Below are 56,511 nucleotides of genomic sequence, written 5' to 3' on the forward strand. Positions count from 1 at the left end.
GGTCTGCTGCTCGACGCCTTCGACGCCGCACCGCCGCGTGCGCTGGTCATCCTGTCTGGCAAGACGAGCGGCTTCATCGCCGGTGCCGACATCGGCGAATTCGGCGCGGTGAAGGACGAAGCCGGCGCCCGTGACATCGTTGGCCGCGGCTGGAACCTGTTCAACCGGCTGGCCGCGGTGCGCTACCCGACCTGCGCGCTGGTGCGCGGCTTCTGCGTCGGCGGCGGCACCGAACTGGCGCTCGCCTGTCGCCACATCGTTGCGGTCGATGAGCCGGGCACCCGCTTCGCGCTGCCCGAGGTGCTGCTGGGCATCGTGCCCGGCTGGGGCGGCATGCTGCGGCTGCCGCAGCGCATCGGCGCGCCGGCCGCGCTGGACATGATGCTGACCGGCCGTGCACTCGACGCGAAGCGGGCGAAGGCGGCGGGTCTGGTCGACGAGATCGCGCCGGCGCGACTGATGCGCGAGCACGCCCGCGCCCGCGTGCTGGCCGACCCGGCGCGTCGTCCGCTGCCGCTGCTGCAGCGCCTGCTGCTCGGCCCGCTGCGCGGCATCGTGGCGAAGAAGGCGCTCGAAGGCGTGGCGAAGAAGGCGCGTCGAGAGCATTACCCGGCGCCTTACGCCATCGTCGACATGTGGCGCGACTTCGGCGGCAACGCGCTGGCTGTGCCGGCTGCGCATCCGGCGTCGATGGCGGCACTGGTGGCCCACCCGACCACGCCCAACCTGCAGCGCGTCTATCACCTGCGCGAACGGCTGCGCGGCTACGCGAAGAGCGAGGCCGGCTTGCCGCCCATCCGTCGCGTGCATGTCGTCGGCGCCGGTGTCATGGGTGGCGACATCGCTGCCTGGTGTGCGCTCCGTGGTTTCCATGTGACCTTGCAGGACAACGGGCTGGCGCGCATCGCGCCGGCGATGCAGCGGGCGGCGAAGGCATTTGCGCGCAAGTTCCGCCGCGACCGCAAGGCGCAGCGCGACGCGCTCGACCGGCTGATTCCGGATCCGACCGGCGCCGGCGTCGCCGGTGCCGACCTGATCATCGAAGCGATCTACGAGGACCTCGACGCCAAGCGGGCGCTGATGCACGACATCGAACGACGTGCCCGGCCCGACGCCTTGCTCGCCACCAATACTTCCAGCCTGCGCGTCGAGGACATCGCGCAGGCGCTGCACGTGCCCGGCCGGCTGGTCGGCATCCATTTCTTCAACCCGGTGGCGAAGATGCCGCTGGTCGAGGTGGTGCGCGGCGCCGACAGTTTCGAGCTCGCGGTGCAGCGCGCCGCCGCCTTCGTCGGCGCGCTCGACAAGCTGCCGCTGCCGGTGGCCAGCGCGCCCGGCTTCCTGGTCAATGCCGTGCTCGGTCCCTACATGCTCGAAGCGATGAAATGCGTCGACGAAGGGATGGCGCCAGAGGGAGTGGATCGCGCAGCGCTCGATTTCGGCATGGCGATGGGTCCGATCGAACTGGCCGATACCGTGGGCCTCGACATCGCAATGGCCGCCGGCGCCCGCCTGACCGGCGGCGCGACCGCGCCGGCCTGCCTGCAGCAGCGGGTGGATTCCGGGCACCTCGGTTGCAAGAGCGGGCAGGGCTTCTATGTCTGGAAGGATGGCCGACCGGTGCGCACCGGCGCTGCCACCGTGCCGGCGGGACTGGCGGCACGGCTGGTCGAGCCGCTGATCCGGGTGACGCGCCGCTGCGTCGAGCAGGGCGTGGTGGCCGATGCCGACCTGGCCGACGCCGGCCTCATCTTCGGCGCCGGCTTCGCCCCCTATACCGGCGGACCACTGCACTATCATGCGGTTTCCGCAATGCAACATCAGAGTCGTACATGAGCCAGAACATCGAACACCTTCCTGAAGAACAACCCGCGCTGCGCATGCTGCCCATGCCGCGCGACATCAATGCCGCCGGCGACATCTTCGGCGGCTGGGTCATGTCCCAGGTCGACGTCGCGGGATCGATCGCCGCGATGCGCCGCACGCGCTGCCGCGTGGTGACGGTGGCGGTCAATTCATTCGTTTTCCTGCAGCCGATCACGACCCAGTACCTCGTGTCCTTCTACTCGCGCGTCGCGCGCGTCGGTACCACGTCGATCACGGTCGATGTCGACGTCTATGCAGAAACCGGCTATGACAATGTGAAGATCCTGAAGGTCGCCTCGGCGCAGCTCACCTATGTCGCGGTGAACGAGGACGGCAGCAAGAGACTGATCGCGCCCGAACAGTCCTGACAGTATTCGGTGTGCCCTGTGCAGGGACACGCCGTGAGCGCAGCACCATTTACGACGCACAGAGGAGGAGTCATGACGCAGACGAAACAGCGCCGCAGCCACGGTGCCACGATGAAGGTTCTGGCCCTGGCGATCGGCGCCTTCGGCTCGACCGCCAGCCACGCCGCCGCCTTCCAGCTGCTCGAAGGCAATGCGAGCGGCCTCGGTAACGCCTACGCCGGCAGCGCGGCGGTCGCCGAGGACGCCAGCACCGTGTTCTTCAACCCCGCCGGCATGACGCTGCTGCCCGGGCGCAATGTGGCCTTCTCAGTCGATCTCGTGCGGCCCTCCGCCAAGTTCGACAACCAGGGCTCAACCGTGCCGCCAGGTCAGGGTATCGGCGGTAATGGCGGTGATGCCGGTGACTGGGCGGCCATTCCTGCGGGCTATATGACCTGGCAGCTGACCGACCGTCTGTTTGCGGGTCTTGGCGTCGGCGCCCCGTTCGGCCTGAAGACGGAGTACGGCGCTGACTGGGTCGGCCGCTTCCATGCCGTGAAGTCAGAGATCAAGACCGTCAACATCAATCCGTCGATCGCATTCAAGGTGAACGACGTGCTGTCCATCGGTATCGGCGTGAATTTCCAGCGCATCGACGCTGACCTGACCAACCTCGTCACCAACCCGGGTCTGGCGGGATCGCTCGCCAGCGGCCGGATCAAGGGTGATGACACCGCGTGGGGCTGGAATGCGGGTTTGATGTGGCAGGTATCGGATACCACCCGCCTCGGCGCAGCCTACCGCTCGAAGATGGACTACAAGCTCGAGGGCACGGCTCGCTTCACCGGCCTGAATGCTACCGGCAACATCGTGGCGACGGCCTTGAACGCAGGACGTGGCGGCGATGTGACCGCCGACGTCGAGTTGCCTGATACGGCCACCTTCAGCGTCGCACAGAAGATTTCTGATCGCTGGACCATGCTCGGTGACATCAGCTGGACCGGCTGGTCGACGCTCCAGGAACTGGCGGTGAATCGGGTCGATGGCGTCAACGTGACGACCGAGGAACTGCGCTGGCGGGATACCTGGCGTGTCGCCTTCGGCGGCACCTATGCCTACACCGATGCCCTGAGCCTGAAGTTCGGCCTCGCCTGGGATCAGACGCCGGTGCGCGATACCACGCGTCTGCCGCGCGTGCCGGACGAGGACCGCGTCTGGCTGTCGCTGGGCCTGCAGTGGCGCCCGAATGCGACCTCGGCGGTCGACGTCGGTTACGCCCACCTGTTCGTCAAGGACGCGAAGGTGAACAACGACGGTGGCAGCGCGCTGCTCAAGGGCACGCTGGTCGGCGAGTACGAGAACTCGGTCGACATCCTCGGCGTGCAGTACTCGACCCGCTTCTGATCCGTCCTTCCTGTCGTACCCGGTCCGGTCGCCGCGCGCGGCCGGACCGCCTCTCCCGGGAGTCCGCATCGTGACATCCTCCAGATTCCGCATCCGTCGCGTCGCCGTACTGGGCGCCGGCGTGATGGGCGCGCAGATCGCCGCCCACTGCGCCAACGCGAACGTTCCCGTCATCCTGTTCGACCTCGCCGCGAAAGAGGGTGACCCCGACGCCATCGTCAAGCGCGCCATCGCCGGCCTGAAAAAGCTCGAACCGGCGCCGCTGGCCACCGCCGACCGCGCTGCCCATATCGAAGTGGCGAACTACGACCGCGACGCTGCGCGGCTGGCTGACTGCGATCTGGTGATCGAAGCCATCGCCGAACGCATGGACTGGAAGCACGGCCTGTACGCGAAGGTGGCGCCGCACCTGCGCAGTGACGCGATCTTCGCCACCAACACCTCCGGCCTGTCGATCAACGCGCTGGCCGACGGCTGCCCGGAAGCGATGCGCAGCCGTTTCTGCGGTGTGCATTTCTTCAACCCGCCGCGCTACATGGCGCTGGTCGAACTGATTCCGGCGCGCACGACCGACGCCGCGCTGCTTGACCGTCTGGAGGATTTCCTGACCACGACGCTGGGCAAGAACGTCGTGCGCGCGCTCGACACGCCCAATTTCGTCGCCAATCGCATCGGCGTGTTCTCGATGCTGGCGGCGATGCACCACACGGTACGGCTGGGCCTCGGTTTCGACGAGGTCGACGCGCTGACCGGTCCGGCCATCGGCCGGCCGAAATCGGCCACCTACCGCACCGCCGACGTGGTCGGCCTCGACACGCTGCTGCATGTCGTCAAGACCATGACCGACAATCTGCAGCACGATCCGTGGCACCGTCACTACGTCGCTCCCGCCTGGCTGGCCGCACTGGTCGAACGCGGCGCGCTCGGCCAGAAGACCAAGGCCGGCGTCTATCGCAAGGACGGCAAGGCGATCAAGGTGCTGGACCTCGCGCAGCAGGATTACCGCGACGCCGCCGGCGCCATTGCCGAAGAGGTGCAGACCATTCTTGCCGAGCGCGATCCGGCGATGAAGCTGGCCGCGCTGCGGGCGAGCGAACATCCGCAGGCGCAGTTCCTGTGGTCCATCTTCCGCGACGTGTTCCATTACGTCGCCGTGCATCTGGGCGACATTGCGCACAACGCGCGCGACGTCGACTTCGCGATGCGCTGGGGCTTCGGCTGGAGCGCCGGCCCGTTCGAAACCTGGCAGGGCGCCGGCTGGCAGCAGGTGGCCCAGTGGCTGCGCGAGGACGTCGCCGCCGGCCGAACGATGTCGGACGCGCCGCTGCCGGCCTGGGTATTCGAGCGCCACGGCGTGCACGAGGCCGCCGGATCGTGGTCGGCTTCCGCCGCGAAGCTGGAGGCGCGCAGCGTGTCGCCGCGCCAGCTGTTCCCCGAGCGCGTACTGGCCGAAGTGCCGCGCGCGACGCACACCGTGTGGGAAGGCGAGGAGGTGAGGCTGTGGACGCTGGACGATGCCGACGGCGAGCGGGTGCCGGTGCTGTCGTTCAAGAGCCGCATGTCCTGCGTCGGACCGCAGGTGCTGGACGGCATGCGCGAAGCGATCGCGCGCGCCGAGCGCGACTTCGAAGGCCTGGTGATCTGGCAGCCGCAAGGGCCGTTCTCGGTTGGCGCAAATCTGAAGCAGATCCGCCCGGTGCTCGAAGCGGGAGACTTCGTGCGGCTTGAGCGCGTGATCAACGACTTCCAGCAGGCGTCGATGGCGATCAAGTACGCCCAGGTGCCGGTGATCACCGCGGTGCAGAACATGGCGCTCGGCGGCGGTTGCGAGTTCGTCATGCATTCGCCGCGCGCGGTGGTCGCTCTCGAAAGCTATATCGGCTTGGTCGAAGCAGGCGTCGGCCTGATTCCGGCCGGCGGTGGCTGCAAGGAATTCGCGATCCGCGCCGCGCGCGCGGCCGAGGCTTCAGCGACGAAGGACCCGATGAATTTCCTGCAGTCGGTGTTCCAGACCATCGCGATGGCGAACGTATCGAAGAGCGCACGCCACGCCCAGGAACTGGGCCTGCTGAAGCAGGAAGACGTGGTCGTCATGCACGCCAGCGAACTGCTGCACGTCGCGCGCCGCAACGCGGTGGCGATGGCGGACAGCGCCTGGCGTCCGCCGCTGCCGGCGGTCGACATTGCGGTGGCCGGCCGCAGCGGCATCGCCACGCTGGACATGATGCTGGTGAACATGCGCGAGGGCGGCATGATTTCGGCGCACGACTACCGCGTCGCGCACGCGTCGGCGACCGCGCTGTGCGGTGGCGACATCGAGACCGGCGCGCGGGTGAACGAGCAGTGGCTGCTCGAAGTCGAGCGCGCGCTGTTCGTCGATCTGCTGAAGACCAAGGAAACGCAGGCGCGCATCGCGCACATGATGGACACCGGCAAGCCGCTGCGGAACTGACGGGAGATTCGCGATGAAACAGATACAGGATGCCTACATCGTCGCCGCGAAGCGCACGCCGGTGGCGAAGAAGGGTGGTGCCTTCCGCCACGTGCGGCCGGACGACATGCTGGCGCACGCGCTGCGCGGCGTCGTGGATGCGGTGCCCGAATTCGACCTGAACGACATCGGCGACGTGGTCGTCGGCTGCGCGATGCCGGAAGCCGAGCAGGGCATGAATGTCGCGCGCATCGGCCTGCTGCTCGCCGGCTTCCCGGTGTCGGTGCCGGGCGTCACGGTGAACCGCTTCTGCGCCAGCGGGCTCAACGCAGTGGCCGACGCGGCGCTGAAGATCATGACCGGGCAGTGCGACATCGCCATCGGCGCCGGCACCGAATCGATGACCGTGATGCCGACCATGATGGGCAACAAGGTGACGGTGAATCCGCGCGCCTTCGAGTCGCCGGAGAACGTCGCCATCGCCTACGGCATGGGTCTGACGGCGGAGAAGGTGGCGCACAAGTACGCAGTGACGCGTGAGGATCAGGACGCCTTCGCGCTCGCGTCCCACCGGAAGGCGCTGGCAGCGATTGCCGCCGGCCGCTTCGCCGGTGAAATCCTGCCCTACACCGTGCGCAGCCATCTGCCGGACCTGGCGAGCAATACGGTGCGCATCGTCGAACGCGTGTTCGATACCGACGAAGGCCCGCGCGCCGATTCCAGCGCCGAGGGGCTGGCGAAGTTGCGTCCGGTGTTCGCCGCGCGCGGCTCGGTCACCGCCGGCAACAGTTCGCAGATGTCCGATGGCGCGGCGGCGGTACTGCTGATGTCGGAGGCGGCGGTGCAGCGCACCGGAGCGACCCCGATCGCGCGCTTCCGCAGCTTCGCGGTGGCCGGCGTGCCGCCGGAAATCATGGGCATCGGTCCGGTCGAAGCGATTCCGCGCGCGCTGAAGCAGGCCGGCATCGCGCAGGCCGATATCGACTGGATCGAACTGAACGAGGCCTTCGCCGCTCAGGCGCTGGCCGTCATCCGCACGCTGGATCTCGATCCGGCGAAGGTGAACCCGCTCGGCGGCGCAATCGCGCTCGGCCACCCGCTGGGAGCCACCGGCGCCATCCGCACCGCCACCGTCATCGCGGCGATGCAACGCGGTGAAGCGCGCACCGGCATGGTGACCATGTGTATCGGCACCGGCATGGGGGCGGCTGGCATATTCGAGAAGGTGTGAGCGGAACAGCCCCGGCACCGGAACACAAGCCCAGTCGCGGCCAAGGCCGCTCCCACAGAATCATCGGCGCGGGTCGTTGCCGAGGCCTCCTGTGGGAGCGGCCTTGGCCGCGACGCGGCGCTGGCAGGCCGCGGGCTTCGGTTCAGGTCGCCATCGCGAGCAAGCTCGCTCCCACAGGACCGCGGCTCCGGCGGTGGGCGGTGACTGCTCTATTGTGGGAGCGGCCTTGGCCGCGACGCGGCGCTGGCAGGCCGCGTGCTCCGGTTCAGGTCGCCATCGCGAGCAAGCTCTCTCCCACAGGACGCGTTGCGCTGCCGGCGGTATAAGCTCGCGCCTTCGTACTTGAGACCGTGCTGCAGATGAAATCGAACGATTCCGGCCACATCCTGAGCTCGCTCGAACGTGGCGTCGCCACGCTCACCATGTCGCGCCCCTCGCGGCGCAACGCCTACACGACGGCGATGATGCAGGCCCTGCGCGAGGCGGTCGAGCGGGTGCTGCCCGAACCCGAGTGCCGCGTGCTGCTGCTGCGCGGCGACGGGGCGAGCTTCAGTGCAGGCGGTGACGTGCACGAGTTTTCGCAGAGTCTGCCGCTGGATGCGCCGGCGCGTCTGGCCACCTTTCGCGCGCTGGTCGAGAACTGGGTCAATCCAGTCATCCTCGCGCTGCGTCATGCGCACCAGCCGGTGGTGGCCGCGGTGCGCGGCGACTGTGTCGGCTACGGCCTGTCGCTGATGCTGGCGTCCGACATCGCCATCGCGGCCGACGATGCGGTGTTCAGCACCGCCGGCATCGGGCTCGCACAGCCGGGGGCCGGCGGTCAGTCGCATTTCCTGGTGCGTGCTCTCGGCGAGCGGCGGGCGCGCGAGCTGATGTGGAGTGCGCGCCGCTTCGATGCGCACGAGGCGAAGGCACTGGGGCTGGTTGAGCGCGTGGTGACGGTGGCCGAGTTCGACGATGCGGTCGAAGCCGAGGTCGAGCGTCTGGCGAGCGGTCCGCGCCACGGCTGGGCGGAAATCAAGCGCCTTCTGAATACGTCGGGCCAGCCGCTGGCGCAGCAACTGGCCGATGAAGCCGCCGCCTTCGGTCGCTGCGCCGCGACCCAGGATTTCGCCGAGGCGGTGACCGCCTTCATCGCACGGCGCAAGCCGAAGTTCGAAGGACGCTGAAGGCAGGTGCCCCGGGCGCCGCGCGTCGTCGGCAGCGACCCCGCGGGCGTGGGTCGCCGCCTCTCGAAGATCTCTCTGCTGCGACATTTGTAGCGCAGTTTTTCCGAGACAGCTGTCTCATCCGCCAGCCTCCGACTGTCTCAGGGACGGCCTCCTGAAAACGGCGGGTCGGCATCCCGTTCGCCGGATAGCGCCGCCTGTTCCCGATTTCCGCCGCAGGCGATCTGGCACCTCCTCAGTGGCACGAATGCTGCAGGCGTATGCCTGCGTGTGTCATCGGAACGCAGGAAGTTCCGCAGGCACCGGCCGATAAAAACCGGGCCGGTGACCGGGCATGCGCATCCACAACAACGGAGGAAGCCTGATGAACAAGCACAACGGCCGCGCACGGCGGCCCGGCGCATTGAATTCGGTTGCAGGGAGTCTGCTGGCAGCGCTGCTGCTCGCCCCGATGGTCGTCCACGCCGAGGATCCGGAACCCCCGCTCGGCATCAACGTGCTCGAAGCCACTTTCAAGTGGCGTCCGAACTACGTCAGCGACGACATGCTCATCCACGCCGACAAGGACGCCAACAACTGGCTGCACTACGGCAAGGACTACCAGGGCACGCGCTTCTCGCAGCTGCGTCAGGTGAACCAGGACAACGTGAAGAAGCTGGTGCCGAAGTGGAATCTGTCCTTCGGCGTCAATGATGCGCAGGATAGCCAGACCACCGTGGTGAACGGTCGCATCTACGTGACCGCCAGCCAGAACAAGGTGTTCTCGATCGACGGCCTGACCGGCCGCATGATCTGGAAATACGAGCGCTCGCTGCCGGGCGACCTCGGCCCGCGCCTGTGCTGCGAGGCGGTGAACCGCGGCGTGGCCGTGTACAAGGACATGGTCTACATGGCGACGCTGGACACCCACGTCGTCGCGCTGAACAACACGACCGGCAAGGTGGTGTGGGAGAAGAAGCTCGGCGACTACACGACCGGCGAGATCTACACCTCGATGCCGCTGGTGGCCGACGGCAAGATCGTGGTCGGCAACTCGGGCGGCGACGTCGGCGGCAATGTCGGCAAGATCACCGCGCTCGACCCGGACACCGGCGAAATCGTCTGGCAGACGCTGACCCGTCCGGTCGACGCCAACGACCCGAACGCGAAGACCTGGGCCAACGACTCGTGGCGCACCGGCGGCTCGTCCGCCTGGCTGACCGGCAACTACGAAGCGAAGACCAACACCATCTACTGGGGCGTCGGCAACCCGACGCCGGACTTCGATCCGAGCGTGCGCAAGGGCGACAACCTGTACAGCAACTCGACGCTGATCATGGATGCGCGTACCGGCAAGATCAAGAACCACTTCCAGTACACGCCGAACGACGCCTGGGACTACGACGGCAACAACGAAACCATCCTGGTGGACGACGAGAAGGGCCGCAAGGTGTGGCTGCACGGCGACCGCAACGGTCACCTGTACTCGATCGACCGTACGACCGGCAAGTGCAACTGGGTGGTGCCGATCGCACGCGTGAACTGGGTCAAGAGCTGGGGCGACAACTGCCGGCCCATCGTGAACCCGGACAAGGTGCCGGGCTACGACAAGGTGGTGAAGGACATCGCGCCTATTCTCGACGGTGGCAAGGAATGGCACCCGGCAGCGTACAGCCCGCAGACCAAGCTGCTCTACGTGCCCTACATCGACAGCTCGATGGACATCCAGGCCAAGAAGATGGAATGGAAGAAGGGGGAGTGGTTCCTATCGTCCAAGGTGCTGAAGGCCAATCCCTATACCGGTGGCATCAAGGCCTTCAACGCCACCACCGGCGAGCTGGTGTGGCAGCGTCCGCAGAGCACGCCGGCCACCAGCGGCATGCTGGCGACCGCAGGTGGCGTGGTGTTTGCAGGCGACGCCGAGGGCTGGTTCCACGCGATGCGCGACGACACTGGCGAGGCGCTGTGGCGTTTCAACGTCGGCACCGGCATCCACGGCAACCCGACCACCTTCACCGTCGACGGCAAGCAGTACGTGGCCATCGTGTATGGCCCGGGTGGCGGCAGCCTGTGGCCGCTGGTGTATGACGAGCTGTTCAAGCACCAGAACCGCGGCGGCGGCATGATGATCTTCGGCCTCGCCGAGTGATGGAGCAGGGGCGCCCGCAAGGGCGCCCCGTCATGCCATGACGAAGTCCCCCGCATTCCGCACCGCTGCCTGCGCGCTGGCTCTGGCGCTGTCTTCCATCGTATCGGCCGCGCCGCTCACCGCCTGTGTGGTCGACGGCAACGAACCGTTCTCCTCCAGCTCGGGCGGTGCCCGCGGCCTCGACGTCGAGGTCGTGCAGGCGCTGGCGACGAAGCTCGGTCGCGAACCGAAACTGAACTGGATCGTCGTGCCTTCGCGCGGTGGCATGGGACGCGCGCTGAAGCAGTCGATTCAGGCGGGCGCCTGCGACCTGTTCGTCGGACTGCCGGAAACCGAGGGCGGCGGCGAGGACCTGACCGAACGTGGTCTGGTCGCCTCCACGCCCTATGTGTCGGTCGGCTACGTGCTGGTCGCGCCGGCGGCAGGCAAGGTGAAGTCGCTGTCCGATCTGGGCAAGGCCAGGGTCGGCGCCGTCACCGCGACGCCAGCCGACCTGCACCTGCTGGCCGGTGGCTACAACCGAACGCCCTACGGCAATCACCGGCAACTGATGGAGGCGCTGGCGCGCGGCGACATCGCGGCGGCGCTGGTGTGGGCCGGCCGCCTGGCCGAGACCCCGCCGCCGGACGGCATCGCGATACGCCAGGTGCTGACCGAGCCGTCGCTGACCACCCGTTTCGTCATCGCCAGCCGGCGCGCCGATGCGGCGCTTGGTGGCGCGGTGAACGACGCGCTGGCGGCGCTCAAGGCCGACGGCACGCTGGACGCCATCGCGCGCCGGGCCGGTTTCCCCTGATCCACCGGCGCTGGCGGCTCGCCGCCGGCGCCACCGCATTCGAATGGAGTTGCAGATGTTTCGTGTCACCGCAGCGAGCCTGCTGCTCGCCGGCCTGATCGCCGGTGCGCAGGCCGACGACGCCATCCCGGCCACCAATCCGCTGGCCAACGATCCGGACGCTGCGAAAGCGGGCGAAGAGCTGTTCGGCCGCAACTGCCAGCAGTGTCACAACTCGCGCGGCAAGGGCGGCAAGGGCCCGCAGCTGGTCAAGGGCGCCTGGGGACCGGGCGGTGCCAATACCGACGGCTACATGTACGGAATCATCGCCAACGGCCGCCCGAACACGCAGATGGGCGGCTTCGGCCCGGCGCTGACGCAGCAGGAGATCTGGCAGATCGTCGCCTTCCTGCGCGAGGAGGCCAAGCGCGTCAAGGCGGCCGAAAAGGCCAAGGCCGGCGCCGAGGACGACCTCTGGTTCTGATCCACCGTCCGGCTGCGCCTGTCGCGGCCGGACCTGTCGCATTTCCGATGGAGCACATTTGATGACTTACCCCCTGACACGCGCGGCCGCGCGATACGCCATCGCGCTCACGCTGACGCTCGGCGTCACCCAGGTGTCGGCCTTCGGTCCCGGTGGCCCCGGCGGCGGCAGTGCGCCGGCGGCCAGCGATGCCAGCGCCGGCGAGGAGCTGTTCGGCCGCAACTGCCAGCAATGCCACAACTCGCGCGGCAAGGGCGGCAAGGGCCCGCAACTGGTCAAGGGCGCCTGGGGCCCGGGCGGCGCGAATTCCGACGACTACATGTTCAAGATCATTTCCGAAGGGCGGCCGAACACCCAGATGGGCGGTTTCGGCCCCGCTCTGAAGCCGGAAGAGATCCGCCAGATCATCGCCTTCCTGCGCGAAGAGGCGAAGCGCGTGCAGGTCGCCGACAAGAAGGCCGCCGCGGCCGACGACGAAAACTGGTTCTGAGCCTGTCACACCACAACAAGGAGAACACGACATGAAAACACGCATCACCGCAGCGCTTGCCTTCGCCCTCGTGGCCGGCGGCGCTCACGCGCAGACCGCACAGCCGGTGCTCGACCTGGCCACCGCCAAGGCGATCGCCGAGGGCTGCGAGAAGTACGCTGCCGGCAAGGGCTGGCGCATGATCACCGCGGTGCATGACACCGCCGGCAACCCGAAGTACTTCAGCCGGATGGACGGCAGCATCCTGATCAGCGTGCAGGTTGCTCAGCTGAAGGCAGACACCTCGGCCAGCCTGCCGGTGTCCACCCGCCAGTTCCGCGAACTGGCCAAGGGCATTCCGGGCGCGGAAGTGCTGCCGCGCACCACCTCCATCATCGGCGGCCTGCCCATCATGACCTCGAAGGGTGTGCACATCGGTGGCGTCGGCGTCAGCGGTGGCAGCGAGGAAGAGGACGAGGAGTGCGCGAAGAAGGGTCTGGAGGCGGCGAAGAACCTGCTCTGAACATCCTGTCCGCTCGGCGCGAAATGTAAAATTTTTTTGCGCCGGCGGGCTGCGCCACCCTTCAGTTCCACGCGGATGAATCGTTAAACCCGTTTCGGGTAGCCGATCAACGCCTCACGCCGTGTCGGAACAACAATGAATACCAGAGCCGCCAGCCCCATCGAAGATGCCGTGAAGACCGGCGATGCTGCGACCACACTCCAGGACGTACTGTTCAAGGACATCGGCCTCAAGGTCGGCGACCGCATGGTGATCGAGCCGCCGGCCAAGCTCGGCGACCAGCCGGGCGTCGTCAAGCTGATCGGCTGGGTGAACGACCTGAGCGTGCTGGTGACGATGCCCGACACGCGCCCCTGGGCCGGCCCTCCGATAGAAGGCGATACGATAGGCGTGCGCGCCTTTTCCGGCCGTCACGCCTACGGTTTCAGCACCGTCGTGGGCAAGCGCTCGGTGCGCCCCTTCGAGTACCTGCATCTCGAATTCCCGCGTCGCATTTCGATGCGGCAGATCCGCAACGCCGAGCGCATCGCCACGTCGATCAGCGCTCGCGTGATGGACGCCGACGAGCCGGTGCCCACCGTGGTCACGAACCTCAGTGCCACCGGCGCCGAAGTGCGCGTCTGGCAACCGGGCCGCGCGGTCGGCGACAAGGTGTCGCTGGAACTGATCCTCGACATCCACAAGGTGCGCACCCGTGTCGTCGTCAGCGGCCACATCCGCAACCGCCACGAAGTGCCCGACACCGGTGAACCTGCCTATGGCGTCGAGTTCGACGACATCAATGCGCAGACGTCGGTGTTCCTGAAGAGCTACGTCTACCAGAATCTGGTCGAACAGCCGCACCGGCGCCTGTAGTCGCGGATCGGGCGCCCCTTCCCGTGGGGGCGACCTTGGCCGCAGCCGCCGCAGTCCGCCGGCTTCGATGCAGGCTGCTGTCGGGGTCAAGACCCCTCCCACAGAACTCCGGCCTGGGCTCAGGTCGCGGGTCGGACACGCATCTCCCGTGCGAGCGGCCCTGGCCGCGACAGGGCCCTTGACCCGCGGCCCCGGCGAACCCTTGCAAGCGCCCGCGGTCAGCCCCATATCGACAGTTCGCACATACAGGGGCGCCCACGCATGTACACCGACCCATCCTCACGGCGCCTGCACGGCCGTCAGATCCACATCCAGCCCAAGGGCTTCTTCGGCAAGCTGTTCGCGGTCATTGCCGCGGGCGGCCTGCTGGTGCTCGGGCTCATGTTCTCGGTGGTGATCGTCGCGGTGGCGGTGGTCGGCGGACTGCTGTTCTGGGGCGTCATGTGGTGGAAGACGCGCGAACTGCGCCGTCGCATGCGCGAGCAGATGGACAACCCGATGCAGACGCCCTTCGGCGATGTGCCGGCCAGCGGCGGCCGCGTCATCGAAGGCGAGGTCATCCGCAGCGAGCAGGATCCGGCCGGCCGCTGATTCCGGTCTTTCGGTCGGACTCAGACGCCCGGCTTGTCCTGCGTCAAGTCTTAAGGTTCATCACGGATATATGTTTGCAGTCGTCAACCTGACGGACCGCGAACATGGCCATCCTGCTTACCATCGACGAACCGGCGACCGGCCCGGCGCATACGCCGTCGGTGGATGCCTTCCTCGAAATGGGCTTTCGCCCGCTCTATCTGGCCGGCGCATCGTGGGCGCTGGTCGCCGTCGCGCTGTGGATATTCGCGCCGCAGCTGGCGGGCGGCACGCTGGGCGGCCTGGCTTGGCACGCGCATGAAATGCTGTGGGGCTTCGTCGCCACCATCGCGGTCGGTTTCCTGATGACCGCCGGCGGCGCCTGGACCGGCATCAATCCGATCGAAGGGCGCGCGCTGGCCGCGCTCTGCCTGCCGTGGATGGTGGCGCGCGCCGCCTTCCTGCTGCCGGGCGACAGCGCGTTCCTGATCGGTGCGCTGGCTGACGTCGCCTTCTTCGCGCTGGCCGCTGCGGCGCTCGGGCGCTCCGTGCTGCTGTCGCGCAATACCCGCAACTACGTCGTGCCCTTAATGCTGCTCGCGCTCGGCGCGACCGACGCCGCCTTCCTGATCGCCACGCGGGCCGGCGACTACGCGACGCTGATGCAGCACTTCAACGCCGGCCTGCTGGTGATGGCGCTGCTTACGCTGCTGGTCGCGCGGCGCGTCATTCCCTTTTTCGCCATGCGCGCAGTGCCCGGTCTGACCGTGCCCACCCATCTGAGAAGCGGCATGGCCCAGCTGATTGCCAGTGCGCTGGCGGTGTTCGGTCTGATTGCCGGCTGGCCGCTGGTGCAGGCGGCGGCGCTCGTGGCGGCCGGCGGCATTGCGCTCGTGCAGTGGGCGAGCTGGAAGCCGTGGCGCGTGCTGCACAAGCCGCTGCTGTGGATTCTTTACGTCGGCTACGTGGCGCTCGGCACCGGCCTGCTGCTGGCCGCGGCGCACGCCGCCGGCGCCGGCCTGCCGGCCGCGCTGCACGTGCATGTGATCGCGATGGGCGGCTTTTCAGTGCTCATCATCGGCATGATCACGCGTACCGCGCTCGGCCACCTCGGCCGGCCGCTCGAAACAGACCGCAGCATGGTCGCCGCCTACGCGCTGGTGATCGCCGCTGTCGTGCTGAGGCTGGCCGCACTGCACCCGTCGGCCGCGTCGGTGCATCTGCTGCACCTGGCCGCGACCGCGTGGGCGCTCGCATTCGCGCTCTATCTGTGGCGCTTCTTCCCGATGATGATCCGCCCGCGGCCGGACCGCGCCGGGCCTGCGGTGCAGGCGGTTTCCATCACCCCGCGCCGGAGCTGAACATGCGTCTGACGACGATGACCGACTACGCGCTGCGCCTGCTGATGCACGTGGGGCAGCACCCGGAGCGGCTGTGCACCATTGCCGAGGTGGCGCAGGCCTACGGCATTTCGGAGGCCCACCTGATGAAGGTGACGCACCAGCTCGCGCTTGCCGGCTGGCTCGACACGGTACGCGGCAAGGGCGGCGGCATGCGGCTGGCACAGCCGCCGGCCGACATCCGCCTCGGTGCGGTCGTACGCAGCGTCGAGCCGGATTTCCGCCTGGTCGAGTGTCTGACCGACACACCGCGTACCGGCTGCACGCTGGAAGGACGCTGCCGGCTCACCGCCATCGTCGATGGCGCACTGCAGGCCTTCCTTGCACATCTCGACGGTCATACGCTGGCCGATCTGCTCGCGCAGTCACCCGGTTCCGTCGCGCCGCTCAGGAGAGTTTCATGACCGCGAACATGCCCACCATCGATGCATTGCGCGCCGCGCTGCACACGGTGCCCGACCCGGAACTGGCAGAAAGCATCGTCGACCTCGGACTGCTCAAGCACATCGACATCGGCGAGGGGCGTGTGGACGTCGTGCTCATTCCAACCAGCGCCACCTGCCCGATGGGCGAGGTGCTGATCGAGGACGCGACGGCCGCGCTGCGCGCCGCCTGCCCGCCGGGCTGGGCGGTGCACGTCGAGTTCGACTGGGACACCGAATGGCATCCGGGCCGCATGAGTCCGGCATTGCAGCTACGCTTCGGCTGGTAACAGAAACCCCACATCCACGGAGCCTTCCGCATGCAGATTTCCACCTTCGACGACCTGCTCGCCGCCGCACGCCAGCAACCGGAACCGCAGCGCCTGCTGCTGGTGTTTGCCCGCGCCGAACTGCCCGAGGGCGCCAGCGCCGCCGAGCGCGCGCGCTTCGAGGCGGGCCAGGGCGGCGCGCTGGTGCCTCAGGTCTGCGTCGACAAGTCGCCGCACGAGATGCCGGACTTCGCGGCGCTGATCGAGGAGTCGCAGTTGTTTGCGCCGGACTGGGCCATCGCCTTCGTCGCCGCGCTGTCGGGGCGCGACGGCCAGCCGCCGGCGGCGGCCGACGTCGACCGCGCGCTCGACCGCATGGTCGAGTCGGTCAAGGCCGGCCGGCTGGACGGACTGATGCCGATCGACCGCCACGGTCGCGCGGTGCGGCTGGGATGAAACCGGCGCGCCCGCCGCTGTGGGGCAGGGCGGTCGCCGCCTGCGCGCTGCTGGCGGCGCTCGCGCTGCTGTCCGGCATGACCGGCGGCCTGGCGCGTCTCGGACTGCCGCTGCCGGTGATGCCGGCGCCGGTGCATGGCGCGCTGATGCTGTGCGCCTTCTTCGGCACGCTGATCGCGCTCGAACGTGCGGTGGCGCTGCAGCGACTGGCCGGTCTGCTGGCGCCGCTGCTGGCCGGCGTCGGCGGCGTGCTGGCGCAGGTTCCGGTGCTGCTGCCGCTGGCCCAGGTCTGCTGGGCCGCCGCGGCGGCCGGTCTCGTCACTCTCTATATATATGGGGGTGTCACCCGCGCCTGGTCGCTGCATCTGCTGGTCGAAGCGGGCGGCGCCGCGTGCTGGCTGGTCGGCGTGCTGCTGTGGATGCTGCACGGCGACCTCGCTGCGCTGACCCGCGGCGGCGTCGGCTTTCTCGTGCTCACCATCGCCGGCGAGCGGCGCGAACTGACTCAGATGATGCGTCTGCCGCCGCTGGCGCGCCGGCTGTTCGTCGCCGCGGTGCTGCTGATCGCGCTCGGCGTCAGCGGTGTGCTGCCCTTCACGTTGTGGTCGGGCTGCGCGCTGCTGGCGGTCTGGCTGCTGCGCTGGGACATCGCACCGCGCGCCTGGACCGCCGCCGGCTGGCCCGGACACACCGCGCAGTGCCTGACGGTGGGCTATCTGTGGCTGCTGGTGGGCGCGCTGCTCGGGCTGTATGGCGAACTGCGCGTCGACGCCGGCCCGCTCGCCGCGACCGGGCTGCACGCAGTGCTGCTCGGATTCGTGTTCGCCATGGTGTTCGGCCACGCGCCCATCATCCTGCCGGCGCTGCTGCGACTGCGGCCTGCCTATACCGGTCTGGCGCGCCTGCCGCTGTGGCTGCTCGCAGCCAGTCTGGCGCTGCGCATTGTCGCGGTCGGCGTCGGGCGGCATGATGCACTGATGCTTGCCGGCGCCGGTCACGCGCTGGCCATTCTGCTGTTTGCCGCCGTCATGCTGCGCGCGGTGAGCGCAGCTTCACACAGGAAGGAGATGCCTGCATGAGCACCCCGGACAATCTCGCCGCCTGGCGGCGCGCCGAGCGGCAACGACTGCTGGCCGAGCGCGAGGCGGTCGAGCCGGCGCAGCGCATGGCGCGCAATGTCGAAATCACTGGCTATCTGGAAGCCGGCTTTCCGCTGCTGCAGCACATGACGGTCGGCTTCTGCTGGCCCTTCCGCGGCGAATTCGACTCGCGCCACCTGCTGCGCTCGCTGCGGGTGCAAGGTGCGCGCGGCGCGCTGCCCGAAGTGGTCGAGCGCAATGCGCCGCTGGTGTTCCGCGAATGGTGGCCCGGGGTGGCGACCACGCCCGGCGTCTATGACCTGCCGGTGCCGGACGACACCAATGTCGTGCAGCCGCATGCACTGCTGATTCCGCCGGTCGGTTTCGACGCGCGCGGCTATCGTCTCGGCTACGGTGGCGGTTTCTTCGACCGCACGCTGGCGGCCTGCGCGGTGCAGCCGCTGAAGATAGGCGTGGCCTTCGAGCTGTCGCGCATGCCCACCATCCACCCGCAGCCGCACGACATTCCGATGGATTTCATCGTGACCGAAGCGGGCATTTTCGAAGTCGGCGTCGACGGTCTGCACGAGATCGACGTCGAAACCTGTGCACAGCGCGCGCACGCGCTGGTCGCCAGCCGCATCCTGCGCTGAACCACGGAGACCCACCCAGATGTCCGCCCCTGCTGTCGCCGTCGAATCCTCCTTCGCGTCGCGCCTGGCCGCCCTGCTCGCCACGCTGGAGCGTGGTCTGGTCGAGCGCCGCCACGTCGTGCGCCTCGCGCTGCTGGCCGCGCTGGCCGGCGAGCACACGCTGCTGATCGGCCCGCCCGGTACCGCCAAGAGCGAACTGGCGCGCCGTCTGCACCGCGCCTTCCGCGACGCCCGCTACTTCGAGCGCCTGCTCACCCGCTTCTCGGTACCCGAGGAACTGTTCGGCCCGCTGTCCATCCGCGCGCTGGAGGAGGACCGCTACGAGCGCCACACCGACGGCTTCCTGCCGGACGCCACGATCGCCTTCATCGACGAGGTGTTCAAGGCCAACAGCGCCATCCTGAACGCGCTGCTGACGCTGCTGAACGAGCGCGAGTTCGACAACGGCGCCGGCCGCCAGCTGTGTCCGCTGGTCAGCGTGATCGGCGCCACCAACGAGGTGCCGGACGACGAAGTGGGCGAGGCCTTCTTCGACCGCTTCCTGCTGCGCGTGCCGGTCGGCCGCGTCAGCGCCGACGGCTTTGCCGCGCTGCTCGAAGCGGGCTGCGCCGACGAATGGGCACCGCCGGACGAGACGCTCGCGCTCGGCGACGAAGACCTCGGCGCGGTGTCGCTGGCGGCACACGAGGTCGTGCTGCCGGCGCGCGTGGTCGGCGTGCTGGCCGATTTGCGCGCGCAGATGGCGGAGCAGGGCACCTATGTGTCGGACCGCCGCTGGGTGAAGACCGTATGGCTGCTGCGCGTGGCCGCTGCCGCCGAGGGCCGTGCCGCGGTCGGGCTGTGGGACCTGCTGCTGCTGCCCGCCTGCGTCGCGCCCGACGCTGACCGCCAGGCCGAGGTCGCCGACTGGCTGCATGCGCGTCTCGGTGTGCGCGAGGCCTACGCGCCGCCGCGGCTCACCCGCGTCGTGCAGGCCTTCCAGGCCCAGCTCGAAACCGAGCAGAACGCCAACGACCTCGACTACGACGAATCCGGCCGGCTGCGCTTCTCGCCGTCGGAAGCCGGCACCGGGAAAGCCGAGGAACTGGCGGGCGAGATCGGTGACGCCAAGGGCGGTGCCGGTGCGCTGCGCATGAGTTACAGCCGCCGCCGTCGCTACGGCCCGGCGCACATCGCCGCGCGCACGGCTCAGATCGACGACCTGCTCGCGCGCATCGCCGCCTATGCGGAAGAACTGGACGCCGAGCGCGCCAGCCTGGCCGCCACCCGCGCCCGCACGCTGTGGCTGGACGAAGCGCTGCTTGCCCGTGTCGATGCCCATCTGGCGGCGACCGCCGCGCTGATCGCCGAACTGGCCGAGCGTGCGCGCGACGCCCGTCGCGGTTTCGACAACCTGCCGCGGCTGTCCGCAGAAGAGTCGACGCGCTACGCCGACGTGCCCGAGCCGGTCGCGCACGAGCCGCTGGCGTGAGCGCACAGGCACCGCTGCTGTTCCAGTCGCGCGAGGCGCGGCTGGGCGCGCTCGACGCGCTGCCGCGCACGCTGTGGCTGGGTGCGCTGACGCAGGCGCAGGGCCGGCTCGAGCCGCGGCTGGCGGCGCTGGTCGCGCTGCGCAGCGCGCTGGTCGATGGTCGCGTACCGCCCGCCGCCGACTGGTGCTGGCCGTCGCCCGAGCTGATCGCGGCGCTGTGCGAAACCTTCGCCGAACTCGATCTGCCGGCCTACTGCACCGGCCGGCAGGAACTGAGCGACGTGGTCGTGCAGAGCCTGCTGTTCCATCTCGACTTCATCCCCGATTACCGCGACCGCGGCGCGACCGACGCGCGCGCCACACGGATGGCGATCGAGGCCTTCGGCTCCGACTGGCAGAACCGCCGCGGTCAGATGGACGAATTGATGGAGGTATTCGGCAAGCTGCCGGACGACGGCAAGAACGCGCGCTGGGATCTGCTGCCCGGACTGCTGAAATCCGAAGGCTGGCGCGAGGTGCTGCGCATCCGCCGTCTGCTCGAACGGCTGCCTGAACTGGCCGACTGCATACGCCGGCTCGGCCGTGCTCGGCCGTCTGATGAGCGCGACGACGCCAGCCGCAGCCAGGTCGAGGTGATGGACAGCGCGGTTGCGCGCCACACCGAACAGCGCACGGTGCGCGTGCCCGACATGCCGGGCGAGACGCGCGGCGTACACCGGGCCGACCGCATTGCCCGCATGCTGCCGGCCGAATCGGTGCTGCTCGGCCACCCGGCGCTGCGCCTGGTGTGGCACGCCCGGCGTGCCGAACGGACGCTGCTCTGCTACGAGGACGACGACCGCATGACCGAGGTGCGCCACGTCGACGCACCGGTACTGCGGCCACGCCCCGATCCGCAACCTGACCGGCGTCTGGAGATGGGCCCGCTGCTGGTCTGCGTCGATACCTCCGGTTCGATGCAGGGCGGTGCCGGCGAGGTCGCCAAGGCAGTCGTGCTGGAAGCGGTGCGCACCGCGCACGCGCAGGGCCGCGCCTGCCACGTGTTCGCCTTTGGCGGTACTGGCGAGGTGGTGGATATGCAGATCGGCGTCGACGCCGACGGCATAGGCCGGCTCATCCACTTCCTCGGTCAGGGCTTCAAGGGCGGCACCGACATCTGCGGCCCGCTGGAGAAATCCATCGCCTGTCTCGAACAGGCGGCCTGGCGGATGGCCGACCTGCTGATCGCGTCCGACGGCGAATTCGGCGCCACGCCGGAACTGGTCGCCCGGCTCGACGACGCCAAGCGCGCGCTCGGGCTGCGCGTGCAGGGCGTGCTGATCGGCGATCGCGAAACCATCGGTTTCCTCGAAGTGGCCGACCACATTCACCCGGTGCGCGACTGGCGCCGCTACGGCGACGGTGCGCGCGGCAGCGATTCACCGGTACATACCCACCGCCTGACCGCGCTCTACTTTCCGGGCGCGCTGCGCACCGCCGAGAACCGCGACGCCACGGTCAGCGGCGAAGTCGCGTCGGCCGCCGTGCGCGCCGGCCTGCGACGCGGCCAGCCGCTGCCTGCCGATCTGTTGCCACCCGAACCTTCGTCCGACGACCCGACATCATGAGTTTCGCCACCGACTACCTTGCCCAGATCGAACGCATCGCCGAATGCATGCCGCTGCCGCGCGTGCGCGCGCTGCACCTGCCGCCGTCACGTCCGGACGAGCCCTGCCGCGACGGCGGGAGCGGCCACGCGCGCGGCGAGTTTTGCGCGCTGGAACTGGAGGACGACAGCATAGGCCTGTCCTACGTGCTGCTCGATGACACGCTGGAGCGCCTGCGCAGTGGCCCCGGCCTCGATGATCTGAAGGGCATCGAGGCGCTGGCACTGGCGCGCCGCTATGTGAGCGGGCAGGGCGTCGATCGCACGCTGGGCTTCGTCTGCGCCAACGCGATCACCCGCTGCCTGTTCGACCGCGCTGGCTACCGTCCGGATGGCAGCAGTGACTCGATCGGCCAGATGGATCCGCAGCCCGGCGAAGCGATCGGCATGATCGGACTGTTCGGCCCGCTGGTGGAGCGCATCGTCGCCGCTGGCGCCTGCCTCACCGTGATCGAGCTCGACGAGAGCGCCGTCGGCGAGCGCGAAGGCTGGCGCGTCACCACCGACGCCGCGGCGCTCGAAGCCTGCGGCAAGGTGCTGTCCACCAGCACGCTGCTGCTCAACGACACGCTGGACCGCATGCTCGCCCACTGCCGCGCCGCCCGCTGGTTCGCCATGGTCGGCCCCAGCGCCGGCTGCCTGCCCGACGCGCTGTTCGCCCGCGGTGTGACGCTGCTCGGCGGCAGCTGGGTCGAGGACCGCGAGGCCTTCATCGACGGACTCACGTCGGGCGACAAGGACAACCGGAAAGGGCGCAAGTCGACCAGCAAGTTTGCGCTGACCAAGGAGGGGTGGCCGGGGTTTGAGGTGTTGCTGGAGCGGGTAGCGCAAGGATGAGTCGCAGCGCGCTCGCCCGTCGCGCTGCACGTGCGACATGCGTGTCTATCGTTGCCGCATGGACGATTGTCGGCATGGCCGTAGCAGTGGCCGCGCCAGCAGTGGACAAGGTCAAGGTCGACAAGCTTGGACGGCGGTTGTATCTGATGCTTGGCGGAGAAGTCGTCCATTCGTTCCCGGTGGCATTGGGTGGCAATCCGATCGGCCACAAGCAGCAGGAAGGTGACCGGCGCACCCCGGAGGGGCGCTACGTGCTCGATTTCAGGAAGGCGGACAGCGCGTACCACCGCGCGTTGCACATTTCATATCCGGATGCCAATGATTCCGAAAGCGCTCGCTTACGAGGTGTATCGCCGGGCGGCGCTGTGATGATTCATGGACAGCGTAACGGCTTCGGATGGATGGCGCCCCTTGTTCAGCGATTCGACTGGACAGATGGTTGCATCGCGCTCTCGAACGCCGACATGGATGTCGTGTGGACACTGGTTGAACCCGGGACACCGATCGAGATATTTCCGTGACCTTAGTCGGCGTGTGACAGGGCTCGTCTGTCAGCACGACCTGCGCTTCGGGAATGCGAATGCAAGCGAGCAGATATGCCTTCCGGTGCGAAGACGGGCATTTCAGCGCAGTTCCCGTGCGGGTCATATGCGCAACATACCGCCCGATGAAGATGCCGCGATCCCGTGGGGTTCGATATCTGGCAGCTTTGTATTGAAGCGCGGCCGGGTCTGCGGCGGGTCCGGACCTCCGCTCAGGTGGGATCGCGCGTACTGCGCGCCTCCATCCGGCGGTTATTCAGGCAGCTTTCCGGGCCGATTCGTGCCGAGGGTCGCCGCCCAAGCCTTTACGTCGTCGTGGCTCACCGCGCTCCCGTTCCCGACATCCACGTCTGCCATGGCCTCCAGCGTCCGGCGGTGGCGCTCCGCTTCGCGCTCGACGTAGGTGGCAAGTGCCTGTTTCACCACCCAGCCGCGCGAGCGCTCAAGCCGGGCCGCCAACTCGTCCACCTGCTCAGCCAGCGCAACCGGCAGGTGAGCGGTCACCACTCGGGTGTCTGCTGAAGCCATGAATCACTCCCAATCACTTTCAATCAACTTAGTCTCGACCGGGGCTCTTATCCATCCCCTGTCGAATTTCTTTTCACCCGGCACCGTCGACGTGCATGGACGTCCGGCGCCCGGCGCGCGACCGGGCGGATTTCTCGAAGCCGGTCCGATGGCGATCTACGCGCAATGCATGGACAGGCCGCCGTAGGCCTGTGTCCGGCGGCGCCAAGTGGCTGAGCGCAAAGGCGTCTTGGGCTCCGGCCCGTCTCTGTGCCATCTCACGCGATTTCCGGCTTTTCTGCCTGCCGCCGCCACCCCTCGGCGCTTCATGCACGAAGGAATGTCTCTTGCTCCGGCCTCGCCGGGCGAAACGTCCTTCGCCGCACTGATCCGGAGATCACAAAAATGAAAAAACGGGGTCGTCACCTCCTCGCGCTTGCGCTGTCCTGTAGCAGCTTCGCCGCCGTTGCGGCCGACCCGCTGGTGTGGTCGGAAACCTTTCAACGCTTCACGCCGAGCTTCACCTTCGTCGGATCGATCAATGCCGCGACCTTGCCGGGTGGCGCGTCGAGCGCTCTGGTGACCGACCAAACCCGCGTGAAGGGGCCGAACGGCGTCGAGTTCGTCGGTGGTCGCCTGTGGTGGCCGGATCAGCAGCTGAATCGCGTCGTATCCATGCTGCCGGACGGCACCGGCTTCAAGACCTACAACATCGCCGGCGCCTACGACGTCGACGTGCAGGGCGGCATGCTCTATGTGACGCGGCAGAACTCGGGCGACATCCTGAGGCTGGATCTGTCGCTGAACTTTCCGCCGGCGACGACCGTAGTCAGCGGCCTGAGCTCGCCGTTCGCGATCGACGTGACGGCCGACGGCATGTTCTGGAGCCAGGTCGGCACGTCGAATCGGCTGATGCGCTCGAATCTCGATGGCTCGGGCGCGCAGACGCTGCTCACCGGCGTGAATTCCTACGACTTCGAAGTGACCGGCGGCTACATCTACCTGACCACGACCGACGGCTTCGTCAAGCGCGCCAACCTCGACGGCAGCGGTCTGACCACGCTGGCCAGCGGGCTCGGTTTCCTGAATGGCATCGACGTGACCGACGACACCATCTACGTGTCGGCGCTCAACGGCTTGACCACGCTGCCCAGTGGCACGCAGACCATGGGCGCGGGCCGCATCTTCAGCATGGGGCTGGATGGCAGCGGCGCGGCGGAAATCCTGCGCGCGCAGGAAATCTACGACCGCGACCAGCCGTTCAGCCCGTCGCAGGTGCGCGGCGTGGCCGTGCTGGCGGTGCCGGAGCCATCCACGTACGCGATGCTGCTCGCCGGGCTGGGTCTGACGGGTCTGGCCGCGCGCCGTCGCCGTTGCGGCTGACGCGGATGCCCTAATGTCGATACCGCCGCTTTCCGCCACAATCGTGCATCACGTGCTGCGAGGGCGCGAACGATGAAGCAGGCGGTGGTATTGATACACGGCATCGGTGAGCAGAAGCCGATGGACACGCTGCGCGGCTTCGTCGACAGCGTGCTCGATCCGCCCGAGCCGGGGGAAGAGGCGTTCTGGAGCAAGCCGGACCCGCTGTCCGACCTGTTCGAGCTGCGCCGCCTGCAGTCGCGCGGGCGCAGCGGTAGCACGCATTTCTACGAGTACTACTGGGCCTACAAGGTCGAAGGCACCTCGCTGCAGGCGGTGCTGGCTTGGCTGTGGAGCCTGATCTGGCGCAGTACGCGGGGGCTTCCGCATTCGGCGCGCACGCTGATCTGGATGGCACGGCTGTCGGTCGGCGGCCTGTTCGCATTGCTGGCGACAGGCGTAGCGCCGCAATGGGTGTCCGCGCTGCAGGCGATGTCGCCCGGCGACTGGCGCTGGCTGACCGCGGCGGGCCTGTGGTTGGTGCTGCAGGGCGGGCTGATCCACTACCTGGGCGATGCGGCGCGCTATCTCAGCCCTCGTCCCGGCAACATCCGACTGCGTCGCGCCATCCGCGCCGACGGCACCCGCCTGCTGCAGGCGCTGCACGAGCGGGGCGAATACGAGCGCATCATCGTCGTCGGCCACAGCCTGGGCAGCGTGATCGGCTACGACATCCTGAATGCGTGGTGGCAGCGCTGCCACGAAGAACTGCCCGGTCTGACGGACGAGACGGTCCGCGCCTTCGTGCGTGACGCGCTGAAGGGCGATGGACCGCAGCCGGTGCTGCGCTCGGATCTGTCCGCGCTCGGCGAGGCGCTGCGGCCGGACAGCGACGCCACCGCGCTGGACGCCTTCCGCGAGGCGCAGCTGGCCGCGCAGATGGAGTTGAGAAAGCTCGGCCATCCGTGGCGGGTGACCGACTTCATCACGCTGGGCAGCCCGCTCACGCATGGGGCGCTGCTGCTGGCACGGAGCAGCGAGGAGTTCTCGGCACGCAAGCGGCAACGCGAACTGCCGACCTGCCCGCCGCAACGCGACGTAAAAGGATATGCCTACGGCGTGAAACCGCCAGTCGATATCGGTGCCGGCATGAAATTCACGCCGCTGCTGCCGCACCACGCGGCACCGTTCGCCGTGACGCGCTGGACCAATCTGTATGCGCCGGTGCGCTGGGGTCTGTTCGGCGACATCGTCGGCGGTCCGCTGGCCGGTGTGTTCGGCTGCGGCATCCGCGACATTGCCGTACGCATCGGCGGCTGGCGGGGCTGGACGGTGGCGGCGCATACCGCCTACTGGCGCAGGACGACGCCAGAATCGGGGGCTGCGGCGAGCGCAGGTTCGGCTTTGAAGGTCCTGGTCGATGTGCTCGCCTTGCGCAAGCTGCGACAACTGGTGGCCGATCGGACCGGGGCCACGCCGAAGCCGGCGGAGCAGACGTCCGACGTCGACGCGAAACCTTAGAATCCGAAGACCGCGCCGCCTTTGCCTAAGCGTGCCGCTACGGTGAGCGATCCCGCAACTTCAATCCCTGTCATGCCGAGCCCGTCCGATGAGTGATCTGTCACCGCTCCCCTCCATCGACCCCGGTCGCTACCGCCACTACAAGGGCGGCGAGTACGAGGTCGTCGGCGTCGTCCGTCACAGCGAAACGCTGGAGCCCATGGTGCTGTATCGCCCGCTGTACAACGATTCGGGGCTGTGGGTGCGGCCCTACGACATGTTCGTCGGACTGGTCGAGATCGACGGCGTGCCGCAGCTGCGCTTCGAGCGGCTGCCGGACTAGATCGAATCCGGTCATCATGCGGGCTGGATTCCAGGAGCCCGCATGATGCAGATCGAAGCCGCCACACCCGAGGACATTCCCGCGCTGTGCGCACTGCTGTCCGCGCTGTTCGCACAGGAAGCCGAGTTCACGCCCGACGCCGCCGCTCAGGCGCGCGGGCTGGCGATGATCATCGGTGACCCGCGCGTCGGCAGTGTGCTGGTCGCGCGACGCGATGGAGAGGTCGTTGGCATGGTGAATCTGCTGTTCACCGTATCGACCGCGCTCGGCGAACGCGTCGTGCTGCTCGAAGACATGGTGGTCGCGCCATCCGTCCGCGGCGCAGGTGTGGGCAGCGCATTGCTGACCGCCGCCATCGACTTCGCACGCGCCCAGCGCTGTCCGCGCATCACCCTGCTGACCGACCGCGTCAACGCGGACGCACAGCGCTTCTACGCGCGCCATGGTTTCACCGCGTCGGACATGCTGCCGATGCGCCGGGTGGATGGCTGAGGACCGCGTTGTTGTGGGCGCGCGCTTGCTCGCGATCCCGGCATGGATCTGAGTCGGGCGCTGGCCGATGCCGCATCGCGACCAGAGGTCGCTCCCACGAGAAGCACGCCCGCCTCGTCGTCTGGGGGAGCTTCCTGTGGGAGCGGGCTTGCTCGCGATAGCGGCCTGTATCGAGGCGCCGGACGCCGTCCCTTGAGGCAGGTGGTCGTCTAGCCGCGCGCGTGCGACTGCACCCAGCGCACGATGTCGGCGGCGCTCATCGCGCCCGCCTGTCGGGCGACCTCGACGCCGTCACGGAACAGCATCAGCGTCGGAATGCTGCGAATGCCGAAACGCGCGGCGGTCTGCCGCGCGGCTTCGGTATCGACCTTGGCGAAGCGCGTCTGCGGCAGCTGTCGGGCGGCGGCTTCGAACTGCGGCGCCATCATGCGGCACGGGCCGCACCAGTCGGCCCAGAAGTCGACGACGACCGGCAGTCCGGTGCGGCCGATGTAGGTGTCGAAGTTCGCGTCGTCGAGCGCGAAGGGCGCCGCCTCCAGCAGCAGCGCCTTGCAGCGCGCGCAGACCGGGCCATCGCCCAGACGCTCGTCGGGAATGCGGTTGGTGGCGCTGCACTGCGGACACACGACATGCATGGTCTTGCCCTCGGAAGGATGTCGGGCAGCAGATGGGGGTGACGTCGGTGAATCCAAGCCCGAGCCGTTGCGACGGGAGACGCGCCCGATCTGCCTTCGAAGCGTGGGCGAGGTTTTGTGGGAGGGGTCTTGACCCCGACAGCGGGCCTGTATCGAAGCCCGCGGACCGCAGCGGCTGCGTCGCGGCCAAGGCCGCTCCTGCAGGGGGCGCCGGACTCACTGCATGAGCCCGGGCCTGGGTTCTGTGGGAGGGGCCTTGACCCCGACTGCAGCCTGCATTGAAGCCACCGAGCGGCAGCGGCCGTTTCGCGGCCAGCGCTGCTCCCCCAAGGGAGGGCCGTCGTCGGTCAGCGGTCGCGCCTCAGAGGCTGGCCGCGTGCGGGCGCCCACGCTCGCGCGCGCTCTGACAGCCGACGCACAGCGCAGCCTGCGGCTCCGCCTGCAGCCGGGCGAGCGGAATGTCGGTGCCGCATTCGGCGCACAGGCCGTAGCGACCGTCGGCCAGACGCCGCAGCGCGGCGTTGAGCGCGGCCAGTTCGACCGTTTCGAGATCGGTCATCGCCAGGTCGATCTCGCGGTCGGCACTGCGCTGTGGCGCATCGTCGCCGTCCTGCAGCAGCACGTCGCGCGCATGTTCGACGCGTGTGCGGCCCTGCAGTTGCGCCTGGATGTGGGCGGTGAGCGCGTCGCGACGCGCGCGCAGACGGCGCTCCAGCTGCTCGCGGTCGGCCTGGGTAAGCGGGGTGTTCACGGTGTCGTCCTCCTTGTCCCCATGCTGTCACCGGCGTGCGCGAGTGGCGTTGATCGGTGTCAATGGCGCCGGTCGCATCGCCCTGCACGGCGACCGACGGCCATTCCGGAATCATCGATCCGGATGCGCTATCGTCACGTCGTCCGCGCCATTCCGTCTCCTGCCATGACCGACTCCGCACTCGACGTCGCTGCTCGCATCGCACGCGGCGACAGCACGGCCATCGACGAGCTGGAGGTCTGCCTGGCGCGCATCCGCCAGCACAATGGCGACATCAATGCGGTGGTCACTCTGGACGAGACCGGCGCCCGCGCCGCGGCCCGTGCCGCCGACGCGCGCCGCGCCGCGGGTGGGGCGCTGCCGCCATTGCTGGGCGTGCCGATGACGGTCAAGGATGCGTTCGCGACGGCCGGCCTGCGTACGACGGCCAGCCACCCGCCGCTGGCGCACTACGTGCCGGCGACCGACGCGACCGTCGTCGCGCGCCTGAGGGCGGCCGGCGCGGTGCTGGTTGGCAAGACCAATCTGCCCGAACTGGCCGCCACGCCCCAGTGCTGGAGCCCGCTGTTCGGGCCGACACGCAATCCCTGGGACACGCGGCTCACGCCGGGTGGCAGTTCCGGCGGCAGTGCGGCGGCGGTGGCGATGGGCTTTTCGTACATCGACCCGGGCAGCGATATCGGCGGCTCGATCCGCATACCCGCTGCCTACTGCGGCGTGGCCGGACTGAAGGCGACCGAGAACCGCATCCCGCGCACCGGCCACATCCCGCATCTGCCAGGCGGCCGGCGCAGCGTGCGTCACCTGCTGTCCTTCGGCGCGCTGGCACCGGCGGTGGCCGACCTGCAGACCGCGCTGGCGGTGCTCGCCGGGCCGGACGGGCTGGACGTCGAAGTGCCGAGCGTGCCGATCCAAGCGGTGACGCCGCCCGCACGGCCGCTGCGTATCGCCTGGTGGGACGAGTTCGGCGACCTGCCGCTGTGCCAGCGTACGCGCGCCGCCCTGGCGCGCACGGTGGCGACGCTGCAGGCGGCTGGCTGCGTGGTCGAGCGGCGCTGCCCGGAGGGCTTCGACGTACGCAAGGCCTGGCAGGCCTACGGCTGGATCGCCGGCACCGAGATCGGGCTCGGCATGCCGGCGCTGGCGCGTCGGCTGCTCGCGGTGATGGGCCGCTTCGTCACGCGCGACCAAGCGGTCGCGCACGCCTTCGTGCAGGGGCTGGCGCTGGACGCGCAGCGCTACAGCCGCGCGCTGAACATGCGCGACCGCCAGCTGCGTGCGCTCGAAGGCCTGCTCGAGAGCTGGGACTGCTGGCTGTGCCCGGTGGCGAGCACGGTCGCCGGTCCGCAAGGCGAACTGGTGTGGTGGCGGCGCCCGCCGGACATCGTGGTCGACGACGCCCGCCTGCCTTTCGTCGAGGGTGCCATCGGCATGGTGACGCCGTTCTCGCTGACCGGCAGCCCGGTGGTCGTGTTGCCGGCCGGCGTCGAGGACGGCCTACCGGTCGGCCTCCAGTTCGTTGGCCGGCGCTGGCAGGATGAAGCGCTGCTGGCGACCTGCGCGGACATCGAGCGAGTGCTCGGCGCGCGTCCGGTGCCGCCGCGGGCGCTTACCACCGACCGATGGACTTGATGTAGGCCACCAGTTCCCAGATCTCTTCCTGCGTGAACACCTCGCCCCAGGGCGGCATCGGCGTCGCGCCCTTGCCGCCGTCGCGTATGGTGTTGAACACGTATTCCGCCTCCAGCCCCTCGCGCTCGATGAACAGCGCCGGCTTGTGGCCGTGGCAGTAGTCGGCGCAGGTCGACTGGAAGCGGCTCTGACCGGCCTTGATGCGGGCCGGGTCGGCGAGGTCGAAAGGGGCGGGGGCCGGCGGGCGCCGCGCCCTCGGCTGCCTTGTCCGGCAGCACGGCGTTGAAGGCCATCGCTGATGCCATGCAGCTCATCAGTGCTGCGAAGGTGAGTTTCCGTATATCCATGAATCCGTTCCGGGGAGTGCGTGTTTTCGATGACCGTGCCGCGCGCGTCGGCGCGACACGGTCCGGAAGCAGGCCGTGCCGCGTCCTGCCTCAGTCGACCTGGACGGCGACCAGTTCGGCCGGCAGGCCGGCGCCGCCGATCGGCACCACGACGTACTGCTTGCCGCCGGTGCGGTAGGTCATCAGCGCGCCGAAGGCGGCACCCGGCAGCTTCACCTCGCCGAGCACGTCACCGGTGCGCGCGTCGTGCGCGTACAGGAAGGGCTCCTTCTCTTCCGCGGTCGCCTGCGTGATCAGCGCATTGCCGCGCGACGACAGGCCGAGCACCGAGTTCGTACCTTCCGGTGCGAGGAAGAGCACGTCGTCGGTCAGCGCGATGAAGCTTTCGCGCGGCACGCCGACGCGGTCCAGCTTCAGGTCCTTGATCGCGGGGTGATCGACCGGGCCCTTGCCGGCCGGCACGCGCCACAGGTGCTTGCCGGTGTTCATGTCGATCGCGGTGACGGTGGAGAAGGGGGGCTTGAACAGCGGCAGACCTTGCGGACCGCCGACGCCGGCCCAGGTGCCGGTGTAGTCGTACACGCCCTCGTTCTCTTTCTTCAGCTTGATGCCGAAGGGAATGGTGAAGGACGGCACGTACAGCACATTGGTCTTCGGGTTGTGCGCGGCGCCCGCCCAGCTGGCGCCGCCGAGCACGCCCGGTACCTGCAGCGTGCCGGCCTTGTCGGTGGTCGGCGGGTAGTACAGCGGGCCGTAGTTGTAGCGCGACAGGATCTTCTTCGCCTCTTCCTTCAGCTGCGGCGTCAGATCGATCAGGTCGTCCTCGCTCACGCCCTGCTGCACGAAGGGTGCGGGCAGACTGGGGAAGGGCTGGGTCAGCGACGACCGTTCGCCCGGCACGGCGGACTGCGGCACCGGCTTTTCGGTGATCGGCCACACCGGCGCGCCGGTGCTGCGGTCGAAGGTGAATACGAAGCCCTGCTTCGTCACCTGCGCCAGCGCCTTCACCTTCTTGCCGTTGACCGTCAGGTCCATCAGGTTGGGTGCGGTCGGCAGGTCGTAGTCCCACAGGCCGTGATGGACGATCTGCTGATACCAGGCGATCTTGCCGGTCTTCGCGTTGAGCGCGACCACCGATTCGCCGAACAGGCCGTTGCCCTTGCGGTGGCCGCCGTAGAAGTCGTTGGTCGGCGTCGAGAAGGGCAGGTAGACCAGGCCCAGTTCCTCGTCGCAGCTCGGGCGCGCCCACATGTTGGCCGAGCCGGTGGTCTTCCACGAACCGTCTTCCCAGGTTTCGTTGCCCGGCTGGCCTTCCTGCGGCGGCTGCTCGAAATGCCACACGCGCTTGCCGCTGCGGATGTCGAAAGCCTGGATGTCGCCCGGCGGGTGGTTCTTCATCGGCGCGCGACCGACCGCGAAGGAATCGAGCACGGCCAGGCTGGGCACGATGGTGTTGCCGCAGACGATGGGCGGCGAAGTGAGGGCAACGAGCGAGCGGTCGACGAAGCGGCGCAAACCCTTGGTCATGTCGATGCGACCCTTGTCGCCCCAGGATTCGATCGGCTTGCCGGTCTTCGCGTTCAGCGCGATCAGGTAGCCGTCGCCGGTGCCGACCAGGATGCGCTTGTCCTCACCGTCCGCCCAGTAGGACAGGCCGCGGCTGATGAAACCCAGGTTGGGCGGTGTGCCTTCGACATAGGCCTTGGGGTCGTAGGTCCACAAGGTCTTGCCGGTCTTGCCGTCGATGGCCGATACCATGGACATCGGCGAGCTGGAGTACAGCACGCCGTCGATGGCCAGCGGCGTCGACTGGTTCACCCAGGTGCGCAGTTCGGCGTTGTCCTGCCATATCTTGTTGTCCGGCATGGCCCAGCGCCAGGCCACCTTCATCGACTTCACGCTCTGCGCGTTCACCTTGCCGCCGGCCAGATAGCGCGAGCCGGCCTTGTCGCCGTTGTACTCGGTCCAGTTGCCGTCGCCCGCGGCGGCCATCGCCAGCGGGGCGGCGCCGAGCATGATGGACAGCCACAATGTCTTCCGGGCTGCGCGGGGAAAAGCGCCCGCGGAATTCAGCATCGCCATGTTTCCTCTCTCCAATCGAGTTCGTTGTGTTCGTCTGTGGAACGCAACGGCGGTCTGCCGCTGCGTGCCAGGACGACGCAAGATCGGTGCCGATGGAAACCCGGGAAATGCGCCCGGCATCATCCGGGACAATCGCCGGCGGGATACGGGTGTACCGGTTTTGGCTGCATGAACAGAGACGGGTGTCTCGCCTGCGCGTCCCTTGTCTCAGTTCTGGGCAGGTCGCACCGGGGCGGCGGGAGGGGTACTGTCGTGCAGGCGGGGCCGGCGTGATCCACTGCATGGACGCGGTCTTCCGGTCCCGACCGGCCGCCCCCGGAAAGCCCGGTGCCCTGCTCGCAAGGCTGCCGGTGTCAGAAACGCTGGTGGCGGAAGTGCGCGGGGGCGTGCGAAACGATGGACGAGGCGATCAGCAGCAGCCAGAACAGGCCGGCGGCGAACTGGGGCAGCACGATCATCGCGGCAACGCCGAGCAGTTTGAGCGGAATGAACAGCCCGGCCAGTTCGACCGCGTGGCGCGGCTTGCTCCATACCTCTATGCCGTAGAGGCCGAGGCCGGTTGCCAGCATCAGCGCGGCAGCACCCCGGCGGTACTCGTCGTGGCCGGTCAGCAGTGCGCTGCCCACCAGTACGACGCCCACCAGGTGCAGCGAGCGCAGCGCGACCAGCAGCCAGCGGCGGCCGGGAAAATCGCGGCGGTTGCTTGGCGCGAAGTCGTGGGGCAGGTCATGCGTGGGCATGGCGCGAGTATGACTCACCACGCATCCACCGGGCTGATGTCGTCGCCCGAGAAGGGCAGGAAGGGACCGGTGCCGCTGTGCTCGGCACTCGATGCCGGCACGAAGGCGCCGACATGCACATCGAACACGTGCACCTCGCCGTCCTCGATGACGTAGTGCCAGCCGTGCAGCGCGAGCTGACCGGCGTCGACCTGCCGGCGCACCATCGGATAGTCCATCAGCCGTTCGAGCTGCAGCACGACGGCGCGCTGTTCGGTGCGGCGCAGCGCTTCGTCGGTGAGCTGCACCGGCAGCACCGCCTCGCGCCCGAGGTCGAGCCAGGCGTTCAGGTTGGGCGCGTCCGGCCCGACGCCTTCGTACAGCGCACGCACGCCACCGCAGTGACTGTGGCCGCAGACGACGATGTGGGCGACCTTCAGGTTGAGCACCGCGTACTCGATCGCTGCAGCCGTGCCGTGGAATCCGGCCAGTTCGCCGCGCCGGGTGGCGCCGTCATAGGGCGGCACGAAGGCGCCGACGTTGCGCACGATGAACAGCTCGCCCGGGCCGGTGCCGGTCAGCAGATAGGGCACCAGGCGCGAGTCGGAACAGCCGATGAACAGGATGGTCGGGTGCTGGCCGTCGCGCACCAGGTGCTGGAACTGGTCCTGCACGCCGGGAAAGGTGTGGTCGTGGAAGCGGCGCAGGCGGGCGAGCAGTTCGTCGGGCATGGCGATGACCTCCGGATCAGATGGGGCGCAGCAGCGGACCGATGGCGTCCAGCGTGTTCTTCAGCAGCAGGCCGTACTCGGTGTCGCCCTCCATCACCAGCGCGCGTTCGAAGAACAGGCGGTCGGCGTCGTCGTCGCCGCGCAACAGGCGCAGATAGCTGGCGCTGTCGGCGGCGATGCGCAGCGCGACCGGGTCGTGGTCGGGCGCGCTGCGGAAGCGGCCGTCGCGCAGCGCGAGGCGGCAACGCAGGCCGAAATCGCGCACCTCGATCTCGACCGTGTGGTCGGCGAGTTCGAGCGCCGCGTCAGCCGGCAGGCGCGGACGCAGCACGCGGTTCAGCGCGGCGGCAAGCAGCAGCGACGGCGGCTGTATCGGCAGGCGGGCGATCAGCGTGCGCAGTGCGGCGGGTGGCGGCGGCAGCGCGGGCAGCCTGATCGGGAGCGAGGGACTCATGCGGGCATCCTTTCCAGTCCGGGGCGGCGGTGGGCGTAACCATTGACCAGACCGCCGGGCAGGCTCAGCGCCGCGAGCGCCGAGGCGGCTTCCGCGGCGTCGGCCGGGCCGTTATAGGTGCGGTCGAACAGGTCGACCACGGTGGCGAAGTCGCGCGACGTGGGCGACAGCCGCGCGCGGGTGACTCCGGCGGCGCGCAATGCCGGGGCGTCGGCGATCAGGCAGTGCTGCGCCGCCGACTGCGTCTGTATGCCGTTCAAGGCGAGGAAGGGCTGACCTTCGGTGGTGTCGAGCAGCAGGCCGTCCGGGTGTTCGATGCAGCGGAAGCCGCACTGGTCCTTGCTGAGGTGGAAATGACGCGCGGTGAAACAGCGCGCCGAAAAGGCCAGCGGCAGACGGCCGAAGGCAAACACCTCGGTGGCGACCGGTGTGTCGTTCGCCGGTCCGCCGTTCACGGGTGCGGCCGGCGGGTTGATCAGCGCCAGCGCGTCCAGCGCAAGTTCGACCGGCGCCACCCAGCGGACGGCGCCGAGCGCCGCGTGCTCGCGCAGTGCCGGCTGGCTGTAGACATTGATGTGCGGGCCGAGCACGAAGGGCCGGCCAGCCAGCGCGCGCAGCGCCGAGGCGTCGCCGGCTTCGACCAGGAATCCGGTCTGGTCGGTCCAGCGGTGCAGCGCGCGCAGGTCGGCGGCCGATTCGAGCAATGCCTGGCTGGCCAGCACGACTTCCTTGCCGCAGGCGGCGAGATCGCGCGCGAGTGCCAGCCAGTCTTCGGCCTTCATTTCGTGGCGACGGCTGCACACGACTTCGCCGAGCACCACGGTGTCGGCCGGCGATACCGCGATGTCGGCGTAGAAATCGAGCAGCGTGCGGCGCGGCCAGTAGTACAGCACCGGGCCGACGGTCAGGGCGATGCGGGGGGTCATCTGTGTGTTCATGGATTCACCGCCACGGCCGGTCGTAGGCGCCCAGCGTGTGCTGCTGGCCTTCGGCCCAGCGGCCGAGCGCGGCGGTCCACTGCGGCTGCACGCCGAAGCGCGCCGGCTGCGCGGCGCAGTCGTCGATGGCGGCGCGCCAGACGCGGGTGACCTGTTCGACATAGGCCGGGCTGCGCTGGCGGCCTTCGATCTTGATCGCGGCGATGCCCATGTCCATCAGCTGCGGCAGCAGCGCCAGCGTGTTCAGGCTGGTCGGTTCTTCCAGCGCGTAATCGCGTGCGCCTTCGACGTCGAAGCGACCCTTGCAGAGCGTCGGGTAGCCGCGCGGCTCGTCCGGCGCGTAGCGGTCGATCAGCACGCCGTTGAGCCGGGCCGATACGCCAGCGGCGCCGTCCTCCCAGCGCACCGCCGACGGCGGCGAGCAGACACCTGCGGTGTTCGGCGACTGGCCCGTCGCGTAGGAGGAGAGCGCGCAGCGGCCCTCGACCATGACGCACAGGCTGCCGAAGCCGAACACCTCGATCTCGGCGGCGCTGTTGCGGCACACCTGCTCGACCTGCGGCAGCGTGAGTACGCGCGGCAGTACGGCGCGGCGGATGCCGTAGCGCTCGCGGTAGAACTCGATCGCTTCCCAGGTGGTGGCCGAGGCCTGCACCGACAGGTGCAGGCGCAGATCGGGATGGTGATCGCGCGCGTAGGCCAGCACCGCGGTGTCGGCACAGATCAGCGCGTCTATGCCCAGCCCGGCGGCGGCATCGACCGCGGCGAACCAGCGTTCGGGCGCGCGCGCGTCGGCGAAGGTGTTGAGCGCCATCAGCACTTCGCGGCCGCGGCTGCGCGCGTAGGCGATGCCGTCGCGCGCCTGCGCGAGGTCGAAGTTCAGGCCGGCGAAGTTGCGCGCGTTGGTGGCGTCCTTCAGGCCCATGTAGACGGCGTCGGCGCCGGCGTCGACGGCCAGCGTCAGCGCGCGCAGCGAGCCTGCCGGGCAGACCAGGGCGGGTTTTCGGGGGGGCGTTGGGTGGGCGGTGCGGGATGTTTGCATGTCGGAAAGGTCCGGAACTGCGGGCGCCGCCCAGTGTGAGCATCGCGCGCGGCGCCGTGTTGATCCGGGTCAGACCGGTGTCACACGGCGCCGCGCGCGACCGATGTCACTGCACCAGCGGCGTGTCGGCGATGTCCATGTCCACGCCTTCGAGCACGGCCTTGCCGGCCAGCAGCGCGACGTACTGGCGCAGTGCGGTGGCGAAGCTCTGCTGGCGCAGCGAGGCGGCGACGGTGCCGCGCACCTCCTCGAAGGGCTGCACGGTGCCGGCCTCGCGCTCCTGCACGTCGATCACGTGGAAGCCGAAGCGGCTGTGCACCAGACGCGGCAGCACGCCGATGTCGTGCTGGCCGAAGATGGCACGGGCGAACTCGGGCACCACCTCTTCCGGCGCCAGCCAGCCGAGGTCGCCGCCACGTTCGCTGCTCGGGCAGTTGGAATTCTGCCGGGCGGCGTCGGGGAAGGGGTCTTCGCCGTCGGCATGCGCACGGACGTCGATCAGCACCGCTTCAGCGCGACCGCGCAGCGCATTGACGTCGACGCCCGGCGTCACCGCGAACAGGATGTGGCGCATGCGCGCACGCTGGCCCACGGTGTAGCGGCCGAGGTGGGCGCTGTAGTGACGGCGGCAGGCTTCCTCGGACGGCTCCGGCACCTGCACCGCCTGGCCGATCAGCGTGTCGATGGCGGTGGCGGCCTCTTCCGAAATCAGGCCGTCGGCCGACTGTTCGTCGCTGGCGGACAGCAGGCCGGCCTGCTGTGCGGCCTGCCGCAGCAGTTCGGTGCAGGCGCGGTTGCGCAGTTCGTCCGGCGCGACGTCCTCGTCCGCACCGTTGATCGCGATGCCGTTGACGCGGGCGATGCCGCGGCTGTCTTGCGTGGACTGCATGGTGTCTCCTCGATCCTTTTATGAATGGATGCGCCGCGCAGCGGCGACGCATCCTTCACATCATCTCAGACACCGGCGCCCGGCTGGCGCGGCTGATTGTGTCCGGCCGGCAGGTTGAGCCGGCGCGCGCGCACCACTTGGTAGGGGCGGAACACATAGAGCACCGAGGCGAAGCCACTCCATACGTGCACCAGTCGGGTGAATGGGAACACCAGGAAGATGGTCATGCCGAGGAACATGTGGGTCTTGAACACCCAGCCGGCGTCGGCCAGCAGTTCCGGCGCGCCGGCGCGGAAGGTGACGATGCGCTGCGCCCATTCGGCGAGCAGCATCATCATGCTGCCGTCCAGGTGCTGTGCCGACAGCGGAATGGTGGCCAGACCGAGCAGCAGTTGCACCCACAGCAGCACGGCGATGACGATGTCGCTGGTCTTCGACGTCGCGCGGATGCGCGGCTCGGTCAGCCGGCGGTGCAGCAGCAGCGTCAGGCCGATGAAGCCGAGCAGGCCGGCGATGCCGCCGGTCACCATGGCGACCAGCTGCTTGGCGCCGGCGCCGATGAAGTGCTCATAGACGAAGTGCGGCGTCAGCATGCCGAAGAAGTGGCCGAAGAACAGGAAGAGCACGCCAATGTGGAACAGGTTGCTGCCCAGCCTGAGCTGGCCGCGGCGCAGCAGCTGCGACGAGTCGCTCTTCCACGTGTACTGGTCGCGGTCGAAGCGCAGCAGGCTGCCGATGAAAAACACGGCGAGGCAGATGTAGGGGTAGTAACCGAACAGCAGGTTGTCGAGCCAGGAAGTCATGGTTGTACTCCTTGAGTGGCGGAGGACTTGCGGACAAGGTGTATGGGTTGCGCAGCGCCCGGCTTGGCCTGGCCGTGCGAGGAGCAGCCGTCGAAGGCGAGCGGCTCGGCCCAGCTGTCGTCGAGCGCTTCGTCCGGCTGGATCTTCACCGCATGGGCACGCTCGCCCGCCAGTTCGATCAGCGCGCCGACCACGCTGGCGTAGCGGCTTTCGCGCTTGACCAGCGCCGTGAACAACGCATTCAGGATGTGCGCCATTTCGGCGAGGAAGGCGCGCGCCTCCTTCGGCGGCTGGGTCGAGGCGAATTCGAGCACCACTGGCAGGTAGTCCGGCAGTTCACCAGCGGACAGGAATAGGCCGGCTTTCTCGTAGGTCTGCGCGAGATCGATCATCGCCGGCCCGCGGTCGCGCGAATCGCCATGCACGTGTTCGAACAGGTGCAGCGAGGTCGAGCGGCCGCGGTCGAACAGTTCGACGTAGGCGGCTTCGCCATCGAGCGCGGGCTGCTGCTGCAGCGTGTCGATCAGCGCATCCAGCTCGGCCAGACGGGAGGCCGACAGCGCCGCCTCGTCGTGCAGCGCCAGACGAAGGTCGGGCAGCAGTCCGCGCAGGCTGGCGTCGGGGTAGCCGATCAGCAGCGCGCAGGCGCGCAGCGTGTGGGTCATCTTCGGTGGACTAAACATTGAGAGGATCCTCATGAACGAGTTGTGGCGGGCATGTGCACAGTCCGCCACGCGGAGGACAATTGGCGCCTGCAGATGCGAACGCGCCGCCCGCCGGGCCGCCCCAAGGGCGAGCGCAGCCCCCTCGGGGGGCAGCGAACGCAGTGAGCGTGGGGGCACACATTCAGACCACCGCCTTGATGGGAATCGTCCGGCGCTTCGATCCACCGAACAGGCTGGTATCGGAACTGCCTTCCGAGCAGCCGTTGCCGAAGGAGAAGCCGCAGCCGCCGCGCACGTCGAAGGCGTTCTCGGCGTATTCGCGGTGCGTGCTCGGGATGACGAAGCGGTCCTCGTAGTTGGCGATCGCCATCACGTGGTACATATCCTCGACCGCGGCCTGGCTCATGCCGACCTGGCTCAGCGCGGCCGTGTTGATGCGGCCATCTACGTGCTTCTCGCGCTGGTAGGCGCGCATCGCCAGCATGCGTTCGAGTGCGCGCACGACCGGTTGCGTGTCGCCAGCGGTGAGCAGGTTGGCGAGATACTTCACCGGGATGCGCAGCTGGTTCACGTCCGGGATCTCGCCATTGACGCCCACCTGACCGGCGTTGGCGGCGGCGGTGATCGGCGACAGCGGCGGCACGTACCACACCATCGGCAGCGTGCGGTATTCCGGGTGCAGCGGCAGCGCCACCTTCCACTCCACCGCCATCTTGTAGACCGGGCTGCGGCGGGCGGCTTCCATCCACGAATCCGGGATGCCGTCGGCACGTGCCTGTTCGATCACCTTCGGATCGTTCGGATCGAGGAAGATGTCGAGCTGGGCCTGGTAGAGGTCGCGGTCCTGTTCGACCGACGCCGCTTCCTGGATGCGGTCGGCGTCATACAGCAGCACGCCGAGGTAGCGGATGCGGCCGACGCAGGTTTCGGAACATACGGTGGGCTGACCGGCTTCGATGCGCGGATAGCAGAAGATGCACTTCTCGGCCTTGCCCGACTGCCAGTTGTAGTAGATCTTCTTGTACGGACAGCCGGACACGCACATGCGCCAGCCGCGGCACTTGTCCTGGTCGATCAGCACGATGCCGTCCTCTTCGCGCTTGTAGATCGAGCCGGACGGGCAGCTGGCGACGCAGGCCGGGTTCAGGCAGTGCTCGCACAGGCGCGGCAAGTACATCATGAAGGTGTTCTCGAACTGGCCGTAGATGTCCTTCTGCACCTCGTCGAAGTTCTTGTCCTTCGAGCGCTTCGAGAATTCGCCGCCGAGAATCTCTTCCCAGTTCGGACCCCATTCGATCTTTTCCATGCGCTGACCGGTGATCAGGCTGCGCGGGCGCGCCGTCGGCGCCGCCTTCATTTCGGGCGCCGACTGCAGGTGGTCGTAGTCGAAGGTGAAGGGCTCGTAGTAGTCATCGATTTCCGGCAGGTGCGGGTTGGCGAAGATCTTCATCAGCAGCTGCCACTTGCCGCCCTGGCGCGGCGCGATCGAGCCGTCGCTCTTGCGCATCCAGCCACCCTGCCACTTGTCCTGGTTCTCCCATTCCTTCGGGTAACCGATGCCGGGCTTGGTTTCGACGTTGTTGAACCACGCGTATTCCATGCCGGGACGGCTGGTCCACACGTTCTTGCAGGTGACCGAGCAGGTGTGGCAACCGATGCACTTGTCGAGGTTGAGCACCATGCCGATTTGAGCGCGTATTTTCATGTCATGTCTCCTTACGCGTGGGCGGTATCGGTGGCAGCGGCTTCGCCGTCGAGCCAGTCGATGCGCTTCATCTTGCGCACGACGACGAACTCGTCGCGGTTGGTGCCGATGGTTCCGTAGTAGTTGAAGCCGTAGCTCAGCTGGGCGTAGCCGCCGATCATGTGCGTCGGCTTCAGCACGATGCGGGTGACCGAGTTGTGGATGCCGCCGCGCGCACCGGTGATCTCCGACCCCGGCGTGTTGATGATCTTTTCCTGTGCGTGGTACATCAGCACCATGCCCGGATTGACCCGCTGGCTCACCACGGCACGCGCGGTGATCGCGCCATTCACGTTGAACAGTTCGACCCAGTCGTTATCGACGATGCCGGCCTTCTTCGCGTCGTCCTCGGACAGCCAGATCACCGGGCCGCCGCGGTTCAGCGTCAGCATGTGCAGGTTGTCGCTGTAGGTGGAGTGGATGCCCCACTTCTGGTGCGGCGTGATGAAGTTGAGCTGGATCTCCGGATTGCCGTTGCTCTTGATGCCGGCGATCGCAGCCGTCGTCTTCAGGTCCACCGGCGGGCGGTAGCTGACGAAGCCTTCGCCGAAGGCGCGCATCCACGGGTGGTCCTGGTAGAACTGCTGGCGGCCGGTCAGCGTGCGCCATGGGATCAGTTCATGCACATTGGTGTAACCGGCGTTGTACGACACCTTCTCGCTTTCCAGTCCGGACCAGGTCGGCGACGAAATGATCTTGCGCGGCTGCGCCTGGATGTCGCGGAAGCGGATCTTTTCGTCCTCGCGGTAGATCGCCAGGTGCTCGTGGTCGCGCCCGGTCTGCTTGCCCAGCGCCTTCCACGCCTTCACCGCGACCTGGCCGTTGGTTTCCGGCGCCAGCATCATCACCACTTCGCAGGCGTCGATGTCGGTGTCGATGCGCGGCATGCCCTTGGTCGCACCCTCTTCGGTGACCAGACCGTTCAGTTCGCCGAGCTGGCGCACCTCGTCCTGCGTGTTCCACGCGATGCCCTTGCCGCCGTTGCCCACCTTGGTCAACAGAGGACCGACCGCGGTGAAGCGCTTGTAGACGTTCGGGTAGTCGCGCTCGACCACCGTCATCTGCGGCGCCGTCTTGCCCGGGATCAGGTCGCACTCGCCGCGCTTCCAGTCGGCGACGCCGAAGGGCTGCGCCAGTTCGGCCGGGCTGTCGTGCATCAGCGGCGTCAGCACCAGTTCGCGTTCCACGCCGAGATGGCCGACGCACACCTCGCTGAACTTCTTCGCGAAGCCCTTGTAGATGTCCCAGTCGCTCTTCGACTGCCAGGCCGGGTCCACCGCGGTCGACAGCGGGTGGATGAAGGGGTGCATGTCGCTGGTATTGAGGTCGTTCTTCTCGTACCAGGTGGCGGTCGGCAGCACGATGTCGGAATACAGGCAGGTGGTGCTCATGCGGAAATCGAGCGTCACCAGCAGGTCGAGCTTGCCTTCGGGTGCTTCCGCGTGCCATTTCACTTCCTGCGGCTTGGCGTCGTCGGAGCCGAGGTCCTTGCCCTGCACGCCATTGCTGGTGCCCAGCAGGTGCTTCAGGAAGTACTCGTGACCCTTGCCGCTGGAGCCGAGGATGTTGGAGCGCCAGACGAACATGTTGCGCGGCCAGTTCTGCGGCGCGTCCGGGTCTTCGCAGCTCAGTTCGAGCTGACCGCTCTTCAGCGCGCCGACCGCGTAGTCCTTCGGATCGACGCCCGCGGCATTGGCCTCGCGCACCACCTGGATGGGATTGGTCTTCAGCTGCGGCGCGCTGGGCAGCCAGCCCATGCGCTCGGCGCGCACGTTGTAGTCGATCATGCTGCCGCCGAACTGCGAGGCGTCAGCCAGCGGCGACAGCACTTCCTCGACGCCCAGCTTTTCGTAGCGCCACTGGTCGGTGTGGGCGTAGAAGAAGCTGGTCGAGTTCTGCTGGCGCGGCGGGCGTATCCAGTCGAGCGCGAAGGCGAGTGCGGTCCAGCCGGTCTGCGGGCGCAGCTTCTCCTGACCCACGTAGTGCGCCCAGCCGCCGCCGCTCTGGCCGATGCAGCCGCACATCATCAGCATGTTGATGATGCCGCGGTAGTTCATGTCGCAGTGATACCAGTGGTTCATCGCGGCGCCGATGATGACCATGGACTTGCCCTTGGTCTTGTCGGCGTTGTCGGCGAACTGGCGGGCGACGGTGATGATCTGGTCGCGCGGCACGCCGGTGATCTTCTCCTGCCAGGCGGGCGTGTAGGGCGTGTCGTCGTCGTAGCTGTTCGCACCGCTGTCGTTCGGAAGATTGCGGCCGACACCGTAGTTGGCGACCTGCAGGTCGAACACGGTGGCCACCAGTGCGTCGCGCTTGTCGCCGGCCTTGCCGAGCGCGATGCGCTGCACCGGCACCGTGCGCAGCAGTACGTCGCCGCCGCCCTGCGGGCTGTGCGGGAAGTGTTCGTGCTCGATGCCGCCGAAGTAGGGGAAGGCGACCTGCGTGTGCTCGACCGGACCGGTGTCGCCCTCGAGCACCGACAGTTTCAGCTTCACGTCACCGCCGTGGCGCGCCTCCTTCGCTTCGAGGTTCCACTGGCCGGCGTCCGCGCGGCCGTCCGGACCCCAGCGGAAGCCGATGGCGCCATTGGGCAGCACGACGCGGCCGTTCTCGTCGAAGGCCACCGTCTTCCATTCAGGATTATTGGCCTGACCGAGCTTGCCGTTGAAATCGCTGGCGCGCACGTAGCGGTCGGGCACCATCACCGTCTTGCCGTTGGGCAGGGTCTGCTCCTTCAGCAGCACCAGCATCGGCAGGTCGGTATAGCGGCGCGCGTAGTCGTCGAAATACGCGCTGCGTTTTTCAAAGTAGAACTCCTTCAGGATGACGTGGCCCATGGCCATCGCCACCGCGGCGTCGGTGCCCTGTTTCGGGTGCAGCCAGAGGTCGGCCAGCTTGCTGATTTCGGCGTAGTCCGGCGTGACGGCGACGGTCTTCGCGCCCTTGTAGCGGACCTCGGTGAAGAAGTGGGCGTCCGGCGTGCGCGTCTGTGGCACGTTGGAGCCCCAGGCGATGATGTAGGTCGAGTTGTACCAGTCGGCCGATTCCGGCACGTCGGTCTGTTCGCCCCAGATCTGCGGGCTGGACGGCGGCAGGTCGCAGTACCAGTCGTAGAAGCTCATGCAGACGCCGCCGATCAGGCTCAGGTAACGGCTGCCTGCGGCATAGCTCACCATCGACATTGCCGGAATCGGCGAGAAGCCGATGATGCGGTCCGGGCCGTGCTTCTTGATGGTGTAGACGTTGGCGGCGGCGACCAGCTCGTTCACCTCGTCCCAGCTGGAGCGGACGAAGCCACCGAGGCCGCGCACCTGCTGGTAGTCACGGCGCTTGGCGTCGTTCTCGACGATGGAGGCCCAGGCTTCGACCGGGCCGTGCTTCAGACGCGCCTCGCGCCAGGTCTTGAGCAGGCGGCCGCGCACCATCGGGTATTTGACGCGGTTGGCGCTGTACAGGTACCAGCTGTAGCTGGCACCGCGCGCACAGCCGCGCGGTTCGTGGTTGGGCATGTCCCAGCGGGTGCGCGGGTAATCGGTCTGCTGGGTTTCCCAGGTGACGATGCCGCCCTTGACGTAGATCTTCCACGAGCACGAGCCGGTGCAGTTCACGCCGTGGGTGGAGCGCACGATCTTGTCGTGCGCCCAGCGGTCGCGGTAGGCGTCCTCCCAGCTGCGGTCTTCGCCGGTGGCGATACCGTGGTCGCCCGAAAAGCTTTCCTTCGGTGCGGAGAAGTGGGTCAGTCGGTCGAGAAAGTGGCTCATGTGTGCTCTCCTGTAGCGGGGCTCGGCGGGGGCATGGGGTCAGGGGTTCTTCACGTACGCATTGCGGCGCAGGTAGAACCACCAGTTGATGAACAGGCAGATCGCGTAGAACGCGGCGAAGCCGTACATCGCGAGCTCGGGTGTACCGGCCTTGATCTGCGCACCGATGACCACCGGTGCGATGAAGGCGCCGTAGGCGGCGACCGCCGACGTCCAGCCCAGCACCGGGCCGGCCTGCTGACGATCGAAGATGACGCCGATGGTGCGGAAGGTCGATCCGTTGCCGATGCCGCTGGCAAAGAACAGCACGATGAACAGGCCGAGGAACATCGGGAAGTACTGCTCGGGCGTGGCCGAGCTGTAGGCCAGCTTCATCACGTAGCCGACCGCCACCGACGCGACGACCATCACCAGCGAGATGATCTGCGTGACGATGGAGCCGCCCCACTTGTCGGAGATCCAGCCGCCGATCGGGCGCACTGCGGCACCGACGAAGGGGCCGATCCAGGCGAAGGCCAGCACGGTGGGCGCGTTCGGGTTCGGCAGCGTGTGCTGCATGACGCCATTGGCATCGGGCACGTGGCTGACGCCGAAGATCACCTTCATCGCCAGCGGCAGCGCCATCGAGAAGCCGATGAAGGAACCGAAGGTGACGATGTAGAGGATGGTCATCGACCAGGTGTGCTTGTCGCTGAAGATCTTGAACTGCCGGGTCACACCTTCGCGCATCGGGCCGAAGGCGGCGAGCTTCATCACCGTCAGCGCCATGACGATGTCCAGCGGAATTGCGACCCACATGTTCAGCAGGCCCAGACCGGTCGGTGCCGGCAGGTACAGATAGAGCATGAAGATCGCCGGTACGAAGGCCAGCGTGTACAGATAGGTGATCTTCGAGAAGGCGACGATGGGGTTGCCGGTGTCGGGCGACACCGCCTTCAGGTTGTTCATGCCGAACCAGCACAGGATGGACAGCGGCACCAGCGACAGCACCCAGGCGAAGCCGGCGTTCTGGATCCAGGTCGGCGTGCCGGCGGCGATCTTGCCGAAGATCCAGCCGCTGTCCTTCATCAGCGTCATCGGCTCACCGCCGAAGGCGCCGAGCAGCGGCACGGTCATCACCAGCGGGATGACGATCTGCATCGTCGTCACGCCGAAGTTGCCGAGGCCGGCGTTGAGGCCCAGCGCGGTGCCCTGCAGTCGCTTCGGGAAGAAGGTGCTGATGTTGGACATCGAGCTGGCGAAGTTGCCGCCACCGACGCCGCACCACAGCGCCATCAGCTGGAACACCCACAGCGGCCAGTCTGTGTGCTGCAGCGCGATGCCGGTGCCGATGGCCGGCGCGAGCAGCATGGCCGTGGTCAGGAAGATGGTGTTGCGGCCACCGGCCAGCCGGATCAGGAAGGAGGCCGGGATGCGCATCGTCGCGCCGGAGATGCCGGCGATGGCGGTCAGCGTGAACAGCTGGTCCTGGGTGAAGGGGAAGCCCAGGTTGAGCATCTGCACGGTGATGATGCCCCACATGCCCCAGACCGCGAATCCGCACAGCAGCGCCGGAATCGATATCCACAGGTTGCGGTAGGCGATCTTCTTGCCGGTCGACTCCCAGAAGGCATCGTCCTCCGGCCGCCAGTCCTCAACATCGGGGCCGCGGGGGGCGCCCTGTACCGGACGTGTGCCGGCGTGTGTGCTTGCGTTCATGATGATCTCCGTGGTGTCCGGTTCAGGACTGGGCTGCGGACGTGCCGTCCATCAGCGGGGTGCGGCGGACTTCGGTGAAGTACATCCAGATCAGCGACACCCACACCACGCCGTACATCAGCATGAAGGCGCTGGAGCGTATGCCGGTGAGATCGAGCAGGGCACCGAACATGATGGGCAGCACGAAGCCGCCGAGGCCGCCGGCCAGGCCGACGATGCCGCTGATGGTGCCGATGTTGGCCGGGTAGTCGTTGCTGATGTACTTGAACACGCTGGCCTTGCCGAAGGCCCAGGCGATGCCGAGGATGAACATCAGGCCGGTGAAGGCATACACGTTGAGGCCGATGTCAAAGGTCTTCGGGCCCTCGACCGTGACGATGGTGAAGTGGGTCTGCGGATAGCTCAGCAGGAAGAGGCAGATCCAGCTCACCCACAGCACCCACCAGGTGACGCTGTGCGCGCCGTACTTGTCGGACAGCCAGCCGCCGATGGCGCGCAGCACGCCGCCGGGCAGCGAGAAACAGGCGGCCAGCAGCGCAGCGGCGCGGATGTCGAGGCCGTACTCGCCGACGTAGTACTGCACCATCCACAGGCTCAGCGCGACATAACCGCCGAACACGATGCTGTAGTACTGGCAGTACTTCAGTACGCGCGGGTCCTTCAGCGCCTTCAGCTGATCGACGAAGCGCACGTTGCTCGGCACGAGGTGGGCAGGATCGCTGTGGCTGAACAGCCAGAAGACGATGACGGTGCCGAGCATGATGGCGGCGTAGACCTGCGGCACCATGGTCCAGCCGAAGGCGACCAGCAGGGCCGGCGCGACGAACTTGTTCACCGCCGCGCCCGAGTTGCCGGCGCCATAGACGCCCATCGCGAAGCCCTGCTGGTCCTTCGGGAACCAGCGCGCGACATAGGGCGTGCCGACCGAGAACGAGCCGCCGGCCAGACCGACGAACAGACCGATGACGAGGAAATGCCAGTACTCGGTGGCATAGCTCATCATCCAGATCGCCGGCACCGTGGCCGCCATCAGCAGCGTCATCACGATGCGACCGCCGTACTTGTCGGTCCAGATGCCCAGCGGCACCCGCACCAGCGAGCCGGTGAGCACCGGCGTGGCGGTCAGCAGACCGAACTGGGTGGCATTGAGATCGAGCGCCTTCTTGATCGGTATGCCGATCACGCCGAACATCATCCACACCATGAAGCACACGGTGAACGCCAGGGTGCTGACGATCAGCACCGACAGTGCCTGCCCTTTCCTGGTCATGACGGAATCCTCCCTTTAAGACTGAGGCGATCTTAGGGAGCGGGGCAGTACTGCGGCATCCTTCGGTGGTAGCGCGCCGAGGGTGCGGAAGAACGATGGTGGGGGTGTTCGTGTAGTTCCGAAGAACTACTCCATCGTCCGGTTGGACGAGGGTTGACCAGGGTCAATACGCGGCCGCTGGAAAATGCCCGGCAGGAGACGGGCCCAAGTCCGGGGACGAATGCAGCCGCCGAGGCGCGGAGCTCAGATCAGGCCGCGTTCCACCGCGATGACGGCGACCTGCACGCGCGAACTGACGCCCAGCTTGCGCAGGATGTGCTGCACGTGGATCTTCACCGTGGTTTCGGCGATACCGAGGTCGCGGGCGATCACCTTGTTGCTGTCGCCGCGGGCGATGCCGCGCAGGATGTCGGTTTCGCGCGGCGACAGCGCGCCGCTCTGCGGCAGCGCTTCGGCCGCGGGTGGCGCCGGCGCGGCAGCCTGCCGGAATACCTCGACCAGCTTGCCGGTCATCTCGTCCGCCACCACCGGTTCGCCGCGCATCGCGCGGTGGATGGCCCGCGACAGTGCCTCGCCCTCCATCGTTTTCAGCAGGTAGCCACTGGCGCCGGCGCGCAGCGCGGCGGCCAGGTCCTCGCCGTCCTCGCTGATGGTGAGCATGATCAGGCGTGCCTGTGGCGCCGCCTCGCGCAGCGCCGGCAGCGCGTCGACGCCATTGACGCCGGGCAGGTGGTTGTCGAGCAGGATGACGTCGGGCTGCAGCGCCTCGGCGCGCCGCTGCGCCTCGCCGGCGTCGGCCGCGTCGCCGACGATCTGCAGCAGCGGATCGCGCGACAGCAGCGCGGTGAGGCCACGACGGAACAGGGTGTGGTCGTCGACCAGCAGGATGCGGATCGGGCTCTCGGACGTGCTTTTCATGACGCGGCCTGCATGGGCTGGAGGTCGAGCAGTGTAGGGTCGCTGGCCGGCAGCGTCAGCACCACCGAGGTGCCGCGGCCGGGGGTCGAGAACACCTCGATGCGGGCGCCTATGCGCGCGGCGCGTTCGGTCATGATGCGCAGGCCGACGTGGGTTTCGTCCGGCGGGCCGCCGTCGGTGGAAAAGCCGCGGCCGTCGTCGCGCACTTCGAAACGCCACTGCGGCTGTTGCTGCACGTCGAGCCAGACGTGGCCGGCGCGCGCGTGCTTGCGCACGTTCGACAAGGCTTCCTGCACGATGTGCAGCACCTGTATCTGCACGTCGGGCGGCAGTGGCATGCCGTGATCGCGCATCGCCAGCGAGGCGCGCACGCCGCTCTGGTGCTCGAACTTGCGCAGCGTGGCGAGCAGGGCGGCTTCGATGTCTTCGGCATTGGCGCGGGTGCGGAAGTGCAGCAGCAGTTCGCGCACGTCGCCCGAACTTTCGCGCAGGCCCGCGTCGAGTTCGTCCAGCATCGCGCGCGCACTGGCTTCGTCGTGCGTGGCCAGCGCCTCGCGCATCATTTCGACCTGCATCTTCATGAAGGCCAGCGACTGCGCGATCGAGTCGTGCAGTTCGCTGGCCAGGAAGTTGCGTTCCTGCGATACCGCCGCCTCGTTCTGCAGTGCGTTCAGACGCAGGTTCTCCATGCCGCTGGCCAGATGGGTCGCCAGCGCTTCGAGCAGCGAGCGGGTGGGCGCCGACAGTTCGACGCTGGCGTGGAAAAACAGGTCCACCTCGCCCATCAGCCTGTCCTTCAGACGGACCGGGACCGACACCAGGGTTTCGAAGCCCGCCTCGCCGCAGTACTGCAGCGCCTCGCCGCCCATCGTGCGGATCGGAATGACGCGGGCGTAGGGCGGGGCGTTCGGTGCGCCGCAATGGCATTCGTCCGCCTTCAGGCAGCGTTCGCCGTCGGTCATGTAGGCGGGCAGCCCCTGCGAAGCGAGCAGCAGGTAGCGCTGATTCGATTCGTCGGACCAGCGCAGCGCGACGCCGTCTGCGTGCACCGCGCGTGCGACGTAACCGACGAAGCCGCGCGCCAGTTCTTCCAGCGAGCGGGCGGTCGCGATCAGCGAGGTCACTTCGTACAGCGCCTCCAGCCGCTCGCGCTTTTCCTGCAGCTCGGCCGTCTTGCTCGTCACCTTCGCTTCGAGATTGCGGTACATGGCCTGTATCTGTTCCGCCATGTCGTTGAAGCCGTCAGCCAGCGTGCCGAATTCGTCGCTGCTGCCGCGTTCGACGCGGGCGCCCAGATCGCCCTGCTGTATCCGCTCAAGTGCTTGCTTGAGCTGACCCACCGGTTCCAGAACGAACAGATAGCCGATGTAGAGCAGCACCGCCGCACCGATCACCGCAAGCGCCATCGTTGCGAGTTGCAGCAGGTTGAGCAGCGCTGTCCAGTGCGACATGTGGTTCTCGATGCCGGCCACCAGTGCGTCGATGCGTCCGGTGAAGCGCGCGGTGTCGTCGCGCAGACCGTCGGTGCCGCGTGGCGCGGCGTCGAGCCAGCGCTCGCTGTAGATGCGCCAGTCGCCACGTACCTGATCGAAGCTGCGCCGGATGTCGTTGTCCAGCGGCATGAACAGCGGGCGTTCCGGGTCGCCGGCACGCAGCAGTTCAAGACTGCGGTCGAATTCGCGTCGTGCGTGCGGCAGCGCGTCGCGCTCGCCGGTGGCGACCAGCAGCGACATGCGGTAGGCCTGCATGCGCATGCGCCCGGCCTCGTTGACGGCAGCAGCGCCGCCGTCGAGCTGCCAGGACATCCACAGCGTGAGCGTGATCGACAGCAGCGCGAGCAGGGCGAACGGCGCCGCGGCGACCGCCAGCTTGGCGCCCAGCCCCCAGTGTTCTCGTTTCGACATGTGTCCGAGTGTAGGGGCTGTGCGTGCGAATTTCGAGGTCTACGACGTGATCGACGTCAAGCGATCTTGCCGCGCACTTATTTCCTTGTACTATCCCCGAGACCGGAACGCCTCCTCTTCCTGCCACTCGAAGGTGCGAAGATGGCCGCTTCCGGTGCGTGCAGCAGCGCCGCAGCACGCCGGCCCCGAGCCAGAACCCCGCTCGTCGTTTCGCTCCTGGAGAAATGGATGACCTTGTTGAGAGGCCTCCTGTCCGGTTTTTTCGGCCCGCTCCGCACACCCGCTCGCTCCCGCGCGCGCCTGGCGCTTGGTGTGTTTGCGCTCTGGGCGCCCGGCGCCTTATTCCTGATCGACCACCCGTGGGCGGCGCAGGGCGGCTGGCTGGTCTGGTGCGTGGCCTGCGGCGTCTGGCTGGTGCGTACCGTTCCGATGCTGCCGCCGGCCGAGCCCTTGCCCGCTCCGGCCGACGATACGTCCGAACTGCTGCACGAGTTGCCGATGCCCGCCTGCATCTGCTCGCTGCCCGACGGCGGCATGCGCGTGCTCAATGCGGCGCTCGCCTCGATGGCCAACGAGTCGGCCGATGCACTGCAGGGGCGCAGCATCGTCGAGTTCTGCCAGACTGCCGAGGACAGATCGCGCGTGGTCGAGGTGCTGGCACAGGGACGCGGCACCGACGATGTCGAACTGCCACTGCGCCGTCGTGACGGTTCGGTGCGCTGGGTGTCGGCGGCAACCCGTCCGGTTTCCCATCAGGGGCAGCCGGCATTGCTGGTCATCTGCCACGACATCACCGGACACAAGCAGGCCGAACGTTCGCTCGCCGCCAGCGAGGAGCGCTTCCGCGTGCTGCTCGGCGCGCTGTCGGAGGCGGTCGTGCTCTACGACGCGCAGGCCCGGGTGCTGACGAGCAACCGTTCGGCCGAATCCTGTGCCTGGCTCGACGCGGCTCACGCCGGCCTGCCCGGCGGCGGCGACGAATTCACGCTGTGCGACGAACAGGGGCGGTCGCTGGCGCGCGACATGCATCCGGTCATCCGGTCGCTGGCTGATGGTCTGCCGGCGCGCGACGTGGTGATCGGTGCCGAGAGCGCGTCCGGTCAGATGCGCTGGCTGACCGTCAACACGCAGCCGCTGTTCCACGCCGGCAGCAAGCGGCCGTACGCCGTGGTGGCGTCCTATTCCGATCTCACCGCGCGCATTCGCGCCGAGCGCGCGCTGCGCGCCAGCGAACAGCGCTACGCACTGGCACTGCGCGGCATGAACGAGGGCCTGGCCGAATGGATTACCGGCAGTGACCGCATGTATGTGTCGCCGCGACTGTCGCAGATCATGGGTTACGACGCCGGCGGGCGCCGCATGCGCGTGCGCGAGTTCGTCGCCGGCATCCATCCGCATGACCGCAAGGCCTGGTCGGCCATGGTCGCCAGCCACCTGAAGGGGCGCAGCGACCACTTCCAGCAGGAACTGCGCATGCGCCATGCCGACGGCGGCTATCGCTGGTTCCTGCTGCGCGGCGTCGCGCAGCGCGACGCCAGCGGGCGCAGCAGCCGCGTCGTTGGCACGGTGGCCGACATCACCTTGCGCAAACGGCTGGAAGAGGTCGATGTGGCCGAGCGCGAACTGCTGTCACTGATCGCTGCGGCGATGCCGCTGAGCGAAGTGATGTCGCGCTTTGCACGGCTGGTGTCCGGTCTGCTGAACGAGGATTCGATCTGCGCGGTGCTCACGCTGACGCCTGGCACCGCTGCCGTGGTCGATGTCGTCGGCGCCAATCTGCCGCCTGCGCTGGCCGACTGGCTGCGGCGCGGTCCGGCCGGTGCCGACCATGATGGGCGCCTTCTCGAAACGCTGGCGGGGCGCCGTCCGCTGCTGTGCGAGGATGTTCAGGCGTCGCCCGATCTCGAGGGCTGTCGTGCGCTGTTCGCCGCCGAGGGCGTGCGTGCGCTGTGGGCGCTGCCGCTGGCGGCGCAGGACGGCGCGGTGCTGGGCGGACTGATCATCCTGCACCCGCAGGCCTGGCGGCCCGGGCGGGCGGACGAGAACGTGATCGAACGGCTGGTCGACATTGCCCAGTTGGCGCTCGAGCGGGCGCGCGCCGAGCGCCAGGTGCGCGAACTGAACGAATCGCTGGAGCGCCGCGTGGCCGAGCGCACCACGCTGCTGGAGCAGGCAAACAGCGAACTGGAAGCCTTCTCGTACTCGGTGTCGCACGATCTGCGCAGCCCGCTGCGGGCGATCAACGGCTTCGCGCACCTGCTGGCCGAGCACGCCGGCGCGGTGCTGGACGACGAGGGGCGCGACATGCTGGAGCGCATACAGCGCGGCGCCTCGCGCATGGGTCTGCTGATCGACGACATCCTGCATTTCTCGCGGGTGTCGCGCGTCGACATGGCGCACAGCGAAATCAATCTGGATACGCTGGCGGCCAATGTCGTCGCCGATCTGGCCGAACAGTACCCGGCGGCCAGCGTCGAACTGTCGCCGCTGGGGCATGCCAGCGGCGACCAGTCCATGCTGCGGCAGGTGTTCGTGAACCTGATAGGCAATGCGCTGAAGTTCTCGTCGCGCAGCCCGCAACCGCGGGTCGAGGTGTTCGTCGAGAACCGGCGCGGCATCCCGGCGATCTGCGTGCGCGACAACGGGGTCGGCTTCGATCCGGCCTACGCCGATCGCCTGTTCGGCGTGTTCCAGCGCATGCATGGCGCGGAGGAATTTCCGGGCACCGGGGTGGGGCTGGCCATCGTCAAGCGCATCGTCGAGCGGCACGGCGGCGTCATCGGCGTCGAGGCGGCGCCGGGGCGCGGCGCCACCTTCCGTTTCACGCTGGCAGGCTTCCGTCCGTTCGACCAGGCGGACGCGGTGCCGGCCGGCGAGAAAGCGAAGCCCGGTGCGGTGTCGCGCACCGGAACCTGAAGACCGCAGATGCGAAAACGGAGCGGTCCGCCAGGGCGAAGCGCTCCGTTGGGTCGGGGCGTAAGGTGTGTCAGCCGATCAGCCGGGTCAGTGCCTCACGGTACTTGTCGCCGGTACGCTGGATGATGTCGGCCGGCAGGCGCGGGCCCGGCGCAGTCTTGTTCCAGTCCAGCGTTTCCAGGTAGTCGCGCACGAACTGCTTGTCGAAGGACGGCGGGTTGCTGCCTTCCTGGTACTGGTCGGCCGGCCAGAAGCGCGACGAATCCGGCGTCAGCGCCTCGTCGATCAGGATCAGATTGCCGTCAGCGTCGAGTCCGAATTCGAACTTGGTGTCGGCGATGATGATGCCGCGGCTCTTCGCGTAGTCGGCGGCCGCGCTGTACAGCGCGATCGCAGTGTCACGCACCTTGGCTGCCATGGCGGCACCGATCAGCGCTTCGGTCTGCGCGTAGCTGATGTTCTCGTCGTGGTCGCCCACCGCCGCCTTGGTGGCTGGCGTGAAAATCGGCGACGGCAGCTTCGAGGCCATGCGCAGGCCATGCGGCAGCTGCACGCCACACACCGCCCCGGTGCGTGAGTAGTCGCCCCAGCCGGATCCGATCAGGTAGCCGCGCACGACCGCTTCGATCGGCAGCGGCTTGAGCCGCCGCACGACGATGGCGCGGCCTTCGACCTGATCGCGTTCATCCGCCATCACGACCGACTCGGGCGCAATGCCGGTCAGGTGGTTGGGCGATACGCCGGCCAGCCTGCCGAACCAGAAGTTCGAAACGGCCGTCAGCACCTTGCCCTTGCCCGGGATGGGGTCGGGCAGGATGACGTCGAACGCCGACAGGCGATCGGTGGTGACGATGAGCATCTTCTCGTCATCGATCGCGTAGATGTCACGGACCTTGCCGCGGGCGATCAGCGGCAGGCTCTTGATGCTGGATTCGAACAGTGCGTCGGCCATTTCGGTCTTCGGTGCGGTCGTCGGTAAGGATCAGTTGACGGTCTGGGCCAGCTTGCCGCTGGCGTACATGCGGGCGATCTCGTCGAGCGGGATGGCCTTGATCTTGCTGCCCTGGCCTTCGCAGCCGAACTGCAGATAGCGTTCCTTGCACACGGCCTTGGCGGCTTCGCGCGCCGGCTTCAGCCATTCGCGGGCGTCGAACTTGTCCGGGTTCTCGGCCAGGAACTTGCGCACCGCGCCGGTCATCGCCAGACGGATGTCGGTGTCGATGTTGATCTTGCGCACGCCGTACTTGATCGCTTCCTGGATTTCCTCGACCGGCACGCCGTAGGTTTCCTTCATCTTGCCGCCGTACTGGTTGATGATGGCCAGCAGTTCCTGCGGCACCGACGACGAGCCGTGCATTACCAGGTGGGTGTTCGGAATGCGCTTGTTGATCTCCTTGACGCGCGAGATCGCCAGGATGTCGCCGGTCGGCTTGCGGGTGAACTTGTAGGCGCCGTGGCTGGTGCCGATGGCGATGGCCAGCGCGTCCAGCTGGGTGGCCTTGACGAACTGGGCGGCTTCTTCCGGGTCGGTCAGCAGCGACGAGTGGTCGAGCTTGCCTTCGGCGCCGTGGCCGTCTTCCTCGCCGGCCATGCCGGTCTCCAGCGAGCCGAGGCAGCCCAGCTCGCCTTCGACCGTAACACCGACCTTGTGCGCCATCTCGACCACGCGGCGGGTGACGTCGACGTTGTAGTCGAAGGAGGCCGGCGTCTTGCCGTCTTCCTTCAGCGAGCCGTCCATCATGACCGAGCCGAAGCCCAGATCGATCGCGCCCTGGCAGATCGCCGGCGACTGGCCGTGATCCTGGTGCATCACCAGCGGGATGTGCGGATAAGCTTCGACCGCGGCCTGGATCAGGTGCTTGATGAAGCTCTCGCCGGCGTACTTGCGGGCACCGGCGCTGGCCTGCAGGATGACCGGAGCGCCGACTTCGTCGGCGGCGCTCATCACGGCCTGCACCTGCTCGAGGTTGTTCACGTTGAATGCCGGCAGGCCGTAGCCGTTTTCGGCGGCGTGGTCGAGCAGTTGGCGCATGGATACCAGAGGCATGAGTTTCTCCTGCGAGTTCAGATTACGGTGGAGAGTTGACGATACTCCCCGACCTTGACGATTTTCAGTGTATTGGTACCGCCCGGAACGCCAATAGGCTCGCCGAAGGACAGCACGATGAGGTCACCGACCTTCACGGCACCGCTGCGCAGCAGTTCGGCCTCGGCGTCGAGCAGCATGCGGTCGCGATCGGCGTCCGGATCGAGCTTGATCATCAGCGGCGTCACGCCACGGTACATCGACAACTTGTAACGGGTGCGCACTTCCGGTGTCAGCGCGTAAATGGGCACGCCGCTGTTCAGGCGCGACATCCACAGCGAAGTCGAACCGGACTGGGTCAGCGTGGCGATCGCCTTCACCTTCAGGTGGAAGGCCGAGAACAGCGCAGCCATCGCGATCGACTGGTCGATGCGGGTGAACACGCGCTGCAGGAATTCCTGGTCCAGCTTCACCTCGGCCGACTTCTCGGCCTCGATGCAGATGCGGCTCATCGCCTCGACCGTCTCGACCGGGTACTGGCCGGAGGCGGTTTCGGCCGACAGCATGACGGCGTCGGTGCCGTCGAGCACCGCATTGGCGACGTCCGACACCTCGGCACGCGTGGGCACCGGGCTGCTGATCATCGATTCCATCATCTGCGTGGCGGTGATGACCAGCTTGTTCATTTCGCGCGACACGCGAATGATGCGCTTCTGCATCGCCGGCACCGCGGCGTCACCCACTTCGACCGCGAGGTCACCGCGCGCCACCATGGCGCCGTCCGACGCTTCGAGGATTTCCTCCAGCGCCGGGATCGCCTCGACACGCTCGATCTTGGCGATCAGCTGGGCGTTGGAGCCCGCCGCGCGCAACAGGTCGCGCGCCTGCCTCATGTCGGCGCCGCTCTTCGGGAAGCTCACCGCGACAAAGTCGACATTCAGCGACGCCGCGATCTTGATGTCTTCCATGTCCTTCGCGGTCAGCGCCGGCGCCGACAGGCCGCCACCCTGGCGGTTGATGCCCTTGTTGTTCGACAGCTCGCCACCGTGGCGCACCGTGCAGTGGATCTGCGTATCGGTGACCGCCTTCACGTCCATCACGATGCGGCCATCGTCGAGCAGCAGTACGGCGCCCGGTTCGACGTCGTTCACCAGTTCCGGGTAATCGAGGCCGACATGGTCGGCGTCACCCAGCTGGCACTCGATGTCGAACACGAACTTCTGTCCGGCCTTCAGCAGCACCTTGCTGCCGGCGAACTTGCCGACGCGGATCTTCGGGCCCTGCAGGTCGGCCATGATGCCGACCGTGCGGCCGACCTTGGCGCAGACCGCGTGCAGCGTTTCAACGCGCGCA

General features: G+C 67.9%; 51 protein-coding genes (2 of these 51 cut by a window edge). 29 read left to right on the forward strand and 22 right to left on the reverse strand.

What is annotated here, in order from left to right; all coding sequences use genetic code 11:
- The 23 genes from METRZ18153_RS0103765 to METRZ18153_RS0103875 form a co-directional block, all read left to right on the forward strand.
- On the forward strand, window positions 1-1,836 hold the 3' portion of the coding sequence (locus METRZ18153_RS0103765) for a 3-hydroxyacyl-CoA dehydrogenase NAD-binding domain-containing protein (protein WP_020163465.1). The gene continues 129 nt to the left of window position 1, outside the view; only the last 1,836 of its 1,965 coding nucleotides appear in the window; the start codon falls outside the window, past its left edge; its stop codon occupies window positions 1,834-1,836.
- Entirely contained in the window at window positions 1,833-2,234 is a 402-nt protein-coding gene (locus METRZ18153_RS0103770; RefSeq protein WP_019919576.1) for an acyl-CoA thioesterase, read from the forward strand. Before METRZ18153_RS0103765 ends, METRZ18153_RS0103770 begins: the two co-directional genes overlap by 4 nt.
- A gap of 72 nt (window positions 2,235-2,306) precedes the next feature.
- Window positions 2,307-3,617 carry an OmpP1/FadL family transporter gene (locus METRZ18153_RS0103775; protein WP_020163466.1) on the forward strand — a complete coding sequence of 437 codons (1,311 nt, stop codon included), beginning with the start codon at window positions 2,307-2,309 and terminating at the stop codon, window positions 3,615-3,617.
- A gap of 70 nt (window positions 3,618-3,687) precedes the next feature.
- Window positions 3,688-6,069, forward strand: coding sequence for a 3-hydroxyacyl-CoA dehydrogenase/enoyl-CoA hydratase family protein (locus METRZ18153_RS0103780; protein ID WP_043363747.1), 2,382 nt, complete (start codon window positions 3,688-3,690; stop codon window positions 6,067-6,069).
- A 13-nt stretch (window positions 6,070-6,082) separates the two neighbouring features.
- Entirely contained in the window at window positions 6,083-7,279 is a 1,197-nt protein-coding gene (locus tag METRZ18153_RS0103785) for an acetyl-CoA C-acyltransferase (protein WP_020163468.1), read from the forward strand.
- Window positions 7,280-7,638: 359 nt separating this feature from the next.
- Window positions 7,639-8,448, forward strand: coding sequence for an enoyl-CoA hydratase/isomerase family protein (locus METRZ18153_RS0103790; protein WP_020163469.1), 810 nt, complete (start codon window positions 7,639-7,641; stop codon window positions 8,446-8,448).
- A 334-nt stretch (window positions 8,449-8,782) separates the two neighbouring features.
- On the forward strand, window positions 8,783-10,576 hold the full coding sequence (locus tag METRZ18153_RS0103795; protein WP_232415958.1) for a PQQ-dependent dehydrogenase, methanol/ethanol family: 1,794 nt from the start codon (window positions 8,783-8,785) through the stop codon (window positions 10,574-10,576).
- A 37-nt stretch (window positions 10,577-10,613) separates the two neighbouring features.
- Window positions 10,614-11,372, forward strand: coding sequence for a substrate-binding periplasmic protein (locus tag METRZ18153_RS0103800; RefSeq protein ID WP_020163471.1), 759 nt, complete (start codon window positions 10,614-10,616; stop codon window positions 11,370-11,372).
- Between the two features lie 55 nt (window positions 11,373-11,427).
- A complete protein-coding gene (locus tag METRZ18153_RS0103805; protein WP_020163472.1) occupies window positions 11,428-11,835 on the forward strand; it encodes a c-type cytochrome in 408 nt (135 codons plus the stop codon).
- Between the two features lie 61 nt (window positions 11,836-11,896).
- Window positions 11,897-12,325 carry a c-type cytochrome gene (locus METRZ18153_RS0103810; RefSeq protein ID WP_020163473.1) on the forward strand — a complete coding sequence of 143 codons (429 nt, stop codon included), beginning with the start codon at window positions 11,897-11,899 and terminating at the stop codon, window positions 12,323-12,325.
- A gap of 31 nt (window positions 12,326-12,356) precedes the next feature.
- Window positions 12,357-12,827 carry a GlcG/HbpS family heme-binding protein gene (locus METRZ18153_RS0103815; RefSeq protein ID WP_020163474.1) on the forward strand — a complete coding sequence of 157 codons (471 nt, stop codon included), beginning with the start codon at window positions 12,357-12,359 and terminating at the stop codon, window positions 12,825-12,827.
- 135 nt (window positions 12,828-12,962) lie between these two features.
- Window positions 12,963-13,682 (forward strand): flagellar brake protein, encoded by a 720-nt coding sequence (locus tag METRZ18153_RS0103820; protein ID WP_020163475.1) that lies wholly within the window; start codon window positions 12,963-12,965, stop codon window positions 13,680-13,682.
- 261 nt (window positions 13,683-13,943) lie between these two features.
- Window positions 13,944-14,273, forward strand: coding sequence for a hypothetical protein (locus METRZ18153_RS0103825; protein ID WP_020163476.1), 330 nt, complete (start codon window positions 13,944-13,946; stop codon window positions 14,271-14,273).
- 104 nt (window positions 14,274-14,377) lie between these two features.
- Window positions 14,378-15,613, forward strand: a complete 1,236-nt coding sequence (locus METRZ18153_RS0103830) for an NnrS family protein (protein ID WP_020163477.1) — start codon at window positions 14,378-14,380, stop codon at window positions 15,611-15,613.
- Window positions 15,614-15,615: 2 nt separating this feature from the next.
- Window positions 15,616-16,056 carry an RrF2 family transcriptional regulator gene (locus METRZ18153_RS0103835; protein ID WP_020163478.1) on the forward strand — a complete coding sequence of 147 codons (441 nt, stop codon included), beginning with the start codon at window positions 15,616-15,618 and terminating at the stop codon, window positions 16,054-16,056.
- Window positions 16,053-16,364: a metal-sulfur cluster assembly factor gene (locus METRZ18153_RS0103840; RefSeq protein WP_020163479.1), complete on the forward strand. Its 312-nt coding sequence runs from the start codon at window positions 16,053-16,055 to the stop codon at window positions 16,362-16,364. The genes METRZ18153_RS0103835 and METRZ18153_RS0103840 overlap by 4 nt, the downstream gene beginning before the upstream one ends.
- 30 nt (window positions 16,365-16,394) lie before the next feature.
- Window positions 16,395-16,799, forward strand: coding sequence for a hypothetical protein (locus METRZ18153_RS0103845; RefSeq protein WP_020163480.1), 405 nt, complete (start codon window positions 16,395-16,397; stop codon window positions 16,797-16,799).
- Window positions 16,796-17,878 (forward strand): hypothetical protein, encoded by a 1,083-nt coding sequence (locus tag METRZ18153_RS0103850; protein ID WP_020163481.1) that lies wholly within the window; start codon window positions 16,796-16,798, stop codon window positions 17,876-17,878. Before METRZ18153_RS0103845 ends, METRZ18153_RS0103850 begins: the two co-directional genes overlap by 4 nt.
- Window positions 17,875-18,531: a 5-formyltetrahydrofolate cyclo-ligase gene (locus METRZ18153_RS0103855; protein WP_020163482.1), complete on the forward strand. Its 657-nt coding sequence runs from the start codon at window positions 17,875-17,877 to the stop codon at window positions 18,529-18,531. The genes METRZ18153_RS0103850 and METRZ18153_RS0103855 overlap by 4 nt, the downstream gene beginning before the upstream one ends.
- A gap of 19 nt (window positions 18,532-18,550) precedes the next feature.
- Window positions 18,551-20,002: an AAA family ATPase gene (locus METRZ18153_RS0103860; protein WP_020163483.1), complete on the forward strand. Its 1,452-nt coding sequence runs from the start codon at window positions 18,551-18,553 to the stop codon at window positions 20,000-20,002.
- Window positions 19,999-21,609: a VWA domain-containing protein gene (locus METRZ18153_RS0103865; protein ID WP_020163484.1), complete on the forward strand. Its 1,611-nt coding sequence runs from the start codon at window positions 19,999-20,001 to the stop codon at window positions 21,607-21,609. The genes METRZ18153_RS0103860 and METRZ18153_RS0103865 overlap by 4 nt, the downstream gene beginning before the upstream one ends.
- Window positions 21,606-22,484: a Rossmann-like domain-containing protein gene (locus METRZ18153_RS0103870; RefSeq protein ID WP_020163485.1), complete on the forward strand. Its 879-nt coding sequence runs from the start codon at window positions 21,606-21,608 to the stop codon at window positions 22,482-22,484. The genes METRZ18153_RS0103865 and METRZ18153_RS0103870 overlap by 4 nt, the downstream gene beginning before the upstream one ends.
- A 74-nt stretch (window positions 22,485-22,558) precedes the next feature.
- A complete protein-coding gene (locus METRZ18153_RS0103875; RefSeq protein WP_020163486.1) occupies window positions 22,559-23,005 on the forward strand; it encodes a L,D-transpeptidase family protein in 447 nt (148 codons plus the stop codon).
- Between the two features lie 273 nt (window positions 23,006-23,278).
- Here METRZ18153_RS0103875 and METRZ18153_RS0103880 read toward each other — a convergent pair whose 3' ends face one another.
- Window positions 23,279-23,554 (reverse strand): CopG family ribbon-helix-helix protein, encoded by a 276-nt coding sequence (locus METRZ18153_RS0103880; protein WP_020163487.1) that lies wholly within the window; start codon window positions 23,552-23,554, stop codon window positions 23,279-23,281.
- A gap of 384 nt (window positions 23,555-23,938) precedes the next feature.
- Between METRZ18153_RS0103880 and METRZ18153_RS0103885 the strand changes: the two genes are divergently transcribed.
- From METRZ18153_RS0103885 to METRZ18153_RS0103900, 4 genes are all read left to right on the forward strand, one after another.
- The gene (locus METRZ18153_RS0103885) at window positions 23,939-24,916 is read left to right on the forward strand and encodes a PEP-CTERM sorting domain-containing protein (RefSeq protein ID WP_020163488.1); all 978 of its coding nucleotides are present in this window, start codon (window positions 23,939-23,941) and stop codon (window positions 24,914-24,916) included.
- A 72-nt stretch (window positions 24,917-24,988) separates the two neighbouring features.
- Window positions 24,989-26,416: a hypothetical protein gene (locus METRZ18153_RS0103890; protein ID WP_020163489.1), complete on the forward strand. Its 1,428-nt coding sequence runs from the start codon at window positions 24,989-24,991 to the stop codon at window positions 26,414-26,416.
- A gap of 88 nt (window positions 26,417-26,504) precedes the next feature.
- Entirely contained in the window at window positions 26,505-26,738 is a 234-nt protein-coding gene (locus METRZ18153_RS0103895) for a DUF1653 domain-containing protein (RefSeq protein WP_020163490.1), read from the forward strand.
- Window positions 26,739-26,780: 42 nt separating this feature from the next.
- Entirely contained in the window at window positions 26,781-27,230 is a 450-nt protein-coding gene (locus tag METRZ18153_RS0103900) for a GNAT family N-acetyltransferase (protein WP_020163491.1), read from the forward strand.
- A 209-nt stretch (window positions 27,231-27,439) separates the two neighbouring features.
- On the opposite strand, the gene trxC is transcribed toward METRZ18153_RS0103900, so the two are convergent.
- Both trxC and METRZ18153_RS0103910 read right to left on the reverse strand, forming a co-directional pair.
- Entirely contained in the window at window positions 27,440-27,865 is a 426-nt protein-coding gene (gene trxC, locus METRZ18153_RS0103905) for a thioredoxin TrxC (RefSeq protein WP_020163492.1), read from the reverse strand.
- A 361-nt stretch (window positions 27,866-28,226) separates the two neighbouring features.
- Window positions 28,227-28,616: a TraR/DksA family transcriptional regulator gene (locus tag METRZ18153_RS0103910; RefSeq protein ID WP_020163493.1), complete on the reverse strand. Its 390-nt coding sequence runs from the start codon at window positions 28,614-28,616 to the stop codon at window positions 28,227-28,229.
- Between the two features lie 165 nt (window positions 28,617-28,781).
- Here METRZ18153_RS0103910 and METRZ18153_RS0103915 point away from each other — a divergent pair, with 165 nt between their 5' ends.
- On the forward strand, window positions 28,782-30,248 hold the full coding sequence (locus METRZ18153_RS0103915) for an amidase (protein WP_043364026.1): 1,467 nt from the start codon (window positions 28,782-28,784) through the stop codon (window positions 30,246-30,248).
- Here METRZ18153_RS0103915 and METRZ18153_RS21060 read toward each other — a convergent pair.
- The 16 genes from METRZ18153_RS21060 to METRZ18153_RS0103995 all read right to left on the reverse strand — a co-directional run bounded on the left by METRZ18153_RS21060 (window position 30,226) and on the right by METRZ18153_RS0103995 (window position 50,216).
- On the reverse strand, window positions 30,226-30,450 hold the full coding sequence (locus METRZ18153_RS21060; RefSeq protein WP_232416103.1) for a c-type cytochrome: 225 nt from the start codon (window positions 30,448-30,450) through the stop codon (window positions 30,226-30,228). The genes METRZ18153_RS0103915 and METRZ18153_RS21060 overlap by 23 nt on opposite strands.
- A 235-nt stretch (window positions 30,451-30,685) precedes the next feature.
- Window positions 30,686-32,611 carry a pyrroloquinoline quinone-dependent dehydrogenase gene (locus METRZ18153_RS0103925; RefSeq protein WP_232415959.1) on the reverse strand — a complete coding sequence of 642 codons (1,926 nt, stop codon included), beginning with the start codon at window positions 32,609-32,611 and terminating at the stop codon, window positions 30,686-30,688.
- A gap of 419 nt (window positions 32,612-33,030) precedes the next feature.
- Window positions 33,031-33,417: a hypothetical protein gene (locus METRZ18153_RS0103930; RefSeq protein WP_020163497.1), complete on the reverse strand. Its 387-nt coding sequence runs from the start codon at window positions 33,415-33,417 to the stop codon at window positions 33,031-33,033.
- Window positions 33,418-33,431: 14 nt separating this feature from the next.
- A complete protein-coding gene (locus tag METRZ18153_RS0103935; protein WP_020163498.1) occupies window positions 33,432-34,127 on the reverse strand; it encodes a carbonic anhydrase in 696 nt (231 codons plus the stop codon).
- Between the two features lie 16 nt (window positions 34,128-34,143).
- On the reverse strand, window positions 34,144-34,581 hold the full coding sequence (gene ubiT / locus METRZ18153_RS0103940) for a ubiquinone anaerobic biosynthesis accessory factor UbiT (RefSeq protein WP_020163499.1): 438 nt from the start codon (window positions 34,579-34,581) through the stop codon (window positions 34,144-34,146).
- On the reverse strand, window positions 34,578-35,519 hold the full coding sequence (locus tag METRZ18153_RS0103945; RefSeq protein WP_029143530.1) for a U32 family peptidase: 942 nt from the start codon (window positions 35,517-35,519) through the stop codon (window positions 34,578-34,580). The genes ubiT and METRZ18153_RS0103945 overlap by 4 nt, the downstream gene beginning before the upstream one ends.
- Window positions 35,520-35,523: 4 nt before the next feature.
- Window positions 35,524-36,561, reverse strand: coding sequence for a ubiquinone anaerobic biosynthesis protein UbiU (gene ubiU, locus METRZ18153_RS0103950; protein ID WP_029143531.1), 1,038 nt, complete (start codon window positions 36,559-36,561; stop codon window positions 35,524-35,526).
- Between the two features lie 106 nt (window positions 36,562-36,667).
- Complete coding sequence (locus METRZ18153_RS0103955) at window positions 36,668-37,450, reverse strand: peptidylprolyl isomerase (protein WP_020163502.1); 783 nt, start codon at window positions 37,448-37,450, stop codon at window positions 36,668-36,670.
- A gap of 65 nt (window positions 37,451-37,515) precedes the next feature.
- Window positions 37,516-38,253, reverse strand: coding sequence for a respiratory nitrate reductase subunit gamma (gene narI, locus METRZ18153_RS0103960; RefSeq protein WP_020163503.1), 738 nt, complete (start codon window positions 38,251-38,253; stop codon window positions 37,516-37,518).
- Window positions 38,250-38,936: a nitrate reductase molybdenum cofactor assembly chaperone gene (gene narJ, locus METRZ18153_RS0103965; protein WP_029143532.1), complete on the reverse strand. Its 687-nt coding sequence runs from the start codon at window positions 38,934-38,936 to the stop codon at window positions 38,250-38,252. Before narJ ends, narI begins: the two co-directional genes overlap by 4 nt.
- Before the next feature lie 163 nt (window positions 38,937-39,099).
- The gene (gene narH / locus METRZ18153_RS0103970; RefSeq protein ID WP_020163505.1) at window positions 39,100-40,623 is read right to left on the reverse strand and encodes a nitrate reductase subunit beta; all 1,524 of its coding nucleotides are present in this window, start codon (window positions 40,621-40,623) and stop codon (window positions 39,100-39,102) included.
- A gap of 11 nt (window positions 40,624-40,634) precedes the next feature.
- A complete protein-coding gene (locus METRZ18153_RS0103975; RefSeq protein ID WP_020163506.1) occupies window positions 40,635-44,426 on the reverse strand; it encodes a nitrate reductase subunit alpha in 3,792 nt (1,263 codons plus the stop codon).
- Window positions 44,427-44,465: 39 nt separating this feature from the next.
- On the reverse strand, window positions 44,466-46,124 hold the full coding sequence (locus METRZ18153_RS0103980; protein WP_020163507.1) for an MFS transporter: 1,659 nt from the start codon (window positions 46,122-46,124) through the stop codon (window positions 44,466-44,468).
- 22 nt (window positions 46,125-46,146) lie between these two features.
- Window positions 46,147-47,394 (reverse strand): MFS transporter, encoded by a 1,248-nt coding sequence (locus METRZ18153_RS0103985; protein ID WP_020163508.1) that lies wholly within the window; start codon window positions 47,392-47,394, stop codon window positions 46,147-46,149.
- 243 nt (window positions 47,395-47,637) lie between these two features.
- Entirely contained in the window at window positions 47,638-48,312 is a 675-nt protein-coding gene (locus METRZ18153_RS0103990) for a response regulator (protein WP_020163509.1), read from the reverse strand.
- Window positions 48,309-50,216 carry a type IV pili methyl-accepting chemotaxis transducer N-terminal domain-containing protein gene (locus METRZ18153_RS0103995; protein WP_020163510.1) on the reverse strand — a complete coding sequence of 636 codons (1,908 nt, stop codon included), beginning with the start codon at window positions 50,214-50,216 and terminating at the stop codon, window positions 48,309-48,311. Before METRZ18153_RS0103995 ends, METRZ18153_RS0103990 begins: the two co-directional genes overlap by 4 nt.
- A gap of 312 nt (window positions 50,217-50,528) precedes the next feature.
- Here METRZ18153_RS0103995 and METRZ18153_RS0104000 point away from each other — a divergent pair, with 312 nt between their 5' ends.
- A complete protein-coding gene (locus METRZ18153_RS0104000; protein WP_020163511.1) occupies window positions 50,529-53,132 on the forward strand; it encodes a PAS domain S-box protein in 2,604 nt (867 codons plus the stop codon).
- A gap of 70 nt (window positions 53,133-53,202) precedes the next feature.
- On the opposite strand, the gene METRZ18153_RS0104005 is transcribed toward METRZ18153_RS0104000, so the two are convergent.
- The 3 genes in view from METRZ18153_RS0104005 to pyk are tightly spaced (at most 30 nt apart) and all read right to left on the reverse strand, a layout consistent with a single transcriptional unit that may run on beyond the window.
- The gene (locus METRZ18153_RS0104005; protein ID WP_020163512.1) at window positions 53,203-54,084 is read right to left on the reverse strand and encodes a phosphoribosylaminoimidazolesuccinocarboxamide synthase; all 882 of its coding nucleotides are present in this window, start codon (window positions 54,082-54,084) and stop codon (window positions 53,203-53,205) included.
- Between the two features lie 30 nt (window positions 54,085-54,114).
- The gene (fba, locus tag METRZ18153_RS0104010; RefSeq protein ID WP_020163513.1) at window positions 54,115-55,179 is read right to left on the reverse strand and encodes a class II fructose-bisphosphate aldolase; all 1,065 of its coding nucleotides are present in this window, start codon (window positions 55,177-55,179) and stop codon (window positions 54,115-54,117) included.
- A gap of 17 nt (window positions 55,180-55,196) precedes the next feature.
- Window positions 55,197-56,511 carry the 3' portion of a pyruvate kinase gene (gene pyk, locus METRZ18153_RS0104015; RefSeq protein WP_020163514.1) on the reverse strand. It continues 134 nt past the right edge of the window, so 1,315 of the gene's 1,449 nt are visible here — the last part of the coding sequence; its start codon lies off the right edge, out of view — the gene reads right to left on this strand; its stop codon occupies window positions 55,197-55,199.

The sequence above is a fragment of the Methyloversatilis discipulorum genome (assembly GCF_000385375.1).
GTDB classification, from domain to species: domain Bacteria; phylum Pseudomonadota; class Gammaproteobacteria; order Burkholderiales; family Rhodocyclaceae; genus Methyloversatilis; species Methyloversatilis discipulorum_A.

What these genes read in the sequence shown, in the direction of transcription:
- METRZ18153_RS0103975 (WP_020163506.1), bottom strand. Translation starts at nt 44,426, where the DNA reads ATGAGCCACTTTCTCGACCGACTGACCCACTTCTCCGCACCGAAGGAA.
- METRZ18153_RS0103820 (WP_020163475.1), top strand. Translation starts at nt 12,963, where the DNA reads ATGAATACCAGAGCCGCCAGCCCCATCGAAGATGCCGTGAAGACCGGC.
- METRZ18153_RS0103805 (WP_020163472.1), top strand. Translation starts at nt 11,428, where the DNA reads ATGTTTCGTGTCACCGCAGCGAGCCTGCTGCTCGCCGGCCTGATCGCC.
- METRZ18153_RS0103925 (WP_232415959.1), bottom strand. Translation starts at nt 32,611, where the DNA reads ATGCTCGGCGCCGCCCCGCTGGCGATGGCCGCCGCGGGCGACGGCAAC.
- METRZ18153_RS0103930 (WP_020163497.1), bottom strand. Translation starts at nt 33,417, where the DNA reads ATGCCCACGCATGACCTGCCCCACGACTTCGCGCCAAGCAACCGCCGC.
- ubiU (WP_029143531.1), bottom strand. Translation starts at nt 36,561, where the DNA reads ATGCAAACATCCCGCACCGCCCACCCAACGCCCCCCCGAAAACCCGCC.
- METRZ18153_RS0103795 (WP_232415958.1), top strand. Translation starts at nt 8,783, where the DNA reads ATGCGCATCCACAACAACGGAGGAAGCCTGATGAACAAGCACAACGGC.
- METRZ18153_RS0103955 (WP_020163502.1), bottom strand. Translation starts at nt 37,450, where the DNA reads ATGCAGTCCACGCAAGACAGCCGCGGCATCGCCCGCGTCAACGGCATC.
- METRZ18153_RS0103825 (WP_020163476.1), top strand. Translation starts at nt 13,944, where the DNA reads ATGTACACCGACCCATCCTCACGGCGCCTGCACGGCCGTCAGATCCAC.
- METRZ18153_RS0103835 (WP_020163478.1), top strand. Translation starts at nt 15,616, where the DNA reads ATGCGTCTGACGACGATGACCGACTACGCGCTGCGCCTGCTGATGCAC.
- METRZ18153_RS0103870 (WP_020163485.1), top strand. Translation starts at nt 21,606, where the DNA reads ATGAGTTTCGCCACCGACTACCTTGCCCAGATCGAACGCATCGCCGAA.
- METRZ18153_RS0103815 (WP_020163474.1), top strand. Translation starts at nt 12,357, where the DNA reads ATGAAAACACGCATCACCGCAGCGCTTGCCTTCGCCCTCGTGGCCGGC.
- METRZ18153_RS0103890 (WP_020163489.1), top strand. Translation starts at nt 24,989, where the DNA reads ATGAAGCAGGCGGTGGTATTGATACACGGCATCGGTGAGCAGAAGCCG.
- METRZ18153_RS0103945 (WP_029143530.1), bottom strand. Translation starts at nt 35,519, where the DNA reads ATGAACACACAGATGACCCCCCGCATCGCCCTGACCGTCGGCCCGGTG.
- METRZ18153_RS0103785 (WP_020163468.1), top strand. Translation starts at nt 6,083, where the DNA reads ATGAAACAGATACAGGATGCCTACATCGTCGCCGCGAAGCGCACGCCG.
- METRZ18153_RS0103840 (WP_020163479.1), top strand. Translation starts at nt 16,053, where the DNA reads ATGACCGCGAACATGCCCACCATCGATGCATTGCGCGCCGCGCTGCAC.
- METRZ18153_RS0103895 (WP_020163490.1), top strand. Translation starts at nt 26,505, where the DNA reads ATGAGTGATCTGTCACCGCTCCCCTCCATCGACCCCGGTCGCTACCGC.
- METRZ18153_RS0103800 (WP_020163471.1), top strand. Translation starts at nt 10,614, where the DNA reads ATGACGAAGTCCCCCGCATTCCGCACCGCTGCCTGCGCGCTGGCTCTG.
- narJ (WP_029143532.1), bottom strand. Translation starts at nt 38,936, where the DNA reads ATGTTTAGTCCACCGAAGATGACCCACACGCTGCGCGCCTGCGCGCTG.
- METRZ18153_RS0103880 (WP_020163487.1), bottom strand. Translation starts at nt 23,554, where the DNA reads ATGGCTTCAGCAGACACCCGAGTGGTGACCGCTCACCTGCCGGTTGCG.
- METRZ18153_RS0103985 (WP_020163508.1), bottom strand. Translation starts at nt 47,394, where the DNA reads ATGACCAGGAAAGGGCAGGCACTGTCGGTGCTGATCGTCAGCACCCTG.
- trxC (WP_020163492.1), bottom strand. Translation starts at nt 27,865, where the DNA reads ATGCATGTCGTGTGTCCGCAGTGCAGCGCCACCAACCGCATTCCCGAC.
- METRZ18153_RS0103775 (WP_020163466.1), top strand. Translation starts at nt 2,307, where the DNA reads ATGACGCAGACGAAACAGCGCCGCAGCCACGGTGCCACGATGAAGGTT.
- narH (WP_020163505.1), bottom strand. Translation starts at nt 40,623, where the DNA reads ATGAAAATACGCGCTCAAATCGGCATGGTGCTCAACCTCGACAAGTGC.
- METRZ18153_RS0103915 (WP_043364026.1), top strand. Translation starts at nt 28,782, where the DNA reads ATGACCGACTCCGCACTCGACGTCGCTGCTCGCATCGCACGCGGCGAC.
- METRZ18153_RS0103885 (WP_020163488.1), top strand. Translation starts at nt 23,939, where the DNA reads ATGAAAAAACGGGGTCGTCACCTCCTCGCGCTTGCGCTGTCCTGTAGC.
- METRZ18153_RS0103875 (WP_020163486.1), top strand. Translation starts at nt 22,559, where the DNA reads ATGGCCGTAGCAGTGGCCGCGCCAGCAGTGGACAAGGTCAAGGTCGAC.
- METRZ18153_RS0103770 (WP_019919576.1), top strand. Translation starts at nt 1,833, where the DNA reads ATGAGCCAGAACATCGAACACCTTCCTGAAGAACAACCCGCGCTGCGC.
- METRZ18153_RS0103980 (WP_020163507.1), bottom strand. Translation starts at nt 46,124, where the DNA reads ATGAACGCAAGCACACACGCCGGCACACGTCCGGTACAGGGCGCCCCC.
- METRZ18153_RS0103935 (WP_020163498.1), bottom strand. Translation starts at nt 34,127, where the DNA reads ATGCCCGACGAACTGCTCGCCCGCCTGCGCCGCTTCCACGACCACACC.
- fba (WP_020163513.1), bottom strand. Translation starts at nt 55,179, where the DNA reads ATGCCTCTGGTATCCATGCGCCAACTGCTCGACCACGCCGCCGAAAAC.
- METRZ18153_RS0103810 (WP_020163473.1), top strand. Translation starts at nt 11,897, where the DNA reads ATGACTTACCCCCTGACACGCGCGGCCGCGCGATACGCCATCGCGCTC.
- METRZ18153_RS0103990 (WP_020163509.1), bottom strand. Translation starts at nt 48,312, where the DNA reads ATGAAAAGCACGTCCGAGAGCCCGATCCGCATCCTGCTGGTCGACGAC.
- METRZ18153_RS0103790 (WP_020163469.1), top strand. Translation starts at nt 7,639, where the DNA reads ATGAAATCGAACGATTCCGGCCACATCCTGAGCTCGCTCGAACGTGGC.
- METRZ18153_RS0103900 (WP_020163491.1), top strand. Translation starts at nt 26,781, where the DNA reads ATGATGCAGATCGAAGCCGCCACACCCGAGGACATTCCCGCGCTGTGC.
- METRZ18153_RS0103850 (WP_020163481.1), top strand. Translation starts at nt 16,796, where the DNA reads ATGAAACCGGCGCGCCCGCCGCTGTGGGGCAGGGCGGTCGCCGCCTGC.
- METRZ18153_RS0103855 (WP_020163482.1), top strand. Translation starts at nt 17,875, where the DNA reads ATGAGCACCCCGGACAATCTCGCCGCCTGGCGGCGCGCCGAGCGGCAA.
- METRZ18153_RS0104005 (WP_020163512.1), bottom strand. Translation starts at nt 54,084, where the DNA reads ATGGCCGACGCACTGTTCGAATCCAGCATCAAGAGCCTGCCGCTGATC.
- METRZ18153_RS0103845 (WP_020163480.1), top strand. Translation starts at nt 16,395, where the DNA reads ATGCAGATTTCCACCTTCGACGACCTGCTCGCCGCCGCACGCCAGCAA.
- METRZ18153_RS0103995 (WP_020163510.1), bottom strand. Translation starts at nt 50,216, where the DNA reads ATGTCGAAACGAGAACACTGGGGGCTGGGCGCCAAGCTGGCGGTCGCC.
- METRZ18153_RS0103830 (WP_020163477.1), top strand. Translation starts at nt 14,378, where the DNA reads ATGGCCATCCTGCTTACCATCGACGAACCGGCGACCGGCCCGGCGCAT.
- narI (WP_020163503.1), bottom strand. Translation starts at nt 38,253, where the DNA reads ATGACTTCCTGGCTCGACAACCTGCTGTTCGGTTACTACCCCTACATC.
- ubiT (WP_020163499.1), bottom strand. Translation starts at nt 34,581, where the DNA reads ATGAGTCCCTCGCTCCCGATCAGGCTGCCCGCGCTGCCGCCGCCACCC.
- METRZ18153_RS0103860 (WP_020163483.1), top strand. Translation starts at nt 18,551, where the DNA reads ATGTCCGCCCCTGCTGTCGCCGTCGAATCCTCCTTCGCGTCGCGCCTG.